Origin of the sequence: Vibrio sp. SSH13-20 (assembly GCF_040104475.1) — a bacterium.
GTDB lineage: Bacteria > Pseudomonadota > Gammaproteobacteria > Enterobacterales > Vibrionaceae > Vibrio > Vibrio harveyi.
In genome coordinates this window covers 748,892-806,562 of record NZ_JBECOU010000001.1, presented here as the reverse complement: position 1 = coordinate 806,562, position 57,671 = coordinate 748,892, and the positions used below count along the sequence as shown (strand labels likewise).

Genomic DNA, 57,671 nt, shown 5'->3' with positions numbered 1-57,671 from the left:
CCAACATTCGTCCAGATCTTTTCTTTGCCGATGCCAGCATAGATACCTACTTCCGACTTTGTATGGAGTTTCTATCTCGGGCAATTCATATCCGAAACTTTGCACGTCATTTCGCAGGTTCGCCGATAAAACTATTTCTAAACGTCATGCCGCAAACCTTATTAACACTGACCAAAGACATGGGTTTTAAAGATAACGGTTTGCTGTATAAGCGGTTGCATGAGCTAGGTATGGAACCTTCTGATGTGGTCTTTGAAGTGGTTGAAGAGTCGTGTGGTGATACTGAATTACTGATCCAAGCGGTACAACTAATGCGAGCTAATGGCTTTCTTTTCGCCATTGATGACTTTGGTTCCCACCATTCCGATATGTCACGCGTTAAGCAACTTTGTCCCGACATTATCAAGATAGACCGTTCTTACCTTCTTGATTACTGCTCTGGCGATACGCTTGCGATTGCCAATGCAGTTGAACTGGCTGAAGAGATGAATGCGAAAGTTGTTATTGAAGGGGTTGAGGAAAACATGCAGCTCTCCGCTATGCAAGCGCTTAATCTTGATTACTACCAAGGCTTTTACCTAGCTAAGCCAAACTCGATTCACCACTGGACCAAACACGCGCAAAACAGCGAAGTTTTACACTAACCAATCAGCCCCAAATTCTTATCTGTCAAATCAACAACCGCAAAATACAAAAGCGCCGCCTTGTTCAATAACCGAAGCGGCGCTTGCGAAATTATCCGTGTTATAGACAAATCACTTAGAAGAAGTCGATAGAGTTACGCCCACTCTTTGGATCGCGACTCACTTGAGGCTTGTCTTCTTTCTTACCTTTCTTGGCAGATTGAGACAATGCTTCTTTCTGTGCCTTACGCTCTTTGTGCGCCGCTTTACGACCCGTCGATTGAGGACCTTTAGCTTTTTTCTCATTCTTATTCGAACGAGATTTTTCTTTACGCGCGTTTTGTGCGTCCTTCTTCGCCTTCTTCTCTGCTTTTTGCTCCGCAGTTTCTGGCTCAGTTACTGGCGCATCGCACACAACGACATAGTATTCTTGGTTGAACTCGAAGAAATCGCCGTCGTACATCTTGCGACGTTTGCGCGTTTCTAGCTCACCATTTACCGCAACATAACCTTCTTCGATGATGTGTTTTGCTTCACCACCGCCACTCACCAAGTTTGCGATTTTGAAAAGCTTGTACAGTTCAATTGGGTGCGCGTCGACGTCGATACCGATCGCTTCGATCTCAATCTCTTCGCCTTCTAAATACTCTTCGTGTTCGTAATCTTGGGTCATGTTCGTTACTCATTTTTCTTGATGAACGGAGTTTAAACGGAATGCGTACAAATAGAAACGTGATCTTCACTCAACTTGTCCAATTGGGTATATACTCACCCAATAACTCCTTGAACGAGCAATATTTTGTCTAATAAGAACTGCATTACCTTTGCCACCGCCAATCTGTTCAACTTTGTTGCTCCACCTGGCGCGTATTATGACTTCGAGAACATTTACTCCCTCGACGACTGGCAGGACAAAATCACTTGGACAAAATCACAGCTCGAGCAACTCGCCCCGGATGTCATCGGCTTACAAGAAGTGTTCAGCATTGAAGAAACCAAAGCCTTCTTTACTACAATGGGATATCAGTACTTTGCCAGTGTCGATACGCCGCATATTGAGGGTGACTACATCTACTCTCGTCCTGTAGTGGCAATCGCGTCCCGCTTCCCAATTGAAAGTTATGAAGCCGTCACTTTCGATAAAGAAACGCTCAACGCCTTCGGTGATTTCTCTGCGCCCCCTTTCAGCCGAAAACCAATTCGAGCAATCATCGTTCACCCTATCATTGGGCATATTGCAATTTATGTTACGCATTTAAAATCACAAAGACCGGCTGATTCAGAGACACCTGCAGATGCAAGCAAGCCAATTGCGCGCTGGCTATCAACACAACAACGCGGTTGGGAAGCAGCCATGCTACGCGACGCAATGCAAAAGCAGTATGCACGCAACTCAATGCCCACCGTGTTAATGGGAGACATGAACCAAGCCATCACATCAACAAGCGTTAATAAGGTTTTGATTGAACATTACGGTGACAGCGTCACTGATTTGCAACTAAATGATGGGTGGGAATTGCAAGTAGCGCCAACTCTGGAGCCACGCCCAGCAACGCATTACCACTTCGCAAAAGGAAATGTGTTGGACTACATCTTGCTATCGCAGGAATTCGATGCTCATGCAGACATATCGATAGCGGAAGTGACGAGATATCAAGTGCTGGATGCTCACTTAATTAACCCGTCTTTTGAGCGAGATAAAAACGCCAGCGACCACGCGTTTGTGGCGCTGACGGTAGAAATTAAGCTTTAGCGTCGATGTGGCGTTTCACAATCTTACGTGGAATCAACTCAACCCCAGCCTTGTAGCGTTTTGCAGACGCATTAAGCGCCAACTCCATCGCACTGTCGGCAATGAGTTCAAACTGCTGCGGTAACGAATTGATTTTGATTGGCAAAAAGTCTAATAAGCGGTTATCACCAAAGGTAGCTAAACGCACTTTCGCCATCAGCTCCGGCTTTTCTAACATAACGTCTAACACCCCTTCGAGTAAGGTGTATGACATAGTCACTAACGCATCAGGTAATTCGTCATTCGCAATCCAACTTTCTAGCACTTTCTTGCCTTCTTCTCGCGAGAAATGCTGACCATATCCTACCAGCACATCTTTGCTTTCTTGTTGGCAAGCAGAACGAAAACCCAATTCACGCTCTTTAGAAACTTGAAGTTCTGCTAAAGCGCCAATAAGCCCAATCGATTTGATTTCAGAGGACAAAACCGACTCAGTCAACTCAAATGCCGCGTCAAAATCTTCACTGATCACACAGCAAAAATGCTCATCATCCATTGGACGGTCAAGTGCAATAACTGGCGTGCCCGAGTTTTGCAGCTTTAAGTAATACTCACTGGCAGCCGGCATGCTACTTGCGACAAACAATGCGTCAATACGACGGCTAACCAATGCCTCAGCCACTTTCTCTTCCGTTTGCGGATTATCATCCGAGCAACCAATCAGGATTTGGTAACCTGCTTTACGAGAGTTTTGCTCAATCAGTTTTGCTAAACGTGCGTAACTGGTGTTCTCTAAGTCTGGAATGATCAAACCGAACGAACGCGAGTTTCCCGCACGTAAAGAAGAAGCCGCGTGATCCGGTTTGTAATTATGCTGCTCTACCACCGCCATGACTTTCTTTTGAGTCTTTTCGCTGATGCGGTATTTCTGCGCTTTCCCGTTAATCACATAGCTTGCTGTCGTCTTTGAAACCCCAGCTAATTTCGCTATTTCATCCAGTGTCATATTCTAAGCCCTATTCTGTGCGCAGGATCATATTAATACATCAACGATCCTTCGATAAGTTGAATTATATGCTGAACCGATTCAGTATAAAAGCTGAAAGGATTCAGCAAAACTTAAAAATTGACGGGAATCACCAAAAACAACAAGTGAGGTTTGCTTTGCTAGGCTTTATAGGCAATCAATCACTGGATGATTAAGTTTTGATTTTAAAAACAGTTTCGCTGAGTGTTTTAAAAAATTTGACCAATTGCTGAATCGATTCAGTTCATTGTTAAGGCTAAGCAGTTTCGTAGCAAATAACGCTGGTTAACAGGAACAGCAGTTCAGCAAAGAATAGATAAACAAGGTTACGCATCGAAGAACGAGCCGCGTAGCCAAGATGAATTAGAAATAGATACCTTAAGGCTGGAGAAGCACCATGCTTAAGCTAAGTAAGAACGACATTACCCTATCTCAATCCGCTACAGATAAGTTTGAAGCGATTAAAAACATCGCTCAAAGCCTGACAGACGAAGGTCTGGTAGAACAAGGCTATATAGAGGGCATGCTAAACCGTGAAAACCAAAACTCAACATTCTTGGGTAACGGCATCGCGATTCCTCACGGCACCACAGACACACGCTCAATGGTTAAAACCACGGGTGTTGCGGTTCACCACTTCCCAGAAGGTGTTGAATGGGGTGACGGCAATAAGGTTTTCGTCGCTATTGGTATCGCGGCAAAATCAGACGAGCACTTGGGCATCCTAAAGCAGCTAACAAAAGTATTGGGCGCAGACGGTGTTGAAGAGCGCTTACGCAATGCGAAAAGCGAAGATGACATCATTGCCCTACTTCATGGTGACGTTCAGCTAGAAGCAGATTTCGATGCCTCTCTAATTCAACTTCTCTTTCCTGCAAGCGACATGGTTCAAATGAGCGCGGTTGCGGGTGGTCTACTTAAGAATACAGGTTGTGCTGGTGCAGAATTCGTTGCGGATCTTGTGACGAAAACACCGACGCACCTTGGTCAAGGTCTGTGGCTAGTCGGTAGCGATAAGCAAGTAACTCGCACTGGTGTTTCTTTTGTATCAACAGCGAATGACTGTGAGTTTGAAGGCGAGAAAGTTCGTGCTCTAGTTGCGTTTGCTGCTTGCAATAACGCGCACCAATCGATCCTAAGCACAATTTCAAAGCTTGTGTTTAACAACGAACACAACAAGTTACTTGATGCTTCTGCAGAACAAGTTCTAGCGTTATTCAAAGGCGAAGAAGTAGCAAGCGAAGCATCTGAAGATGGCAACACTGCAGTGTTCAAGATTAAGAACGCGCACGGTTTGCACGCTCGTCCGGGCGCAATGCTGGTCGCGGAAGCGAAGAAATTCGAATCAACCATCCGTGTTGCTAATTTAGATGGCGATGCTAAACCAGTAAACGCAAAGAGCCTAATGAAAGTTATTGCGCTTGGTGTAAAACACGGTCACCAGCTTCAATTCTCTGCTGAAGGTCCAGACGCAGCACAAGCTCTCGAATCCATCGGTAAAGCAATCGCTTCTGGTCTTGGTGAAGGTTAAGGGACGGATTCATGACAGCAACAATTTCATCGACAAAAGCAACAAACAAAGTCGTGACCATTACGCTTAACCCTGCCCTTGACCTAACGGGTTCACTGGATTCACTAAAAGTGGGATCGGTCAGCCTAGTAGAAAAGAGCAACCTGCATGCTGCTGGTAAAGGCGTAAATGTCGCCAAAGTTCTGAGTGACTTAGGTGCGGACGTGACAGTGACTGGCTTTCTAGGCAAAGACAATCCTGAACTGTTCCACCAGCTTTTCGACGACATCAAGGTTCACAACGAGTTTGTTGAAGTCGAAGGCGCAACGCGCATCAACGTAAAACTGGTTGAGGCAAATGGTCAAGTCAGCGATATCAACTTCCCTGGTGTGCAAGTCACGCCAGAAGAAATCGCTCGCTTTGAACAAACCCTATTCCGCCTTGCAGAAACACACGATTACTTTGTTCTTGCCGGCAGCCTACCTGGCGGCGTAAGCGCAGAGCAATGTGCAACGTGGATTGAAGCGCTGCACCAACAAGGTAAGAAAGTGCTTTTTGATAGCAGTAAAGCCGCATTACGTGCAGGCATCGAAGCGCATCCTTGGTTGATCAAGCCAAACGATGAAGAACTCAGTGATTTTGTTGGCGAACATCTAGCCACACCAGAGCAATGCCAAACCGCTGCGCAAACACTTAGTGATAAAGGCATTGAGAACATTGTTGTGTCAATGGGCGCTGACGGTGTGATGTGGCTTAACCAAGGTGAATGGCTACGCGCACAACCACCAAGAATGAATGTTGTAAGTACAGTTGGTGCAGGCGATACGCTTGTTGCGGGCTTGTGCTGGGGTCACATGCAAGTGATGCCGAAAAACGACTTACTCCGCTTCGCTACCGCGCTTTCTGCTCTTGCAGTTAGCCAAGTTGGCGTAGGCTTAACCAGTCAGGAAGAACTGGAGAACATCAAGCTCCAAACACAAGTAACCGAGCTTTACCCTAATACTAACTTAGACAAAAACTAAGGAACAGAAGGTTATCAGTATGAATATTGCCATCATTACAGCTTGTCCAAGTGGTGTTGCTAACAGCATCATTGCGGCAGGTCTACTAGAACAAGCAGCCGCTAAGTTAGGTTGGAATGCGAAGATTGAATGCCAATCAAGCGTGATTGAACCAACACGACTAACAGAAGCTGACATTGAACAAGCAGAAGCGATCGTAATTGCGGCTAACACTCCAGTTGATACTTCTCGTTTCGTAGGTAAAAAAGTCTACTTATCAGATATCAGCGACGTAGCTAAAGATGCATCTGCTTTCCTACAAACTGCAGTAGAAAGCGCAGCAGCCTTAGCGCAAGCAACAACTGTTGCGGCACCAGTTGAAAATGCATCAGCGACGAAAAAGATCGTTGCAATTACGGCATGCCCAACAGGCGTAGCGCATACCTTCATGGCAGCAGAAGCACTGGAAGAAGAAGGTAAACGCCGCGGTCACCAAATCAAAGTGGAGACTCGTGGTTCAGTAGGTGCGAAAAACCAACTCACTGACCAAGAAATCGCAGACGCAGATTTGGTAATCATCGCTGCCGACATCGAAGTGCCACTAGACCGCTTCAACGGCAAGAAGATGTACCGCACTAAAACAGGTCCAGCTCTGAAGAAAACCGCAGAAGAGATGGACAAAGCGTTTGAACAAGCAACCGTATACCAACATTCTGGCTCATCAAGCGCGTCATCAGCGACTGAAGAGAAGAAAGGCGCATACAAACACCTAATGACAGGTGTATCGCACATGCTCCCTGTGGTTGTTGCTGGTGGTTTGATCATCGCCCTATCCTTCGTATTTGGTATTGAAGCGTTTAAAGAAGAAGGCACATTAGCGGCTGCTCTGATGAACATTGGTGGCGGCTCCGCTTTTGCTCTGATGATTCCTGTACTTGCAGGTTACATCGCATTCTCAATTGCTGACCGCCCAGGTCTGGCTCCGGGTCTTGTCGGCGGTATGCTTGCAAGCTCTACCGGCGCTGGTTTCCTTGGTGGTATCGCTGCGGGTTTCATTGCTGGTTATGCCGCGAAGTTCCTTGCAGATAAAGTGAAACTTCCACAATCGATGGAAGCACTTAAACCGATTCTGATCATCCCATTTGTGGCAACCTTGTTCACTGGTCTAGTTATGATTTACATCGTAGGTGGTCCGGTATCAGGCATCATGAACGGTCTGACAGACTTCCTAAACAACATGGGTTCTGACAGTGCTGTACTACTAGGTATTATCCTTGGCGCAATGATGTGTTTCGACTTGGGTGGCCCAGTAAACAAAGCAGCTTACGCATTCGGTGTAGGTCTATTGGCTTCTCAAACTTACGCTCCTATGGCTGCAATCATGGCGGCAGGTATGGTTCCAGCACTTGGTATGGGTCTAGCGACATTTATTGCGAAAAACAAATTTGAACAAAGCGAGCGTGAAGCAGGTAAAGCATCATTCGTTCTTGGTTTGTGCTTTATCTCTGAAGGTGCAATCCCATTCGCTGCGAAAGATCCAATGCGTGTAATCCCATCATGTATGGCAGGTGGCGCACTAACGGGTGCACTATCTATGCTGTTCGGTGCAAAACTAATGGCACCACACGGTGGTCTGTTCGTACTGCTAATCCCTAACGCAATTTCTCCGGTATTGATGTACTTGGTAGCAATCGCAGCAGGTACAGCGGTAACAGGTTTCACTTACGCGTTCCTAAAGAACAAAGCAGAAGCGAAACAACAAGCTGCTGCTTAATCGTCAACGGTCAGCTTGTGCTCACCTAGGCAACGATTGATTAACGATTAACAATGCCTCCCTCGATTTGGCATTCGACACCTCCCTCTGCTTCGGCATTGGGAGGTGTTTTTTATTGTAGAGAGGCGAACAGAAGCGTGGTCAGATAACTAAATATGAAAAAACGAATGGATGACTAAATGCGGTAACAAACAAAGTTACTTTCCTCTGTTTCGCTTTGATTGAAAAAGAACAAACGGTCATTTTCAACTTTATAAATAAAGTCCGTTTTCGTTCCAACATACGAGTTCATGTCACGGATAAACACTTCACTTTCTGTCGGTTGGTGATTCCAGCTTACCTTTTGATAATCCACTGATAACTCATGTCCATCGACCTTATACTTACCATTGAAAATCATTTCGTATTCTTTACTTTCACCCGTCTTAGTCAGAAGTGAACCTTTTTGAAAGATATACATGTCCCTATCGGAGCTAAACACCACTACAGAGCGATCTTTGATGTGCTCGTATCGTCGATAGCCTTTCGTGATAAAGTCCTCTTCATAGGTCGCACAAGCCCAGCGGGACCCAGTAATCTCATCCGACTGAAAGTACTTTTGATGTACGACAACGCCAACTAAAGCGAGTGTCAATCCGATATTAAGCACGGCGAGTTTGTTTATTTGCATATTGCGTCCGTCCTCCTCATGCTCTCCAAGAGCGTCTCTTTTAACGACTCAATCTCAAGTGAGAAGTTAATGTAGTTGACGTTCTTATTGCTATTTTTAGCAAACGCAAAGGCACGCAAAATGTACGCACCTTCTTGATAAGCTGATTCGGAAACGCGTAAATAAACAATTGCCGGACAGACAGGAAATGAATCATCATTCAGACTGGTTGCCAAAGCCGTAAGATTAAGCTCATCATGTTTGAGGTCGTAAAAATAAAAGTCCGTTTCAGAGATGGAAAAGTCGTCATATTCAGAATTATTGAGGAAATCAGGATGTGGCGCGAAAGGACGAAAATACAATACTGAACCAAGTGCTAAAACAAGTAGCAAGCTCAGCATTGGTGCCAAGTTCAATGCCTTATCTCGCGATTCAGTTGGTCTTTGAACGGAAGTTCTAACCGTTTCGCCGGACTCTGGTTCCAATGTTTCTAAATCCGGGATCTGCACTTTTTGTTTAGTGGGTTTAGCGTCGTCATCAATTTCTAGTAAATAGCCAATTTTGCTAACGGTTTTTATCTTTACGCCTTTTGCATCCAACTGCCCTAGCTTCTTTCTCAAGCCCGAGATGACATTAGTTAGTGCTTGATCCGTGACTACCGAACCATCCCAACACGTTTCAAATAACTCCTCTCGAGTGACATGAACACCCTGTTTTTCAATCAACAGGTTCAACACTTGATAAGGGAGCGGCCTTAACGGTACATCACTGCCTCGTGAATTGGACAATTTCCTTGTCGTCGGATCGAGGATTAAATTGGCGAAATAGATTCTATGCATACAGTCTCACTATTTTCTCAACTCCTTGAATTATAGGTTAGGTTTGCAAAATCAAATCAGAAAACTCTCAGTGTTCACAATTCACACCATCGCACTGAATCGCCCAGCAGCTCTGCATTGCATCATCAATAAATTGCGATGAACAGCCTCTGATTACACAAAAAACACACAATTTCGTAAGTATCTAAATCGATTGAAATTATTTGGTTTTTGTTTACTTTTTGTTTAGTTTTTCATCGCCTCACTCGGATAATGAACACTGTTTTAAACACAACAAGACAGACAGTAATACAGAGGTAAATAACAATGAAAAAAGCAGTCATCCTTCTTCTAGCACTGGGCAGTATTCAAGCCCAAGCAAATGACTCAAAAGACGTGTCCGGTTTTTATTTGGGAGGTGGTATCGGTAATACTACCTATAGCGATGATGACCCATTCACACAGCTCGATGGTGACGGTACAACCTTTAAACTTATCGGAGGGTATCAGTTCAATCGTATCGTTGGTGTTGAAGCACAATACACAGATTATGGTGATATTAAGCTTAAGCACACCCCGTTAGATTTGGATGTAAACAGTGTCTCCGTCGCGGCAAATATTGGTTATACCTTCGACAACGGTTTGCGACCATTTGCGACATTAGGCTTGGGATATATCTCGGTTGATATCCCGGAAGGGTTAGGACCTGACGAAGACGAGTTATTACTTCGCGTCGGCGCTGGTCTTGAATATACACCACGTCAGCTTAGCAACATCACTTTCCGTGCGGCGTATGAGATGGACCACTTCAACGTCGATTCAACCCGTTCGAGCAAAGATACCGACATCCAGATCGGCTCTTTCTATGCGGGCGCAACGTACAAGTTCTAATAATCAAAGAAAAAGCAAACACATAGGAACCACAAAGGGCGACACTAATTTTAATAGCTGTCGCCCTTTTCTTGTTCGGGTCTGTTTAACCGATACTTATTTTTTCATCATGTACTTGCAAGACCTACTTCTGCATCGGTATCGCTTCAATATCGACATCCCCCGTGTTCATGTCTACCGTCGCTTGGTAGACACTGTGTGGGTCGCCGTAATGCTTAAACGTAAAATGATAAACATTGGCTGGCGTCCAAATTTCTTGGTCTTCTGCCGGCATAATGTCATAACCATCTTGCTGGTAAAGTTCAGTTGCCATCACATAAGCAAGCGCAGTCTGTACCTTAGTATCACGGTCAATTTTTGGCTCTAACGACGGGTTACTTGGGTAAGTGTTACCATTGAAGCTCATTTGACGATATGCGCCGTTGCTCCACACAATAAAGTCTTGCCAACCATTGCTGTAACTGTCAGCCAAAACAACTGGCGTTCTCGTAACTGACATGCGGTTAAGAACCTTGCCGTTGTTGTCAAACATATACGCGCTACAACCGCCACTGCCGCAGAAATAGCGATCTTGAAGCAATACAAAGTGCTCCGCTACTCCATCGCTATTTAAATCCGCGGAGCCTGTTAGGTAACGAATTTTATCGTTTTCTAGAGAAAGCCCTTCAGGATTCAAAATGCTTTGGTCGATCCAAGTTGCGATAGTTGCCGCATCGACACTTTTGATTTCCACAGGCGCTTCAGGAGCTGTGGTATTTGTAGAAACACTGTCTGTAGAAGAACAGCCAATAAGCGTTAGTGAACCTAGAAGGAAGAGTCCGTGTAATCCACGATTTATCATTTGCGTTCGCTCTTTTAATCATGATGTTTTGTTAGTATACGCATCATTTATCAATCGCTTGCAAGAAAATCATAAAAATCCGTTAAGTGTTCACCAAACCACCCACTTTGTCTTTTTCGCCTTTATCTACTCTTTTTCTTCTCAAATCTCGTTTCTCATCCCTATACGCCAAGATCAAAAAAGCCCTGAGGAAAATCCCCAGGGCTAGGCAGGAATCTGACAGAAGTCAGGTTGGTCCCTTATGCAGTGGTTGGTTTGATCTTAAACAGAATTGCAAACATGACTGGAACGACAATCAATGTTAGCACTGTAGCAAAACCAAGGCCTGCCATAATCGTAATCGCCATTGAACCGAAGAAAGCATCAAACACGAGTGGAATCATACCCAGAATCGTTGTCAGTGCCGCCATACTTACCGGACGAACACGGCTAATCGCACTATCAACAATGGCTAAGTAAGGATCCTTGCCCGATTCTAGCTCAAGGTTAATCTGGTCTAGAAGTACGATACCGTTTTTCAGAATCATACCGCTTAAGCTCAGCAGACCAAGGAAAGCAGTAAAGCTGAATGGCATGTTTGTCGTCAGAAGACCAAACGCCACACCGATGATAGACAACGGCACCGTGAACCAAATAACCAGTGGTTTCTTTAATGAGTTAAACAGAAGCATCGTAATGATGAACATCAATAGGTAACCCATTGGCAATGAGCCAAACAGCCCTTCTTGCGCATCTTTTGATGACTCGTATTCACCACCCCAAGTAATTTCGTACCCTTCTGGAATGTGTAGCGCCATCACTTTTGGTTGTACACGAGCAAACAAGCTTGCCGCGGTATCGTCACTCAATACGTCGTGGTCAGCCAGTACCGTTAGAGTACGTTTACGGTCACGACGTTGAATCAACGGCTCATCCCAATCCAATTTCACACCGTCAATCACTTGATCAACTGGGATGTACGTCTGTAACGATGGACTCCAAATGTTCACGTTTTGCAGCGATTCAAAGTCAACACGTTCCGCTTCTGGTAGACGCGTCATGATAGGCAGAATATGCGTACCATCGCGCAAGAAGCCTAGTGTGCTACCGCCAAACGCCATTTGTAGCGTACTTGAAAGATCTTGCTTCGAAATACCTAAGCGACGCGCTTTTGATTCGTTAAATACCGGTACAAGCTCTTTAGTACGCTCACGCCAATCGTGACGAATGTTGCGAGCGCCTGGGTCAGTGTGCAGAATGTCTTCTACTTGTACTGCTAGCTCACGCAGCACTTGTGGATCTGGACCAGTAATACGTGCCTCAATCTTAGAAGCTGGCGACGGACCAAACTCCATCAGCTTGAACTGAAACGTTGGCTTATCAAACGTCTTCGCTAGATTGTCGTCTAGCTTGTGCAGAAGCTTGAACATGTTGTCACGGTCCGTAGTACGAACTTGGAACTGTGCGTAAGCTTCGTAACTCTTTTCCGGCTGGTAAGTCAGAGCGAAACGCTGCAAACCTTGACCAATCGAGGCAGAAACAAAATCAATATCATCTTGCGTACGAATGTAGCTTTCTACTTCTTCTGCTTTCTTGATGGTTTCACGAATATCTGTGCCTTCAGGCATCCACATATCAACGTAGAACATCGGTGTATTTGAAGGTGGGAAGAACTGTTGCTTAACACTACCAAACGCAACCACTGCACCCACAAGTAACGCCACCATGCCGGCAACGGTCAACCAACGAAAACGAAGTGCAAGCTTCAAAGACGCACCAAATGCAACGAACAACCAGCCTTTGTATGGGTCTTCATCTTCAGCGTCCGCGCCTTTGTCTTCTTCTTTCAATAGAAGATCTGCTAGAAACGGCGTTAGCGTAATTGCAGTAATCCAGCTTAAAAATAGCGAGAAACACAATACCCAGAACAACGAGCCCATAAACTCACCCGTCGCGTCTTGAGATAAACCGATAGGTGCGAAAGCAGTGATCGCAATAACGGTAGCACCAAGTAATGGCCACTGGGTTTGTTTTACAATATCCGTAGCCGCTTGAACTTTAGTACGACCCTTCTTAAGACCAACCAATATCCCTTCGACAACAACAATGGCATTATCCACCAGCATACCGAGGGCAATGATAAGTGCCCCCAGCGAGATACGGTGCAGCTCGATATTGTTGTAGTTCATTAATATGAAGGTACCGAATACCGTCAACAGCAGAACCAAACCAATGATCAAACCACTACGCAGCCCCATGGTGAACAACAGTACAATAATTACGATCGCAACCGCTTCTGCCAAGCTAATAACAAACGCTTTTACCGAGTCATCCACTTCTTGTGACTGGTTGTAGAAATAGTTCATATCGATACCAGCAGGCTTGATCGTTTCAAGGCTTGCCAGTTCCGCTTCAATACGTTGCCCCACTTCTACCACGTTCACACCTGACGCAAACGAGATACCAATGTTGATCGCTTTCTTACCGTTGAACAATAGAACATTGCCCGGTTTTTCTTGAATGCCACGGCTGATGGTTGCAACATCTTTTAGGCGGATCAGATTACCTGTATCACGACCGTGAATAATCAGGTTTTCCAAGGCTTCTACGGTGTTTAATGTGCCGCTAGGACGAATAATTAGACTCTCGCCGTTCACCATCACTTCACCAGCAGAAACCACATTGTTCTGTTGGTTCAGCAAACCAGAAATCACGTTCATGTCTAGGTTAAGCGCAGCTAAACGATCAAGAGAGATTTCAACGAAAAGCATCTCTTGCTGATCACCAGCAATGTCCACTTTGCCCACACCGTCGATAAGTTCAAGCTCACGCGTAAGTTGGTCCGCGTAACGCTTTAGTTCGATGTAATCATAGTCATCACCTGTGAGCATTAACATCACGCCGTACACGTCGCCAAAGTCATCAATGATTTGCAGAGATTGAACACCTTGCGGCAAAGTTGGTTGCAAATCGTTGATCTTACGACGCATTTCATCCCAGATCTGCGGCAGTTCATCAGGACCGTAGTCCATCTTCATGCTCACCATAATCTGTGACATACCACTCGAAGACGTTGACGTGATCTTATCGATATAAGGCAACTTACGGATCTCTTTTTCAAGCGGATAAGTTAGTTCTTCTTCCACTTCTTTAGAGGTCGCGCCCGGATAAGTCGCAATCACCATCGCATCCTTAATGGTAAATGCCGGGTCTTCTAATCGACCAAGTTCTAAGAACGACGTTACACCGCCGATCGCAAGAATAACGATAAACAGCCAGCTGATGACTTTGTTCTTAATTGAGTATTCAGCAATGCTCATTATTGTACTTTCTCCACCACGTCCACATGCTTACCTTCACGAAGTTTGCGTAAGCTGGAATTCACTAATACATCGCCTTGAGCAACACCCGAGGACACAATCGCACCTTCACCATTAACTTGATTGATGGTCACGGCAACTTTTGTGACCGCGTCACCATTTAATTTCCAAACGAAAAACTCACCGTCATGGCTGCCCGCTTGCAGCGCTGTCATTGGGATGTTGTAGCCATCAATAGACGTAATGCCTGCCACTACCATATCAACCGACACGCTTACGCTTGTGCCCGGCAAAACCTCTTGCTCAGGCTGAGGCATCGTCAGGTACATTTGGTAAGTTTGTGTTTGCGCATTTGGCTCACTGGTGTGCTCCAAGTAGTTCAACTGATACCGCTTTTCATCACCAGAGAACGTAGCTTGAGGTTGGTAACTCATGCTTTGAGTGTTTGGGTTCACCATTGCTAATACGTTATCTGACAGCTCAATACGAACGTACACTTTGTCACTTTGATAAAGGTTTAGAACCGGCTCACCAATTGCAACACGCTCGAAACGCTCTTTAAATACGTCAGAAACTTTGCCTGCAAACGGGGCAAACAAACGGGTGTAATTCAACTGGTTTGTCGCGTTATAGAAGTTCGCTTCTGCCAGCTCCTTGTTTGCCGTCAGTTCGTCTAGCTCCGCTTTCGAAATCATTTGGCGGCTGTGCAACTCTTCTCCACGTTTAAGCTGACGAATAGCAAGCGTGTATTGCGCCTCGGCATCATTGACTGCTTGCTTCTCTTTACTGTCATCAAGCTTAGCGATCATCTGACCTTCTTTGACTGTGTCACCAGCTTTCACCAACACATGTTGCACCTCACCGGCTCGACGAAACGCAATCGGAGTTTGTTCAGCAGGCACCACTTGTCCCTTAAAGGTACGGAACTGGCTCTTTACTGGAACATCGACAGAGACCGTCGACACATACAAAGGCTGTTCAACAGCGACTTCTTCGTTGCTGTTACAACCAGTCAGCACTGCAAGCGCAATAGCAGAAACTGTAAATAGTGAACGTTTCATTAAATACCTTCCTCACGAACCCAAGCTTTCACCACTTGACCTTCAACTAGGCGCTCAACACCCGCGATGACAACATAATCGTTCTTGTCTAAACCCGACTCCACACCACCATTTTCATTTAGTGACAAGGTCACTTTATTCACCTGTTGTGTTTCACTGTCCATCACCCAAACTTCGCCTTGAGTTTCGCTTTTGCTTACCCACGCCGCGCTTGGCAGCATTACAGCATCCGAAACATTTTGCTTAGCGATATGAACTTGACCTGTCATCCCCGTCAGCAAGTTACGATCAGACGGACGAGTAATGGTCACAATCGCTTCATAACTGTTAGTGTCTGCGTTTGGTTGAGTCGAAATCTCTTTGAATGTGCCTTGAATGCGATTGTTTGGTTCGCTATCCATCGTTACCCACATTTCCGCGTCTTTTAATGTGTTCAGTGACACCGCTTCTGCATACGTGACGGGCAAAGTGAACGACACATCCAACGTGGTATTGTCGATAAGGTTTAGAATTTCTTGTTTCGCCGCGACAACTTGGTACGGCTTCACGTAGGTGTAAGAAACAACACCATCAAACGGTGCATGAATCTCTGTGTAGCTTAAGTCTGTTTTTGCTTGCTCAAGGTTTGCCAGTGCGGCTTTGTACTGGGTTTCTTGCTGGTCATAGCTATCAGTACTGATCAGCTTCTTGTTGTACAAGCTTTTCGAGCGTTCCCATTGGGTTTTCGCTAACGAATATTGCGCTTGCGACGCATCAAGCGCCAATTGCAGATCTTTTGGGTCTAGCGTTGCAAGGACATCCCCCTGCTTCACTTCCTCGCCCATTCTGACGATCAACTTCTCAATTTCGCCACCAACCTGAAATGAAAGTTGGGCTCTGTACGTTGCATCTATTCGCGCAAGGAATGCATCGGAATCGGCAACAGTCAGATCATTAACAGCAAGTAATTTTACAGGTTTGATTAATGGCTCGGACGGTTCTGATACGGCTTTGTTACACCCTGTCAGCATCGTAGCGAGGCTCAATGCCACCGCTGCTCCGACAAATGTGCGCTTTAGGTATTGTTTTCGCACTGGCTTTCTCCATCGACTTTTTATTTACTACACAGCCGTGCAGTATAAGAATAATGAAAAAATGATCAACATATTTTCCACGTGGATAATAAAATAATTAGTCAAATCGTCCGGTTTCTGGTAAAAATAGGCGCGTTGAATAATATTCGGGAAAATTCGAACTATGACAGAGAGAAAGCAAGGCCGTAGGAGTGCTGAAGCCGCTGAGCAAACTAAGTGCCTGATTCTTAGAGTCGCGGCAGATATGTTCTGTGAGTTAGGTTATGAACGAGTTTCGCTTCGAAACATCAGTGAAAAGGCTGGTGTCTCCCATAGTTTGATTCGCCACCACTTCGGAAGCAAAGAGAAGATCTGGCAAGCCGTAAGTGATGCCATGGACGAGTTCATGCAGGGTTACATGGCGCAACTGGTTAACGAAATGCCAGCAAACACCCCGTCTAATCAAAAGATTTACCTATTCATGGTAAGAATGCTTGCGTTCGCGCTGGTTAACCCTCACCCAGTGCAGATGATTGCTGACGCGATTCGCCAAGGCGATGATGCGCTACTGCAATACTTCTTAAGATCGAAAGACGAATTTGCAGCGATTTTTACCGACCTCTTTGCTGACTACAATGTTGAATACCCTGAATACCAAATCGATCAGTGGGAATCAAAATGGCAAATGCTGGTATTTGCTCATGGCGCGATTAGCCTAGCTCCAATGATGCAAGAGACATGGCCAGAAGACGCAAACAACCGCGACAAGATGCTGATCAGACACTGGGAATTGTTCAACACCATCATGGCAAGTCAATTTAGTGTGAATAAAGAAGACATGATTCACCCAGACAAATTGAGTGAAGTGGTTATCGATATGTGTTGCCCGATTGAAGAATTAAGCGCGTAATCAACACCTTCAGAATAACGTAAAAATGCCGAGCAATATGCTCGGCATTTTTGTTTATGCTTTTCGTTTCAAAGAGGAAACGAAATGGAACCTACTTAATAGTTGCTTATTCCTAAACGCGACACTGTAGCTATACAGCGCGTGGGAAGTAGATTCCTAGTCTCGCTTTGGCTCGCTGGAATGACGAGCTTTAATTAACCACGGTAGTAGCGTTGCGGTACGAAAGGCATTTTTTCTACCGTCATTGGTAGCATCTTGCCGCGTACTTCTGCAAATAGCTCTGTACCGATAGCCGCAAGATCGGCGCGCACGTAACCCATAGAAACTGGCTTACCGGCATTTGGACCTGCTGTACCACTGGTTACTACACCAATCTTGTTGCCATCTGCATCGTACAGTTCTGCACCTTCACGCACAGGCGCTTTTGTTTGACCAACCAAGCCAATACGCTTACGAGCAACGTCTTTTGTTTCGATCTGCTTAAGAATGATGTCTGCACCAGGGAAACCGCCCGCACGCTCACCATCTGCGCGACGTACTTTTTGGATGCCCCATAGTAGGCTTGCTTCAACAGGAGTCGTCGTTGTATCTAAGTCATGACCGTATAGACACAGACCACATTCAAGACGAAGTGAATCACGAGCACCAAGACCGATCCACTCTACTTCCTCTTCGCCAGTTAGCTTACGAGCAAGCTCTTCTGCTTTGTCAGCCGGTACCGAGATTTCGTAACCGTCTTCGCCAGTGTAACCACTACGAGAAACAATGCACTCAACGCCTAGTAGTTCAACTTTACGAACATCCATAAACAGCATCTCTGCTACTTCAGGAGCAAAACGCGCTAGTACTTCTGCTGCTTTAGGACCTTGAATCGCAAGCAGTGCACGATCATCGATGATTTCCAGCTCAACGCCAGAAGGAAGATGCGCTTGAAGGTGTGCAATGTCTTGCTCTTTACATGCTGCGTTCACAACCACAAACAGATGATCACCAAGGTTCGCGACCATCAAGTCATCCATGATACCGCCCTGCTCATTAGTGAAGAACGCATAACGTTGCTTGCCTGCGCCTAGATCTACGATATCAACAGGAACTAACGTCTCTAGGAAAGCTGCCGCACCATCGCCAATCAAACGAAGTTGACCCATGTGAGAAACATCGAACAGACCTGCTGCATCACGTGTGTGTAAGTGTTCTTTCTTAACGCCTAGTGGGTATTGAACTGGCATGTCGTAACCCGCGAACGGGACCATCTTTGCGCCTACTTCAACATGAAGTGCATGCAGTGGTGTTTTCAGAAGTTCTTGAGTCATTTTCGTCTCCATTTAGATAGACCCGAGAATGCTGTCGGCATTCAATGTGTTTCCAATAATAAACACGCTTGATTCAATTTTGCACGAACAAGACATCGCTCGACTTTCAAAAGTGTGACTTTTAACATTTTAATCACAACAAAACGCACAAAAAAGGCGCTCTGTTGAGTGAGATATCATCAACAGAGCGCCATCATAACGCATTCAAAACAGATAGCAATCGTTTGCTTTCACTATAGGAAATTTACAACTATTTATCACTATTTGGCAGTCACCCACAAAATGTGCGCGTCTTCCTCACTCACACTGGTCAACATATGACCCATGTTCGCATCGTAATACACACTGTCGCCTTCGCTTAATACAACGGGCTCATAGAACTCAGAATAAAACATAACCTCACCTGATAAGATGAGTAAAAACTCTTCCCCATCATGGCGAACCCAGTCTTTGTATTCGTCAAAACTGCGAGCACGGATTTGGCTCTTAAAAGGCATCATTTTCTTATTGGAAAGTTGAGTCGCCAGCAGCTCGTGCTCGTAAGTTTGGGTTGGGTGCGGTTTGCCCTCTTTCTTTTTGGTCACATCGCGACGCCCTGTTGCCACCTTTTTCCTTGGTGGTTCAAATAGTTGCGGCATATCGATCTGCAATCCGTGAGCTAGCTTTTGCATCGCTTGGAACGTAGGAGAAATCTGTTCATTCTCGATCTTACTTAGCGTAGAACGCGCAAGTCCAGTACGTTGGCTTGCCTCTTCCAAAGTGATACCAAGTTTAGAGCGGATATCTTTAATGCGCTGACCGAGCTTAAGCGGTTCAATATTTTGGTCTTGTTGCTCTTTCGCCAACGTCATTGACGGGTATTCATCGTAAATACTTTCTGCCATAAATCCCTCTGTAAATATCCTTTATTCCTTCCTATTAGCATTGTGCATGAACCCTATAGTGGATAAAAGTCCACCGAGTTAATTAAAGCGTGCTCTTGTTAACAAAACCAGAAATCTCGTTTCCTATAGGAAATTTTTGGTTGATTGTTCGTTCCGCAAGCGCTATGTTACCAACTTGTTAGATGTAGAGATGCACATTTCCGTAAGAGATTGGACAAGAGAAACCACAATCCGACGGAGTTTTAACCCACTTATTCGGGTCGAAAGTCACTCTGTTCTGCTATGCAGTTCAGCTGTTTTGAGGACAAATGAGCCACCATCGCAATCAAACAACTATTTCTACTGCGGGTTCATTTTCAGATTTGGAAGGTCAACTACCATGAACAAGAGTTACCCTAACCACAGCTTGGAAAACTTTTTCTCTACCAACCTCTCCGCGACAGATGACGCTGTCTTTGCTGGAATTCAGGCAGAATTCGCTCGCCAAAACGAACAAATCGAACTTATCGCTTCTGAGAACATCGTGTCTAAAGCGGTAATGCAAGCTCAAGGCACATGCCTAACAAACAAATACGCTGAAGGTTACCCAGGTCGCCGTTACTATGGTGGTTGTGAGCACGTAGATACAGTGGAAGCCATTGCTATCGAACGCGCGAAAAAACTTTTCAATTGTGAATACGCAAACGTTCAACCACACTCAGGCGCACAAGCAAACGGCGCGGTAAAACTGGCACTACTTCAACCTGGCGACACTATTCTTGGTATGTCTCTGGACGCAGGTGGTCACCTAACACACGGGGCACGCCCTGCACTTTCTGGTAAGTGGTTTAACGCAATTCAATATGGCGTTGACCGCGAAACACTAGAAATCAACTACGAAGACGTTCGCCAACTAGCACTTGAGCACCAACCTAAAATGATCATTGCAGGCGGTAGTGCTATTCCACGTACTATCGACTTCGCAAAATTCCGTGAAATCGCAGACGAAGTAAACGCGATTCTTATGGTCGACATGGCACACATTGCCGGTCTTATCGCAACAGGCGCGCACCCTAGCCCGCTTCCTCACGCACACGTTGTTACAACCACAACGCACAAAACATTGCGTGGCCCACGTGGCGGTATGATTCTGACCAACCACGAAGACATCATTAAGAAAATCAACTCAGCGGTATTCCCAGGCCTACAAGGCGGCCCACTGATGCACGTGATTGCGTCTAAAGCAGTCGCGTTCGGTGAGGCGCTTGGTCCTGAATTCAAAACTTATATTGATTCAGTGATCAACAACGCAAAAGTTCTGGCGGAAGTATTGCAAACTCGCGGTTGCGACATCGTAACCGGTGGTACAGACACGCACCTAATGCTGGTTGACCTTCGCCCTAAAGGCTTGAAAGGTAACAAAGCAGAAGAAGCACTAGAGCGTGCAGGCATCACGTGTAACAAAAATGGCATCCCATTCGACACAGAGAAGCCTATGATTACATCGGGCATCCGTTTAGGAACGCCTGCGGGTACAAGCCGCGGCTTTGGCGCTGAAGAATTCAAACTCATCGGTAATTGGATTGGTGACGTACTGGACGGTTTGGTGAACAACCCTGAAGGTGACGCAGAAGTAGAAAAACGCGTACGCAAGCAAGTGAAAGAGCTTTGCAGTCGTTACCCTCTTTACCAATAAAAGATTTATTAAATCAGAAACTATCCTGACAAGTTATTTGGAGATTAAGCAATGGACAAAACACTGAAGTTTACAGATAGCCACGAGTGGGTACGTGACAACGGTGACGGCACAGTAACTATCGGTATTTCAGAGCACGCTCAAGAGATGCTAGGTGACGTAGTTTTCGTTGACCTACCAGACGTGGAAGATGAAGTCGAAGCGGGCGAGAGCTTTTCTTTGGTTGAGTCAGTAAAAGCCGCTTCAGACATCTACTCACCAATCACTGGCGAAGTAGTTGAAATCAACGAAGAGCTAGAAGACAGCCCAGAGCTAATCAACGAAGAACCATACGAAGGTGGTTGGATTGTGAAAGTGAAGCTTTCAAACCCATCTGAGTTGGATGACTTAAAAGATGCGGAAGAATACCTAAGCTCTATCGAAGAAGAGTAATTAGGATGAGACGAAAGCTGTCCCCTAGCATAACGATTAGTGGACAGCTTTTTTTCTAGGTTCGGACGTATAATTTAGATTATCAGTAGCGTAAATCCGTTACCCGAACCAAGGAGTAGGTAAAGGACAATGACTGAATTACTTCAAAGCCTCAGCACACAGAATGAGTTCGTTGCTCGCCACAATGGACCAAACAAATCTGACCAACAAAAAATGTTGGAAGCGATCAACGCAGTAAGCCTTGATGCGCTTATCGACGAAACCGTACCAGCGCAAATTCGCCTAGAGCAGCCAATGAGCTTGGCAGAAGCGAAAAGCGAAGCAGACATGCTGGCAGCAATGCGTAAGTTCGCCGATCAGAACCAAGTTAAACGTACATTCATTGGTCAGGGTTACTACAACACCTTCACGCCAAACGTAATTCTACGTAACGTGATGGAAAACCCGGGCTGGTACACCGCTTACACCCCTTACCAACCAGAGATCTCACAAGGTCGTCTAGAAGCCCTTCTAAACTACCAACAAATGGTGATGGATCTTACTGGTATGGAAATCGCGAACGCGTCATTGCTTGATGAAGCAACGGCAGCAGCAGAAGCGATGACACTTTGTAAGCGTGCGGGTAAGAGCAAGAGTAACGTATTCTTCGTTGCTGACGACGTTCACCCACAAACCATCGAAGTGGTAAAAACTCGTGCGAAATTCATCGGCTTTGAAGTCCTAGTTGGTTCTCTAGAATCACTACCAGAGCAAGACGTATTCGGCGCGCTAGTTCAGTACCCAGGCACAACAGGTGAAGTTCGTGACCTAACGGACATCATCGCAAAAGCACAAGCGAACAAAACGCTTGTAACGGTAGCGACTGACCTATTGGCTTCTGCCCTACTAAAACCTGCGGGTGAAATGGGCGCAGACGTAGCAATCGGCTCGGCACAACGTTTCGGCGTTCCTATGGGTTACGGTGGTCCACACGCAGCCTTCATGGCAACACGTGACAAGCACAAGCGTACTATGCCAGGTCGTGTTATCGGTGTTTCTATCGATACTAACGGCAACCAAGCATTGCGCATGGCCATGCAAACGCGTGAGCAGCACATCCGTCGTGAAAAAGCGACATCAAACATCTGTACCGCTCAAGCACTGCTAGCGAACATGGCGTCTTTCTACGCGGTTTACCACGGCGCAGAAGGTCTACGCACGATTGCTCGTCGTACGCACCACATGACAGCCATCCTAGCTGCTGGTTTAACTAAAGGCGGCTTCGAGCTTGCTCACAACAGCTTCTTCGACACCATCACCATCAATACTGGTGCACAAACTGAAGAGCTATACGCAAAAGCACTAGCGGCAGACATCAACCTACGTAAGTTGGGTACTCAGCTAGGTGTAAGCTTCGACGAAACCACAACCGTGGCAGACGTAGAAGCCCTATTCGCAGTATTCGGCGTGAAAGAAGAAGTCGCAGCACTATCAACTGAAATTGCTGGCAACGAATTTGCAGCGATTCCAGAAGCACTGCGCCGCACAACAGAATACCTAACGCACCCTGTGTTTAACACACACCACAGCGAAACACAGATGATGCGTTACCTAAAACAGCTAGAGAACAAAGACTTCTCACTAACGCACGGCATGATCCCACTGGGCAGCTGTACGATGAAGCTGAACGCAGCAGCAGAGATGATTCCAGTAACATGGCCTGAGTTTGGTTCGATCCACCCGTTCGCACCAGCAGAACAAGCAGCCGGTTACGCCGCACTAGCAAAAGATCTTAAAGAGAAGCTATGTGAAATCACAGGCTACGACGCATTCTCACTACAACCAAACTCTGGTGCATCAGGTGAGTACGCAGGTCTTATCGCGATTCAACGCTACCACGAAAGCCGTGGCGAAGGTCACCGTAACGTATGTTTGATCCCAAGCTCTGCGCACGGTACTAACCCTGCGACAGCATCTATGGTGTCAATGAAAGTAGTTGTGGTTAAGTGTGATGAAGAAGGCAACATCGACGTCACTGACCTAGCAGCGAAAATCGAGAAGCACAAAGACAACCTATCAAGCATCATGATCACTTACCCTTCTACGCACGGCGTATACGAAGAGCAAGTGAAAGAAGTATGTGAAATGGTTCATGCAGCGGGCGGTCAGGTTTACCTTGACGGCGCAAACATGAACGCACAGGTTGGTCTAACAACGCCGGGCTTTATTGGCTCAGACGTTTCTCACCTAAACCTACACAAAACCTTCTGTATCCCACACGGTGGTGGCGGTCCAGGCATGGGGCCTATCGGCGTGAAATCGCACCTAGCGCCTTTCCTACCGGGTCACATTGAAAACGGTGCAGACGGCGAAAACTTTGCAGTATCCGCGGCGGATATGGGTAGCGCGTCTATCCTGCCTATCTCTTGGGCTTACATCGCTATGATGGGTGAAGCTGGTCTAACAGACGCAACGAAAGTAGCGATTCTGAACGCGAACTACGTGATGGAGCAATTGCGTCCTCACTACCCTGTTCTTTACCGTGGCTCCAACGGTCGTGTAGCGCACGAATGTATTATCGACATTCGTCCACTGAAAGAAGAAACAGGTATCAGCGAAGAAGACATCGCGAAGCGTCTAATGGACTACGGTTTCCATGCACCAACTATGTCGTTCCCTGTAGCAGGCACGCTAATGGTTGAGCCAACGGAATCGGAAGACTTAGAAGAGCTAGACCGCTTCTGTGATGCGATGATCGCAATCCGTGAAGAGATGGCGAAGGTTAAGAACGGTGAATGGCCGCTAGATAACAACCCGCTTGTAAATGCGCCACACACTCAAGTTGACCTAGCGAAAGAAGAATGGGATCGCCCTTACTCTCGTGAGCTTGGCTGCTTCCCTTCTAAAGCAACCAAATCTTGGAAGTACTGGCCAACAGTAAACCGCGTAGATAACGTATACGGCGACCGTAACCTAATCTGCTCGTGCCCAAGCATTGATAACTACGAAGATTAATTTTTGTAGAATCTAAATATAGAAAGGCGAACCGATTGGTTCGCCTTTTTTGTTTTTGGTTAGACTTTTAAAACTTGTTTATGGACAAAACTGAGCGAGTGACTTTGTTGAACTGGTAAAAAACAGATCAACTCAAGTAAGGAAACTACAACAGACAAAACCTGTCTCTACTGGGGGCGTATTAAGATTAGTCGAATAGTTTTACTTAGGAGAAACTTGAAATGTCCGTTTCCATTGACTTAACTTCTCTATTTATGATGAACCAAAATCGGTCCTTGATATCATTGTCTGACAGCTTCAGTTTATGGACTGGAATTCCCATGTCATGAGAAACCACCTCTTTCATACTTTTGAGTTTGTATGAATCGAAGTTTGGGAAGTAGTTACTCTTCCATTTGTGATGCTTAACTTCATGAATTGCTCTGGTCAGCTTTTTAACGTTTTTATAATCCACACGATTTCTAACGCATAGATGCTTTATCATGTTGTCTAGTTCAAAAAGCATTTTCATATCGTCGATCTCAGAAAAAAAGAACAACCACCCCTTACATTTATTGCTTGCTATACATCCGGTTATTCTCAAATTAAGTTTCCAGAATAAAAGTGCTTTTGAGCGGTGTTTACCCGCATTTGCATAAGATGTAAAAAGAGCTGCTATAGAGTCTTGAAATCGCTTTCTACTAGCTTCTCGTACTGAAACTGACACTTCGCCTTTATGCATTGTTGGGTTATATACATAGCCCAGATAAGAGAATTCTTGATCTATCGGAGTTATAGTTGTTTTGTCCGAGTTTTGTTCTAGATCGTGAACATTCAAGCCTATCTTTGTAGCCTCTTGAACAAAATCTTTATAGATTTTTTGAGCATCCTTTTCTTTGCAAAAAATAAGTACATCATCCACATATCTTTTGTAGAAGATGTCATGTTTTTTCAGCTTCTTGTCTACCTCCATCATATAAATTTCAGCAAGTACGTTTGAGATAGATAAGCCTTGTGGTACACCGATTATATTACTTTGATTCTTCTGGAACCCTGTAGATATGGCAGCATGAACTAATTTTATTGCGTCACTTTCAGCACCTAGTTTTGCTAGTTGATCCAAAAGACTTTGATGATTAACAGTTGGGTAAAAGTCTTTTATGTCTATCTTTATTGCAGTTTCATAAAGTCCTGAATCAAGAGCCAGTTTTACTTCTCTAGTTACTTGCTGAGGTACCTGAACACCTAATTTTTGTCCAAAGTTTTTCTGTAGATAATTATTGAGGGCTTTTAGAGTAATTCGATCTCTTAAGGTGGGGATCGCAATTTGTCTTGGATGTTTGTTCGCCCCTTTAGATATCAATTTTTCTTTGTATCTAGTGAAATTGTAATTACCAAAATAAACTTTAGTGACAATGGTATGGAGTTCTTGGCTTTGTACCTTGGAGAAATGCTTTGGCTGAATACAGTCCACCCCGGTTACTTTTGATAGCGCAAAATGTGATAAGTAAATGTCTCTTAGGTTTTCAGAGGTAAAGATGTCGGATATCGAGGGTGCCATCAATTAGTCACGTCTTAAAAAATTGAAAAATAGATTAACAACACAGGTGCTAACATTGTTGCTGCGATGCTGATGACTTTGACAATACGTAGTCCAAAATAAAAGACAAAGTCTAGTCTGGTCGCAACTATTGTCAGCTCACTTTTATCTTTGGTATTCAGATAAGCTTCTACTTTTGAGTTAATGAAATCAGACCAAAAATGGTTTTCGCAGGAATCAAGGATCTGCGTATACCTTGTTTCATCTTCTTCAGATAAAGATTCTTTGTGTTTAACTTTTGAATATAATGCTTGTAACTGGATATAGCCACTTTTTAGCTTTGTTGCTCTATCACTATAGCGTCCTAATGCGGATAAGAGAGAAGCACAAAAAACAAATACAGAAAAGCAGATAAATAGCTTCGAAGTGAGATCCGGTTGATCCGCCCCTAACACTAGCACTGAAGCAAAAACGCCACACAGTGAATACCAAAAAAGAGCTAGGTTTGACCATCTAGCCATGCTCATAAGTCTTTTTTCGGCATTAATCCAGTTTTTTCGTGTCCACCAAATGTTATCTTTATTCATAGATACTCCGAATGAATGCCCTGCGGGAATACTTTAAGACCGTTAACGCTCTTAAAAAGAGCTACTTCACAAAGGAAGTAAGCGATAAATCGCTTCATGATTAGAATCACCTCTTTTGAAGGCTTGTAGACATACACACCGACAGGGCGGTCGTGATGGTAGCACTTTGCTGTATTGCATACAATTGGTTGGAATGGAATCCAATAAAATTTTAATCGTTTTATTAATATGTTAGCGCCTTTTCTTTACTATATCGATGAGGTTGATTGATTATAAACCTACCAATACACATTCAAATTTTTTACCCAATTGCTGAAGCTACGTATTCAATTGAGAAGCCCTCTTCAATTAGTCGCCAATGTTCTTTCGGATAAGTTTCAGTAGTGGAAATATATGTTTCTAGATTCTAAAAATCATTTGTTCTAACGCAAAAAGGGGCATAAATGCTAGCTGTGATCACGCTGGCAGACCATTGGACAGAAGCGTTACAGGAAAAGTCCTGATTTGGCATGGTTGGATTAGAAAATTTCATGGTCAGGTTTTGATTGCAAAATTCAAAAACTGACCCGTAATTTTTTTGTTAGATCTAATTGTGTGCTCGTTACTCACATAGACATTAATTTTAATATACTATTTTGGGGTCGGCTTCTCTCTCAATATGTTTGCGTAAGCCTTCCAATCTATAGCGGCTACAGTACCTAAAGCTTGGAGCTTGGCCAGTAGGGTAAATAAGAAATACATCAAGTTATTATCGGATTGGTGTATTTCAAGCTCGCCACCTTCACTAACAAATGCCCCGCCCTCAAGTGAGCATCCAACATCTAATAGGCACTCCACTACTGTTGGCAAGTTGCTAGCAAATGAATCGCTTTTTATACCATCAGCCCAACCGCATTTCGCGGCTAAGATACCACAAATGATATTGTGCACTTTTTTGGGCGGTAAGGTGCCTGAAGCAGTTGCTATTGGAACGCTAGTTCTGGTGAGCTTTCTAACTGAACTTGCTTTGTTTCCGGCGTATTCCAAATAGTCCTTACTAATAGTCGGCTTACACTCAAACACAGCATAAACTGCCTCAGCAGGAATGTACTTGTGGTTCTGCTGTGTTAGAAGCATGGGAGTGTACTGAGGGTCAAAAATGACAATATCTATTTGATCGCTCTTATTACCCTCACTGTCGATAATAATGCCCTTATCCACGCCGTATCGATTAGGAAGATAATCTCGTAAAATTTCAATCCAACTATCCTCATGGATGTCTCCCTTCGTACCAGGGTGCTCTACGCCTCTTGAAGCGCGGTACAGGTCGTGTTCAAGACCCTTCTGAACATCTTCAAAAACGTCCTTTAGCCATTTGTCATTACTCATTAGTAGTTCCGAAAGGTGGGGTTGGTTGAATTGACAGAGCTACTTCTAGTGCTCTTTCTTTTGTTACGGCTTTGTTCGGGTATGCGTCCAAAATTATTGCCGGAACGAGCCTTTGAGTAATATCGGAAAACGAAAAGCCATAATCTCTTGTATCGGACTCACCCGTTGCTTCAGCGATCTTTGCAATAGTCATATCGCCCAGTTCAAAAGGGGCCAGGGTTTGCTCCAAAGCAGCCTTTCGCTGTTCAACCGTAGGTCTCTTGAAAGGTAAGATCTCCGCGGCTCTTCTTTTGACAGCAGGATCTAAAGCATCCAGTCTATTTGTGCACATAATGACTGCCGCTGGTAGACCTTCACTTGCCAGAGTATCGATCCCGCGAATGAACGCATTGACTCCGGCTCGGTCTTCATGGTGCATTTGTGATGATTCTCTGGATTGAGCTATAGCATCAGCTTCATCAATTAGCAGAACTACCGCCCCTCTAGACTTTCCAGTATCGCTTTTATATTTTTTAGCTAGCTCTTTAGTTTGTTGAAATGCGCTAGATACGAGTTGAGTCATTTCACCCACACGACCTTGCCCGCGGGAAGACAAGCTAAGTGGAAGGAGGGTAATATCTATCTCATTCAAGCGTGCGACCTTGTCGCCAATACTCTCCGCTAAAGCTGTTTTTCCTGAGCCAACATCACCAGCCAGAACAATAAGCGGGGGTCTATTCAATATAGGCTCCAAGACTTCGTAATGATCGCCATGAAACTGGTTTACCCATTTCTCCATTGAGCGCGGATTAATCAAAACTGATAGCATTTTGGTTAATCTGATTTTGTAGTTATCAAGCCCAATAAGACGATCAAGCTTCATTTGAGCTTCAAAGTCTGGAAATTCCCTGCTATTTTCAAACAGGTTACTTGCTTTAGTTGTTGTCACGTTCTAATAACTCCTTAATGATTTTCTCGACAAACTACGCTCGCCTGAAGAATAAGTTTTATCGTTTTCATAAAATCCAGAAACTCCAGGCTCATCCGCCCCAACTCTCTGTACGGGTAGAGTATTTTTGAATGCGACTCTTTCGCTCTGAGTTAACTCAAAATACTTGTCAGTGTAAGTCACATAGCTGTGGAAACGCGCATTGCTAACATCAGCATTGGCTTTCAACGTCCCCGGTGTATCATCAATGCCATTGCTAATTTGGCTAGCGGTATAGCTGAAAGTTGGCTCAATCCATTTATTGTCTCGCTGAAAGCCAAATGTCGCAGTGTCTAGATAGCCATTTTTAAGCAGCTGGGCAATTTCTTCCTCGAAGTCCGAAATCTGACTACTTGAAGGTTTACTATAGAATCGCTGCATTCGCCTTAAATCCGCAGACACTTTGGCTGACATGTGGCGAGCATGGGTAATAGTAAACGTATTGGTTGTAGTTGAAGTGTAGCTACTGCTCATAATTACCCCGTAAATGAAGGCCCAAAAACCGATTGCCAATATTGCAGAGTCAGAGCTTTTGTTGGTGCAAACTCGGCAGCATCAATAGCGTCACCAGCAGCCATTGCGGCATTTACAATTAAATCAGCTTGAGTTCGTGTATATAGGTTGCTGACGTTGTTATTAGCATTTACTGGGTCAATAATCTGAACTGGATGGCTGAAAGCACCTACTTCACTTGACTTATAGTAATCCTCAAAAATTATCTTTTGCTCAAGGTTAGACTTAACTATGTAAGTAAAGAAGGCTTGTAAAGCCTCGACATAATCTGAAAAATCAATACCTTCATCACATAGCTTCGCCAAGATCATCTCAATCATAAATGACTTGAACCTAAAGTCTTCAACTTCTCTCTTTTGTTTCCTGGCCCAATACTTTATTAACCTAACAACTTGCGTATAGTGCTCTGGTTGTTGAGCTTTTCTCTTTTTAGCAAACTCCAGATGTAAAGGGATGCTAGTCTCAAGATATGACCCATCAATTTGACTAACCAGATAGCCTCGCCAATCTGGCTCTCCTTCATAAATAATTGGTACAAGGTCCACATCCAACCCAGAACCTTTAAATGACACGCAGATACTGTATGTTTGCCTTGTAATTTGGTCGTCGCTAAACTGTGGATACGCCTTCCGAATCTTTTCTTCCAAATAATCCAACAAATCACTCAAAGCAATGCTTGAATCAATGCCTCCGATGTATACCGCCACATCAATATCGTTTAGCGTTCTAAGTCCAGTTCCCTTAGCCAAACTTCCAGACAGTTGCATCCTTTTCAAGGCAAAGTCCGGGTGCTCTTTTAAGTAGGTTTCTAGCTTGTCTCTAAGGTTACGGGCCTGTTTCCTGAATTTATCAGCTCGCTCTTTTGGTAAATTTACTTTTTCCTTTGCAAATTCACATAAGGTCTTATGATTAACGTGTTCTAATGACATCCCCGCCTCAAAATCCATCACTGTTAGTAAGTATTTATTTGGGGCTGGTTAAATAGTTTTCAACTCTTCGGCCAAAAAATTTCTAATATCCAATTCGTTAGAACGAGCAGGTTTAGGTCTTGCATTGTGCATCGACCTGATGCTGAGATCTTTATCATTACAAAATTTGAGTTAACGAACGACTAGCACTAACAAACTTTGGGGCAGAACTGAGCTAGAGAGGCAGTAAGACAGCGTCAACATCGAATAGATGTATTCGTCATACTTCCGTGTTACTTTTTGGTTCATTTTAAACACTAACTCCACAACGTGCTTCCTGAGATTCCTAGTCTCGCCTAGGCTCGCTGGAATGACCCGGCAGAAAGAGCCGAGTGTAGTGGTTCAGCTTGTGTGTCTAAATTTGAGTAATCCACTATCACCAAGCTTCAAGATCGAAAAAGGCGAATCGTGTGGTTCGTCTTTTAGTATTGGATTGGATGACTGACTTGAGGCTGAGATGTTTAGGGTGCTAAACCGAAATCAATCAAGGGCAACTTGTTCCGACCTCCCCTAATCACCAGTCAGGTTATTGCTCTTTACCACCGCGACGTAGTTCTCAATCACTGGGTGAGCAAACTGTTCCGGCTCGTACATCACCCTGCGTTGCGTTGCGGTGAGGTCAGTAAACGAACCATCCTTAAAATCACCACACCAACGTACATCAAATTGAGCAGCATACTTACCTTCGCTTAGGTAAGAGACTTCAATACTCTCGATATCGTGGTCGTCAGACAGCAATAAGTCATGCATCCAATGATGTGATTCCATAAATTCATTTTAAACGAGGCTTTAGTTTGAAGACGAACTTCGCTGCCCACACTACAGTTGTATCAGCCGTCAAGCCAAAGACTTCGATGTGAGTTTTAAAGCGAAAATGTGCTTGGTATGCCTAAAACTTGCCGTGTTGGCTTACTATCAATCTAAATAAGACTGCTCGGCTTCGACAACGAATTACGCCGCAAAGCCAACCATGAAAGTAATGGACATATTATTTACATTATTTTTTAAAGTGCGCCTAGATATGCGATTTAGCATGACTTAATTTGAAAACTGGGGCAGCCTTAGGCTAGCACTTGAGATCATTAGGACATAGTATCGCCTCACGCGTGGGGATGAGTTGACCTATGTACGAGATTGGCAAGCGAATGGTCAAAATACTGGTTTTCCTTATGAGTGCCACAATATTATTGCTCTCAACAGGTTGTAACGCAGATATGTTTAATTTCTTCAAATCAAAAAAGTTTCAATACACACTTAGCTCAGAGATCACTGGCAGCTTATACTTAGGCGGGAAAGCGTTTACTAGCGAGGTAGTTTATCTACGCACGGCTTTTTCTAACAACCGTTATATCACCGAGACAATGACGTCAGAAAAGGGTTATTTTCATTTCGAACCCACATACCACTATCAGACGTTTAAAGAACCTACCCTTCATGAGTCCTCTAGCTACATTGGCATTTACATTTTCATAGATGGCATAAAACACTACTTACTAGAAGCTCGATTTTCTGATGTGAAACCCTATGAATTTATTTCAGATAACCTTCTTGATTTAAGTTGTGAGATTAATTCGGACGAATATCATTACTTTTTTAAAAATAGATTTGTTGAGAATGGTCTCGATCTTGAAATTATTAGTAGGTGCGATTTGAAAGGATTTTCTGAAAAAATATTACTAAACAAGGACACGTAATAGTTGATATTAAATAGATTTAATGACCAATTTATCTTACAAAACCCGTACTACGCCTCCTTCCAAGCTGACGATGCGGGTTTGATTCCCACAGCACGCTTAGGTAGATTCCTAGTCTCGCTGGAATGTCCCACCTGTAACGCCGAGTGTAGTGGTTCAGTTTTTGAGTCAGAATCAGAGCTACCCCATGAACACCAAATCCTAAGAGCAAAAAAGGCGAACCCACTGGCTCGCCTTTTTTGAAAGTAAGGATTTGTTAGCTCGCTTTCGATGCCGCGTGCTGCTCTACCATAAACGCGATGACTTCTTCATTTAAGCAAGATTTGCTAATGTATTGGCGTTGTTTACCAATATGAAGGATAAAGCCCAAATCGGTTTGTTCGAGTTGGTCGATTTCTTTCCAAGCGAGGCTGCGATCGATTTTACCGCTTTTGTAGCGCACGCCATCCGCGTTAACTTCAAACACCACTTTGTTGCCACGGCTTGAACTAATGGTTTGACGCCACAGCCACCACGTTCGCTTGCAGTACACGCTGAACGCTTCAATCACACTCAATACGATAAAGAACCAACCCACATAACCGTTAGGTAGCAGTTCAAACTCCAATAAAACCACACCAAAAATAAGAAACAAGATCCCTTTCAGGTATGCGTGTGGGAACTTAACTGGCTGGCTAGTTTGATCATAACACTCTGCAAAGAATGGTTTGTCGAGTGTGTATTCTGTGGTGAATTCGAAATCTTTAGACATGTATGGTTACTTTAAGGTTTTTGTGAATGAGTCTACTTGGTTGCTCTCTCGCAACGCGTGCATTGTAGCGCTTCTCTTGGTTTATCTTTAGTCCTTTTGATTCTGTTTTGTAAATCAATAATAACGAAACATTCGGAGACCCTAGTGCGCTTGCCAAGATCAAACAAAGCGAACCATTTGGCTCGCCTTGTTAATTAACGTTCTATGTTAATTAATGACCTATGCGACTTCTTGAGTTTACTACTTTAGAGGGTCGTTATCTGGCAAAGCACTGTGTATCCACACTGCCAGTCTGTGTTTGATGTTTGCGCCGTCGAGCTTGCTTTCTGGCAATGGCGTGATTTGCTTAGCATCGACCAAGAATAGGTAAATCGCTTTTACTCTTACAGGTTGTGGTGACTGCGGAAGGTCAAAGCCTTGTAGCTTCGCCATCTTCCCGCCAATCTCTAGTGCCTTCTTAACCAGTTTGTCTTCATTCTGAAGCTTGGAGCTTTTTGACATTGATAGATTCCTCTTCTTCGCTTCCAGTAAGAATACATTAAGTGTCACGTATGGCGTGTTAGTAAGCTCGCATATTAGTAAGATTCCGTGACATTGCCACGCAACTGATTAAACAACGACCAGGCATGCTGATATTGGCGATACAGCAATGTAGGCAGGTCACTTCACCACATTGTTTCTGGTTTCAAAATACCCCCTCTTTTTATGGTCTTTGAGCGTTTTCATTGGCTTTTTCTTTGAATCAATCTCAAACAAATAAGTTTAAATGATAATTATTATCATATTTATACTTACTTTATAAAGTCCTACTGATAAGCTCAGCTTTGCTTCTCGATACTGAAATTGAGGGCGCTTACATCGGTCGAGTTAAACCTCTCTTCCGATTGAAAAATTAATAAAAACCATAAATAACAGGCTATTAACTATGAACATTAAAAGAAGCTTCGCCGGTCTGGCAATTTTCGCTGCATTTAACGCTACGGCTTACGAACACTATTCAGTGTTTAAAGATTACATTGACCAAGGTCTGGTCACTGCAAACCAATCTCGCTTAACACAAATAGCAAAGTCTAACCAAGGGCAACTGACTGTAGCTGGCGCGTACTCATACGATCAGCTAGGACGAGTAACACAGCGCGACTACGCAGACAGTACATTTGACTACGCCTATAACGATGCAGGCTTTTTGGAATCTGCACGTGCGCTAATGAAGCACGGCTCAATCAACAGTTACGTTAGACACACCAAAGAAAACTTCATCTCTCAATACAGCTATAACGAACTCGGTCAAGTTGATGTTGAGAATAAGCAAGTCTTTCAGGATGAGGCTGCCGATCTTAACGGTACACCTATCGCGACATATCGAATTCAATATACGTATGGTGCTGATGGCAAACTTCTTCAACGCCGCCAAGTACCGCAGTCTGGCGACGATATGTCTGTTCGCGAATTTCATTACTCCTACCATGAAGATGGTAAGTTAAGAAAAATCCGTGAGGTTAAGCTCTCGACACCAAAGGAAAAGAGTACCCTCTTGCTGCAATACTACCCGAATGGCGAAATCAAAAAAGCAACTCAGAAGTTGTTCGGCAAAGGCACCAAAACCTTTGAAATGGAGTATGTGGATGATGGTTCATTGGTTTATGGTGTTTACTATGTAGATCCAGTGAAAGAGTGGAAAGTAGACTTAGATTTCTTTGGTCTTGCCTTCCATCCAATCAAATCAATGAAACAAACCGCTGGCGAAGCAGTCAGCACATACCGCTATCAATACCAGAACAGCGACGGTGATACTCTGCCAGATGTGGCACTGCTAGAGGTCACACTGCCAAGCTTTAGCCAAACTATTCAGTACAATATGACAAATAGATAACGCTAAACCCTTCTCGAAGATATTCTCGTATCAGACTATCAAGGAAGACCGCGCTTCTGGTCTTCCTTGTTTCCCAGTAAAAAAACCGCGACAAAGCAGCAAGCTTATATGTCAACAAGACAAAGTTACCCTGCATCTATCTGGATACTTGTATTGGTCAACTTTGCTATTAGCCCACCTACTCGTTCTCGCATATCCCGCCTTTGTACGATCATATCAAGAGCGCCATGCTCAAGTAGAAACTCACTTTGTTGAAAGCCATCCGGTAGCTTTTCTCGCACGGTTTGTTCAATCACACGACGTCCTGCGAACCCGATTCTGGCTGTAGGTTCACCAATGTTGATGTCCCCCAGCATAGCTAAACTTGCAGAGACGCCGCCGAACGTTTGATCGGTCAATACCGAGATATAGGGCAAGCGTGCATCAGACAAACGCGCTAATGCTGCACTGGTTTTTGCCATCTGCATTAACGACATTAAGGACTCTTGCATACGAGCGCCACCACAAGCTGAAAAACAAACTAATGCACAATTATCTTCTATTGCTGTATCGACGGCATCAACAAAACGAGCCCCTACGACCGACCCCATTGAACCTGCCATAAATGAAAACTCGAATGCACAGGCGACAATGGGTAAACCTAGTAGCTCGCCTTTCATTGCAACTAATGCATCTTTCTCTCCTGTATTCTTTTGAGCAAGTGCGATACGTTCTTTGTAGCGCTTTTTATCCTTAAAATTGAGCATATCTGTTGGCTCATACTCACTGCCAATTTCTATCCGCTCCCCTTTATCCAAAAAGCTATCCAAACGATGCCGCGCTGACATCCGCATATGATGTTGGCATTTTGGGCAAACTTCTAGGTTCTCCTTAAGGGCGAGCCGATACAAAACTTGTTCGCAAGAATGACACTTGGTCCATACCCCCTCTGGGATGGATGCTTTGCGCGTACTGATGATGCTCTTTTTATCTAATAGCTTTTCTAGCCAACTCATTAGGATCCTTCAACTTAGAAACAACGTTATCGAGCATTGTATTAACCTGTTTCAAGTAATAAAGTGCACTTTACGGGCTTTATAATCCAATAATATGGGATAAACCAAAATGCTTGAGAGAATTGATCAGCAATGGCTAAAGAGCTTCCATTGTGTCTATGAAAACAATAGCTTTAAGAGAGCCGCCGAGTTTTTATCCCTGCCGACTTCAAATGTCAGCCGCCATATTGCTTTACTAGAAGAACAACTTGATGTGCGATTGTTTGATAGAACAACCCGAAGAATATGCGCTACAGATGCCGGAGAGCACCTCTACATACGTACGCAACCTCTTTTGGACAAACTGAATGATGCGCTCGAAGAAGTCACGCAACACTCACATCAAGTCACGGGACAACTTAACGTTTTAATGCCAGATTCACCGGAGTTGGCGCGAGCGGTTGTCTCTTTCTGTTCTCAACACCCTGCGATTTCATTGAGTTGCGAGACCAACCTAAGCCCTAAAGAGGATTTGCTTGATGGGTTTGATGTTATCTTGAGTTTTCATCGTGGAAAACTTGAAGACAGCAATTGGATTGCCAAAGAGATTAAGCGCTGGTCTAGCGTTGTTGTCGCCTCACCTATCCTACTGCAAACATGCCAAAAACCTTACAAAATTAACGATTTAAAACACCTTCCTTGTATTAGCAGTTTTACGGCATTGAAAGGAACGCCTTGGGTTTTCAAAAACTCAGAAGGAGAGCAGATAACTCAACGAGTACAATCTGCATTTAAGGTTAATAGTGGGCAACTTGCTAAAGTCGGCGCGTTAGCAGGATTTGGCTTTGCTATTCTTCCCGAAGCGTTCTGCTATGAAGACGTACAATCCGGAGTACTGGAAGTCGTTGAACTTGAATACAAGCCAGAAGATTTGGTGTTATACGCCTTTTACGCTTCCAGAAAGCACGTAGCGAAGAAGATCCCGATGTTTATTGAGCATTTGAAACGTTTGTCGAGCATTTGAAACACTCAATACATAACAAGAACACTAAATAAACCCGTCCCCTCTCCTGCACTTGTTCAATTTACCGCTTATTGCTCAACTGGCGTCACTTTTGATTCGTCGTCAGGTTGAGACCACTTGATGATGGCTCGTAGGTTCATAGAGAAGAAGATGATATTGGCGATTATCATTGCCACGCTGCCTGTGAGATACCCGACTGCAACCCAACTGGTGTTTCCGCACATCATTAAGATGAAACCAATTTTGTTCTTGTTTCCGATTTGCCAAATGGCAAGAAACGTAAGTACCATCGCAACCCAGTCGATCCCATAGTACTGAAAGTATTCCATTGTCCTCTCCATGGGTGTAACACTTTAAAACGGTGAGCAAGCGCCTTAATGAAGCTTTAACACACCACTTTAATGATAAAAACAACAAGGCGAAAATGCCGCGCGTAGTGAATCTTTTTTGAATATTTGATGATTACTAAAACCAAAAGCTACCAAGTTTTATCGAGATCTCGAGCGTACAAAGAAATAGCTCGCTGATACTCTTTAATTGCATCGCTGTTGGTGGTGGACACTAAGAGTTCGAGTAACAATGATGTGGCTTCTTTATGTCGACCCACATTGTAAAGACACATTGCATAAAAAGGCTGAACTTCGATCGCATTAGGGTATTCATCCAACGTTTGTTCAAAATAGCTTAATGCTTCTGAATACTCGCCAAGGCTTCGGTAGGTACTCGCTAAGCCGAACAACGCATCAAATCTTTCTACCGAAGAGAGTGTTCCTGAAAGCGCAGACAAGTAATGACCGATTGCTTCTTGCTCTTTGCCTTCATTGTCGTACGACCAAGCGATTTGTAAGTGCGCTTTTGCGGCAAAATGTTCATCGTCTAGTAGTGTTGTAAGTAACGCTCTCGACGCTTGATACTTAGCTTCTTTTCGCAGCTCAATTGCTTGTTTGATGATCGTTTCCATAATTTCCCTCGAAGCTAAAAGCGCTCGTTTAAAGAGCGCGCAATCGCAATGTCTTTGTTCGAATGAATCAAGAATAGTAAATAACCTAACTCACACAGTCTACCCATCATAACCTTTCTTTTTGTATCCGTTTCGTTGATACTCTTGCCCCTTATCGTTCAGTTGGAAAACTTTCATGCCCCAAGCTAACTCTGTTGTCGTGCTCGACTTTGAAACCACTGGTCTCTCTCCGAATATGGGTGACCGCGCCATTGAAATCGGTGCAGTAAAATTAGTCGACGGTGAGGTTGTCGATAGTTTTCAGCAACTGATGAACCCAGGCTTTAGAGTCAGTTCTTTCATCGAGGGCTACACTGGCATTACCAATAACATGTTACGCACCGCACCAAGCTGCGATGAAGTGATGGCATCATTCAGCGAGTTCATTGCCGGTGAAAACCTTATCGCCCACAACGCATCTTTTGATAAGCGCTTCCTCGATGCGGAGCTTGAACGAATCAACTGTGGTTACTCAGGCGAGTTTGCATGCTCATTGCTAGTGGCAAGACGTTTAATTCAAGATGCTCCTTCTCATAAACTCGGAGAACTAGTTCGCTTCAAAAACATCGATAATGACGGCGTTTTTCACCGAGCGTTAGCCGATGCACAGATGACAGCAAAACTCTGGATTGAAATGGTCGAGGGCTTGGAGCAATCCGGCATTCACAATCCAAGCTTTAAGTTTATGCAAACCGTGAGTAAAACAGCGAAAGGGAAAGTCGATCTGCTACTCGCGAAAAACCGCGCTTAGATCTCGCGACTATGATGTTTGTTCTCAAGCATCATAGTAAAGGTAAATAATCTATGGTTGTTTATGATTAGAAATACCTAATCGTTATGAGTCACGCTCGTTCTTCATCATAAAACCTTGATACAGAGCTCCGAGCTTAGCATTCAGCTCCTCATTATTTTTTGCAGATACAGTACCTACCAAAGTCGCGCCGCTTGCCGTACCTATTGTTACATCAAAGTTTTCATTATCAGTACTTTCGACAAAGACATAGTTGTCGTTCTCTCTGTCGTAGAAAGAAGCAAAATTATCGTCAATAGATGTATTAAATTTCATAAATCAACCCGTCAAAACCGTAATGATTGTGACTCTTTTTTAAGGTCGGTAATACAGGTATATGTTAATTCTCAGTCTCATTCCACAATCAGATGCAATCAACATATCTATTAGTTTCTACATAAGGGTTCTAAGGGGTTAGATATGTAACCTACTCGGCATCCCAGTCATCAACTTTTTGGACTATGATGTCGACAACACTAGCAAACTCTCTGCCTTTTGGGGTTAAACCGTAATTCACAGTCACAGGGATAGTGTCTTCTTGTTTTCGCCAAACAAACCCATATTCGCACAGTAACTTCAAGCGTTCGGTGAGCACCTTGCTTGAAACCAGCGCCAATTGCTTGCGAATTTGACCGAATCGCATCTCTTCTTGTTGCCCGAGCAACCAAACGATGTGAGCGGTCCACTTAGTCGATATCAATGTTAAGTATTTATCCACGCTGCAATAGCCAACAGGCTGTACTTGATGATTTACTTTTGACGACATCGCCCTTCCCTAATCCGTTTTTTACCGCCAGTGTAATCAAACACTACACCTCAGACCATTAGTTACCTGAGAGTAACTAGTTACTTTTAGGAAGCTAATTTTAATTCGTAACTGACCGTTCTATCTTGAATTGGCAATTAGGCAAAGGGACGAAAGCTGCCTGAGCCAATAATTAGAGGATTACGTTATGCGATATATTTTTCTGTTTATTTCTTTTGTCTCACTTGGTTTACATGCGGAGACGCTCTATCCGAAGCCACAAACACCATCAGAGTTACATGCATTATTTGGTCAATACTTTGCGGATAAAGATTTGGAGGGATTAGGAACACTTTTCCATCAAGATGCGGTATTTATTTTGGATAAAGAAGGCAATCAAGCCAAAGGGCAAGAAGCGATCAAACGCGTATTGGAAGGTTTTATGAAAGGCGATGTCACCATGCATACAAAGCGCGTTTCCATCCACATTAATGATGACATTGCCATGGTGCGTTCAGATTGGGAAATAATGAACACTTCGCAAGGTGCAACTCAGACAAAAAACGCGATACAAGGAACGGCATTGGAAGTCATGCATTATGTAGATGGAGGTTGGGTTTATGTTATCGATAATCCCAATGGCTTTTGAGGTCAATATTCGGCGTCGACAACATGCTGCATGAACTTCGCTTCTGCTTTTGAGTAACATTGTTCCCCCACATAGATTTCGCTTTGTAGTAGAAACATTCCTCGTTTGCTCTTTACGCAATGCGCCTCAACGCGAATGATGGCATTAAGGGGAACCGGTTTGATAAAGCGAACCTCGAGCTTTGCTGTCATCGCACATATCTCTTGAGCAAAAAGGCAGTGGGTCATAGCCGTGTCATGCAAAGCGCAGATTGCTCCGCCTTGCATGACACCTTGATATCCCTGAACTTTCTCTGTTGGTACGATTTCGCACTGCACGCCGCCATTCGGCATCTGGGAAAACTGAACAGTATCGTTGGCGTTGAAAAATGGCTGGCAACACACTGCACACTGCTGGTGGTTTTTGGGGTAGTGGTGTGACATAAAATCCTTCTGTATCTGAGACGTCTCTGAACTTAAGCTGCTTTAATAAGAGCGTTCACGAATCATGCATCTAACTCAACATTCAAAGGTGAGAGGCGCTTATTCATTGGTAATGGGATATGAACTGTAGCTCTCATTATTAGCATATGCCAATAACAAATAGTGAGAAATTAGGTTCCATGAGACTGTGTTCTTTCTAACGAATGAACCATGACTCGAATCAGACGCGCCACTGGTCACGTCTCAAAAAGTCGCTTACTATGCCAAGTACCTATAAAGCTTTGTGAGCTACTCATGAGCAGTAAAAATAATAAAAACCTTGGCATTCTTCTTAAACTCAACACCTTTATTTCGCCTTATAAATGGCGTGTCGCTGCTGCCCTAGTCGCACTTGTTGCGACAGCAAGCCTAACGTTGTCCGTCGGTTATGGCGTACGTATCTTGATTGACCAAGGCTTTGCTCAGCAATCATTACAAGAGCTAACCAACGCGATTCAGTTTATTGTTGCCGTCACTTTATGTATTGCCGTTGGAACGTTCTTCCGCTTCTACCTGGTTTCTTCGGTTGGAGAACGCGTCAGCGCAGATATTCGCCTTGCGGTGTTTAATCATGTGATTACCCTGCATCCGAGCTATTTTGAGACCAACAGCAGCGGCGATATTATGTCTCGCCTCACGACTGATACGACTCTACTTCAGAGCATTATTGGTTCGTCGTTTTCCATGGCGATGCGCAGTGCATTGATGTGCTTTGGTGCGATCATTATGTTGTTCGCTACTAACGTTAAGCTCACTTTGATAGTTTTGGCGTCTGTGCCTTTTGTCTTGGTGCCGATATTAGTTTATGGTCGGCGCGTTCGTGCTTTATCGCGTCAAAGCCAAGACACAATGGCGGATGTGGGCAGCTACGCTGGCGAAGCGATAGAACACATAAAAACGGTGCAAAGCTTTAGCTCAGAGCAGCATGAACGCGCAGCGTTTGCTGTCGAAGTAGAAAAAGCCTACGAGGTTGGCAGACAACGCGTCAAACAGCGCGCAATCTTGATCTCCGGCGTTATTGTGATTGTTTTCAGCGCTATTGCAGGCATGCTTTGGGTAGGTGGCAGTGACGTTATTCATGGCAAGATGTCGGCTGGTGATTTAGCTGCGTTTGTGTTCTATGCCATCATGGTTGCATCCTCTACTGCCACTATTTCTGAAGTGATGGGAGAATTGCAACGAGCCGCTGGTGCAACCGAACGATTGATTGAGATCCTGCAAGTTGAGAGTGATATCAGTGCACCAAGCTATCACCTTACTATTACCGACCGCATGCCTGCAGAAGTCACGTTTGACTCAGTGAACTTCAACTACCCTTCTCGCCCCGATCAGCCAGCTATTAAAGGATTAAATCTCAAAGCAGAACAAGGGAAAGTGTTAGCCTTGGTTGGTCCTTCTGGTGCCGGTAAAACAACGCTGTTTGAGCTGCTACAACGATTTTACGACCCGCAGCAAGGACATGTATTGTTTGGAGGTGAAGATATTCGACAGTTCGATCCTAACGATCTTCGCCGCCAAATGGCATTAGTCCCACAGCAACCCGCATTGTTTAGCCATGATGTATTCCACAATATTCGCTACGGTAATCCGGAAGCCACAGACGAACAAGTGATTGAAGCAGCAAAGAAAGCCCATGCTCATGAATTTATCGAAAAGCTACCTGACGGCTATCATAGTTTTTTAGGTGAGCGTGGCGTAAGGCTATCTGGCGGTCAAAAACAGCGAATTGCCATTGCTCGTGCAATTCTAAAAGATCCGAAAATTCTGCTGCTTGATGAAGCCACCAGCGCACTTGACAGTGAAAGTGAACATCATGTTCAACAAGCGCTTGAAGCCTTGATGAAAGACCGCACTACGTTGATCATCGCACACCGCTTATCGACAATTCAGCACGCAGATAAAATTGCAGTACTCGACGGTGGCGAACTGATTGATATCGGTAATCATCAATCACTGATGCAAAGCTGTGAACTGTATCAACGATTGGTCGCGTTGCAGTTTAAACATCTAGAATAGCGACGACGTTTAGCGCTAGCGATGTTAACGAAACAAAGAAACTATACCCAAGTGACTTCAAGATGCAGGATTCAGAGCGTTGTCATTGATTCGAGAGCAAGGAAAACAACGCAGTGTAATAGCCAGCTCTTTCCAAGTTGTTTGACGCAGCAATCGGGTCAATGACACGCTCCCAAAGGGCGAGCTGCCTTGGCTTGTATACTTTGTTGCCGATTCTTGATTTAGACCCACTAAACCTTTAAATCGCCGCCGCGTCTACAAACCAAGTCAGTCTCGCTGAACCTAGCATCTCGAGGTTACTTGGGTATAAATATGAAAAAGCGCACCACGACGATATGTTAAGGTGCGCTTATTTGTTTGCCCAGCAGCTAATACGAGTCAGTCATAGACCTCCGGCTCTGCCGCAGAATGTTTTTCTTGAAGTTCCAATATCAATAGCGTTAACGCATAAAGAACTTTTGCAATGCTTTGATCGCCATGCCACGACGTTCCAGCAACATGCCTACACGAGGTAGCCACGTTGGTGTACTCAGGATGGTTTTGGCGTGACTAAAGGTTCTAAACCCTTCCTCGCCATGGTAGTGACCGATACCAGATTCACCAATACCACCAAATGGTGCGTCTTCCGCGCCAACGTGCAAAATCGTGTCGTTCACTCCGACCCCACCACTGTGAGTGTTACGGGTAATTCGCTCAATAATGCTCTTATCTTCTGACATGATGTAGAGCGCAAGTGGGCGTTGATTCTGGTTGATGTAGCTGATGACCTCTTGGATATCACGGTAAGGCTTGATTGGCATAAGAGGACCAAAGATCTCTTCCTGCATAATGGTCATCTCTTTCGAAACATTGGTGACTAAGTGCGGATATAATCGTCGACCTTCTGCTCTCGTTTCAGGCACGGTATGTAACTCCGCGCCCTTGGCTTTGGCATCTTCCAATACCGCCTTTAATCGGTCGTACTGACGCTGATTGATGATATGAGTAAAACCTTGTTCTTCTTGACCTTTGAGGTACAGCGCTTCAAAACGTTGTAAGAAGAGCGCGACGAACTCATTAACCCTTCCCTCTGGTACAAAGGCATAATCTGGCGCAACACAAATTTGTCCGGCATTGATGCATTTACCGAACAAAATCGCATCAACTGCTTTGTTCAAGTTAGCATCGTCTGCCACGATAACTGGAGACTTACCACCAAGCTCCAAGGTGATTGGGGTTAAATTCTCCGCTGCAGCACGAGCAACCGCGCGACCAACATTAGTAGAGCCAGTAAACAGCAAGTGGTCGAACGGTAATTTGCTGAACGCTTGAGCCACTTCGGCTGCGCCCTCAACCACCTCGACATCTTCAGGCAACGCTCGACAAATCTCAGAAATCACCTTGTTGGTCATAGGAGTGAATTCACTCAGTTTCATCATCACTCGGTTGCCTGCCGCAAGCGCAGTCACTAATGGCGAGAGACTCAGAATTACAGGGAAGTTCCAAGGCGAGATGATACCTACTACACCAACAGGTTGATATTCAACGGTGACTTTAGACGGGGCAAGTAACAAACCAGAATGACGGCGACTTGGCTTACACCATTTATTAAGGCGTTTTAAGGTGTAATTGATTTGAGCAACCGTCGGCAATACATCCGTCATTGCCGTATCAAATTCAGAGCGGTAACCAAAGTCGGTACTTAAGGCTTCCACTAGCGCTTGCTGGTTATTCAAAATAGTCTGCTTAAGAAGGTTAAGCTTTTGCTTTCTTGCCTCTAAGCCCGGATAAGGTTCGGCATTGTATGCAGCTTTGAGCTTATCCAATTTTTGTTGCAGCAGTTGACCAACTTCGATGTCGACGATCGCATTCATGATTTTCTCCTTGTGCACCCAATCTAGGGCAATGTCGCACTTATGTATGATTTAAAGTTAACATAAGGGCAACATCCTGACTATTAACGCAATAAGGAAGTTAGAGTTCAAACTCAGATTTGTTTCGGTTAAAGCGCAAGTTTCATCTTGTAGTAAGAGACGTCAGATTTGTAGAAGCGTTCGCCTTCAACGTTCATCCCAAATTTTTCGTAAAAAGCCAGTGCGGATTCTCTCGCATCGCACCAGAAATATTCAACAGGTGAGAACTTAAGACTTTCTAACACATATCGAATCATGGATGAACCAATACCCAACCCTTGATACTCAGGCAAGATAGCAAACTTGCGCAATCGAGCTTGATTGTCATCTCGGTATATCGACGCCACCCCCACCAATACGCTGTCGACGAATGCGCCAAAATGCTCCGCTTCCTCGTCGCCCTCTACTTTGCAATGTTCGATGGGTTTATTTGCCCAAAGTACTTGATGGCGAATTGGCATCGCATCTTGCCAAGTGATTTTATCTATACTGATGTTCATGCGTTACGACTCTCTCAAATGCAATTCATAAATGCCCAAACGCTGACTGGCGTCGAGCATCTCAAAATCATGATCAATGTATTCCTTTAGCGTCGCACCAGCGCGCTCTGCAATTTTGATGCTTGGTATGTTGTCTTCCATGCAATGAAATTGGATCACTTTGGCATTGCCTCTTTCTCGAATCAGTGGCACCAAACTCATCAAGACCAAATCAATTATTTGATGACCCCGACCTTTCTCCGCCAACCAATATCCAATCTCGGTCGCTTTGCTTTGTGTTTCGATGCCTTTGATACCAAGCACACCGACAAACTCTTGATTTAGTTTTATCGCAAACCAATAAGCATCGAGAGCATTGGAATTAATCCGTTGAGAAATATACGCCACCGCTTCTCTACGGTTAGTGACCCAGTCTGTCCAAGGTAGATATTGAGATAAACTCTCCCGACTCTCATTAACCACAGAGAGCAAGGTAGAAGCATGTTTAGTCAGCAAAGGCTCAATGGAAATACGCTCAGTAATTTGTAGTGCCTGATGTTGTTCATAGCCTTGGTACATAGTGATTCCGTAGTTAACTTTGCTTGATCAAAGTGAATGGCGTCAGTTCGCTTTCAACATAGTGTTTCCATACATGCTCGTACAGGTGATGTTGATTGGCAAATGGTACGAGTTGTTTTGCCTCTTCTAACGTGCACCAACGGTAGTCGGTGTGTTCATGATTAAGCGTTACTGTTTGATTTGGTTTGCAGAATAATACAAAACAAGGAATAACCATGATTCGATTCTTGTGCGCTTCATAAAATTGTTCGAGAAAATCTGCAGTATGAAGCTCTACATCTTCAATCTGTGTTTCTTCCTTAAGCTCTCGTACGATCGTTTGCCAGCCAGTTTCCCCCTCTTCGACACCACCAGCGACATGACACCAGTAACCGCCTTTCACTCGTTCTAGTAATAGCATTTTCTTTATGCCGTCGAATTCAGAAATCACCACACCGGACACATGCGTTGCTTGAATAGGAATCATCCACTTTTCCTTTAGAAATTGTTGTTTTTTACTCTGAGCAAGACAGTCTACCTCGGTTCAAAAAGAAACGCGGGCTTTATCACAGCGCGCTGATCTTTTTGTGAGTTTAGTGTGCTAAAGTGCGATCTCCCGCAATAAACGAGCAGTAAGATGCCTAACTCACTCAACTCAATGATTCCCATTGGCGTGCGCTTTATGGTGCTGTCCGCGTTTGGTTTTGCACTGATGTCTGCCACGGTCAAGCACGTTAGCTTACACGACATTCCCGTATTTGAAATCGTAGCCGCTAGGGCGCTGGTTTCGTTAGTGATCAGCTATCTCGATGTAAAACGTAAAGGTATATCCGTTTGGGGTAATAATAAGCCCTTGCTCTTTGCTCGCGGTGCCGTTGGAACCATGGCTCTGATGTGCGTGTACTATTCCGTTACGACTTTGCCCCTGGCTGAAGCGACCATTTTCCAGTATATCCACCCTGTATTTACTGCCTTACTCGCCGTTTTCTTCCTTAAAGAACGTATCCAGTTCTCGACGTTTATTTGTATCGCCCTTTGTTTACTTGGGGTCTACGTCATGGTGCGACCAGAAACTGGTCCAGACGCCGAACATGCCTTACCAATGTTCAGTGTGATGATTGCTATCTTAGGCGCATTTGGCAGCTCTATTGCGTATGTAATCGTACGTAAGCTAAGCCAGACAGAAGACAGCTCTGTCATCATCTTTTACTTCCCATTAGTGGCGCTGCCTGCATCGATTCTTTTGATTGGCGATCAATTCGTCATGCCGGATTTGTATCTAACAATGATGCTTGTTTTGGTTGGTGTGTTTACTCAGATAGGACAACTGGGGTTAACGAAGGCAATGCAAACACAAGAAGCTGGTAAAGCATCGGCTTACTCATATGTACAGATCATTTTTTCTGTTGTGTTAGGTATCGTCTTCTTTGGAGAACTGCCTGCGGCATGGACATATCTGGGGGGAGCTCTCATCGTGACTGGCGCTTTGATTAATGTCTTTGGACAGCACCTAAAACTGCCATTTATGAAGCGATAATAAGCTCTTTATAAAGGAATCCCTTGGTTTCAAACAACAAAAGCCAGATCAAGACTCTGGCTTTTCTTTTGACAGCTCAACTAGATTAAGCGGCGAACTTTAAGCCAGCAATACCGGCAACAATGAGCAGCAAGCTGATGAGCTTGATTAACGTGGCTGGTTCATTAAATAAATAGATGCTGGCAATCGCAGTTCCTATAGCCCCTATTCCAACCCATACACCGTAGGCAATGCCTAGAGGCAATGTTCTAAGTGCAATACCAAGTAACCAAAAGCTTAACACCATAAACCCAACCGTAAAGGCAGACGGCGCAAGCTTACTAAAGCCTTCCGAGTATTTAAGACCGACCGCCCATGCCACTTCGCATAGCCCCGCGAGAAATAGAATTGCCCAAGCCATTGAGAGATTCCAAATGATTGGGGTCGTCCCCGATAGTTATAAGAGCGGTGAGGTCGTCCTCACTTCTTGTGAATCCATATTATAAATAAAAAGCGCTTACCAACAAAATTGAAGTGACTTCACGCAAACGTTGAACCGATTAATAGGAAAAATAAGTTCATTTAATATACCCAAGTAACCTCGAGATGTTGGGTTCAGCGAGAATGACTTGGTTTGTAGACGCGGCGGCGATTTAAAGATCTAGTCATTCTAAATCAAGAATCGGCAACAAAGTATACAAGCCAAGACAGCTCGCCCTTTGGGAGCGTGTCATTGACCCGATTGCTGCGTCAAACAACTTGGAAAGAGCTAACTATTACACTGCGTTGTTTTCCTTGCTCTCGAATCAATGACAACGCTCTGAATCCTGCATCTTGAAGTCACTTGGGTATAGACACCTTTATTTAACAGTTTGTATATAAACTTCTGCTGTTGAAAGTGATGCATTTATTGCACAAATCACACAAAACCGGAACAATCATGCAAATTCGCAATCGTTTGTGTGATTCATGTCGCTTACAAAAGCTACTGATAACTTTAGTATTTGCGCGAATCCAATTATAAGGTATGACATACCCATGAAATATATAAAAACACCTCTTGCTCTCCTCATTGGTGCGACCCTACTTACCGGATGCAATGACGATACTGAATATGTGAATGTTCAACCTAAAGAAGTAAAGATCGCCACTTATAACCTCTCTTTTGATCGCTATACTTTCGAAGCTCTTGTTGCAGAAATGCAAGTTGAACCAGCAAAACAAACTCAGCTCGTTACTGCGTACCTTGATAAATCAATTGCTGCGGAAGACAAAGCAATGGCTGAGAAAGTCATTCAGATCCGTAACGTAGCAGCAATCATCCAGAAGAACCGCCCTGATGTTCTGATGATGGCGGAATACAACAACGATGGCACTGGCGAAAACAAAGCCGCGCTAGAGGGCTTCCAGAAAAACTACCTTTCTATCGCACAAAGCCTTGAAGGTGCAGGCGGTAAAGCTGATCTAGAGCCTATCGAGTACCCGTACGCGGAGTCTTACTCGACAAATACTGGCTTAAATAGTGGCTTAGACTTAGATAACGATGGCGTAAAAGGCAAACTACCTGGTGACGCTTGGGGCTTTGGTAACTACCACGGTCAATACGCGTTCGCTTTAATGTCTAAATACAAAATCGACACAGACAACACACGTACTTTCCAAGAGTTTAAATGGAAAGATATGGAAGGCGCTAAGATCCCTACCATCACGCTATGTGATGACCCAAGCAAATTCCCTGAAGGCATGGACTGTGGTGACGATTGGTACACTGCTGAAGAGTGGGAGCAAATTCGTCTGTCTTCTAAAAACCACGTAGACGCACCAATTATCATCCCAACAGAAAAAGGCGATGAAGTTGTTCACCTGCTTATGTCACACCCGACCCCACCAGTGTTTGATACAGGTAAAAACAAAGTACAAAACGGTGCAGAGGTTGAGTTCTGGCATCATTACGTACAGGGTAAAGACTACTTCTACGATGATGCTGGTAAGAAAGGCGGTCTGGCAGAAGGTGCGAAGTTCGTCATGATGGGCGACCAAAACCTTGATCCATTGGATGGTGATGGCTTTAGTGAGATCATGCAAGCATTCCACAATGATCCATTAGTTAACCAAGACGTGATGAATGGCGAGCTTTACCCAACAAGCTTTGGCGCAGCAGAACACGCAGCGGACGGCAGTTCTACTCACCCAATTCCAAATCGCATTACTTCAACATTTGGTCTAGGTGTTGACTACGCTATGCCATCAGCAAACCTAAACGTTGTGGATTCTGGCGTTTACTGGGCTGCATCTTATGAAGAAGGTCGTGAGCTATTTAACGATCCTCGCATTGGTGAGAAAGGGAGCGGTAAGGATGTTTCTTCTGACCACCGCATGATCTGGATTAAAGCTCAGTTCTAATCACGAACGTTTTAGAATTTAGTAACACAAAGCCTCGGTTTATGCCGAGGCTTTTTTATCGGGTCTCAAATTACCAGCGGTAAGTAACTGAAACACCGACATCTTCACTTGTCACCCAAGGCACGAGTTGAACATTCTCATCATAAGCATCTGTAAACACGTAAGCACTCAATGTGCCCAATGCAGCACCAGCTAACACATCTCGCCAATAGTGTTTCTTCGCCTCTACTCTGCCATAGCCGACTAATGTGGCAACACCGTATGCAGGTAAACCTGCTTCCCAACCATAACGCAAATAAAGAGTAGTAGCCGAAGCAAAAGCATTGGCCGTATGGTTAGAAGGAAAACTGTCGTTGCCACTTTTATCTGGACGCTCAGCATCAATGGTGGTTTTACCAATTAAGCCAACACCAGACGCAGCACCAATACTAAAGCCAGCTTGCCAAAAGCCGTCCCAGTCCCCTTTGTATACCGGAACAGCCGCCGCCGTTGCGACCAAGCCATACGCGCCAATATCGGTCAACACGTCCCAATCTTTCTCACTCATGGCATAAGTAGATTGGGCACAAAGAGTGGAGACTACGCCAACCAAACGTACAATTTTCTTCATTAATACAACCAATTAGATTTAAAAGTGCGAGCGAAAACTATCACAGCTCTCGCGATTGTTCGACTGCAAAGTGTAACAATTGAAGCGTGAATTGTTTGTGAAAAGAGAATCAATGACTGGACTAAAGGGAGTGACCGGAGACATAAAACGGGCAGTTACACACAAACTGCCCGTTTCGGATGTTTTACTTTCTGCGCTTGTAAACCACGCAGAAGTTGCCACGCTTGGTGCGACACTTAGAACAACGTTCGCAATCTACTTCGGCGCGGTTACCGTCTTTCCAGCGCTTGATCAGTTGTGGCTCTGCCAATAACGGACGAGAAAGTGCGAAGAATTGAATCTTGGTATTTTCAGCCAAGTCTTCAATCGCACAAAAGTCGTTTAAACCACCTACGGTAATTACTGGTACGTTTACATCTTGGCTGATCACTTGACCGTATTCATGGAAGTAGCCTTCTTCTTGTAGCGTGTAACCGTCGAACGATTCACCTACCATGGTGCTTGCGTTGCCATGAATGTTACCCGATACGATAATTGCATCCACGCCCACTTCTTCTAGCTTTTTACAAACAATGCGCGTTTCATCGAACGTCAAACCGCCATCGAAGAATTCCGTTGCTGTCAGTTTCACCAGAATCGGGAAATCGTCACCAACTAGCTTGCGTGTTTCGGCATAGATCTCCATAAGGAAACGCATGCGGTTCTCAAGGCTACCGCCGTATTGGTCTTCGCGATGGTTGTAGTATGGGCTTAAGAACTGGTTGATCAAGTACGTGTGCGCCGCGTGGATTTCTACACCATCAAAGCCAGAATCTTGCGCACGCTTGCTCGCTAGCGCAAATGCTTTAACGATGTAGTCGATCTCATCTTGAGTCATCGCTTTGCCTTCCGTTTTGGTGCCGCGCTCAGGCACTTCACTAGGAGCAAAAATCACACGCTCACCAACGTTAAATGTCGTTTTTGTACCGCCATAAGCGATCTGCATAACGATCTTAGAGTCATGCTCATGAACAAGGTCAGTCAGCTTTTTGTATTCATCGATGAAAGAGTCGTTGTAGATCCCCATCATGCCTGCGTTCGGCTTCTCTTCTTCTACGATGTTTGCGTAGCCAGTAACGATCAGACCCACTTCACCTTTGGCAAGTTCTTCATAAATATCGTACAGCTTCTCGGTCATATGACCATCTTCTGTCGCCATATTTTCCCACGTTGCACTACGTACAAAGCGGTTCTTTAGTGTCATGTTGCCAATGCGGGCTTCTGAAAACAAAATGCTCAAGTCCAGTCCTCTTAAAATCTGTCTTTTTAGATGCATCACTACCGAGCAGGAACGAAAAAGGAACAGCGATACACAAAGCATGGCTGTTCCTTCTCTGAATTTCTGTTCAGTGCGATGAGCGACGCGAACCTTACCGCCGAAACTGCGGCAAAACTTTAATCTGGATTAAGGTTTGGTGAGATAGATCACCGATTCCGCATTCATTGTTTTTGTTCTCATCACTACTACTGATGCCATCAATCGTTAACTCAGATTTACTTTCCTTTAATGAATAAACGGCAGTGGAATCAACTCTAAGCCAAGCACACCACTGATGCTCATTACAACCAATAACGACACCTTAAACACCGTTTTGGACCATTGGATGTAGTTGTTGTAATTCACTTTTTGGAACGTCACCCGCGTCCACATAAAGCACACCGCCGCCGAGACCGCTAAATATTCGTAGCCGGCTTCACCCAGCATAAACAACCCAATAGCAACCACACCAAAAGCCACCACGTACGCCTTCATATGTTGATGGGCTTTGGTAATGCCCTCTTTAACGGGAAGAACAGGAATGCCTGCATCGCGGTAATCTTGCATGCGGAACATCGCAATCGCGTAAGAGTGCGGCATCTGCCAAAGACAAAACATAATGAAGAGTAAAATCGCTTCTAAGCTGATGTAGTTCGTCACCGCAAGGTAGCCCACTAGCGGAGGAACCGCGCCAGAAATGCTGCCGACTAAGGTGCCATAGACCGAATTTCGCTTGTACCACATGGTGTAGAAGAAGACGTAAAACACGTAACCCAAGAGTACAACCACAGCGGAGAGCGGATTCACCAGTTGGAATAGTAACGCTGTGCCATTCAACAGCAATACCAAAGCGTAAACAAACGCCGCATCGATGTTGATGTTTCCCATCACCAATTCACGGTTTTGCGTGCGCTTCATTTTTTGGTCGATATCGCGGTCGAAGATATTGTTCACCACGCATCCTGATGCAATCACAAGCCCGACGCCAACTAACGTTGTTAGCAACAACAGAAAGTTAGCGGGTTCTGATTTTGCGGCGAGGAAGAACCCCGCCGCAACAGAAATCAGGTTGCCGAAAATGATGCCCGGTTTAGTAATAGACAAATAACTTTTCAGCATACCCTAGCCTACAACTTCATGTTGACGTTCATGTTGTAGATGATCCAGATCGAACCAGCGATCAGAATCAACACAACAATGGCGGTAAACATCAGTGACACCACGTTCCACTGCCCTTCTGACGTCTTCACTTCCATGTGCAAGAAGTACTTAAAGTGCACGAAGATCTGCACAATCGCACAACCAAATAACACAGCATAAGTTGCGGTATCTGGCAGTACTTGCGCCCACACACAGTAGAAAGGAATCACGGTCAGGATCAGAGACGCAATAAAGCCCTTCACGTAATCAGAGGCACCTGTATCTAGATGTTGTTCCATTACATAACCCCCAATAAGTAAACGATTGTGAATACACAAATCCAAACGATGTCTAGGAAGTGCCAGAACAAGCTCAAGCACTGGAATCGCATCGACATGTTATCGTTCAAGCCTTTGGTTGAAAGTTGGTGGTAGCACACGGCTAGCCAGATCAAACCAAAGGTTACGTGCAAACCGTGCGTTCCGACCAAAGTGAAGAACGCAGATAGAAATGCACTTTCTTGTGGACCATAGCCTTCAACAATCAGGTGATGGAACTCATACACTTCCATCCCAATAAAGCCGGCACCAAGTAAGAAGGTCACTTTTAGCCAACGCTTTAACCCTGCAACGTCTTTGCGCTTCATCGCAATCATGCCGAAGCCAAACGTAATACTACTGAACAGCAGCAACATGGTTTCTACAAACACGAACGGCAGTTCGAAAATGTCTTTACCGGTTGGACCCGCAATAGAGCCGCTTTCTAGTACTGCGTAAGTCGCGAACAAAGTCGCAAACAATACACAGTCACTCATTAGGTAAATCCAAAAACCAAACAGCTTAATGCCGGCAGAATCATGGTGATGATCGTGGTCGTGAACCGCAACATTAGCTTGCATAAGTCACCTCCAGATCGTCTTTCTTATCGTTGTCTTTCACTTCGTTTTTCTTCGCTTCTTCAAGTTGAGCTCGACGCTCCGCTTCAATCGCTTTGATTTCTTCTACTTCAACGTAGTAATCCACGTCGTCGTTGTAGCTGTGTTGGATACACGTCACGATGATGCCAACAAAACTTGCTGCTGCTAGCCACCAGATGTACCAGATCATCGCGAAGCCAAATACCAATGCCCATGCAGACACATAAATACCTGTTGGTGTGTTCTTCGGCATGTGGATGCGTTCGTATTCCACTTCTTTGGTTGGATCGAATTCGCCACTCTGCTTTTGGTACCAGAACGCGTCTAGCACATCACCTTTTGGTAGGTGGGCAAAGTTGTAAAACGGCGGTGGTGAAGACGTCGCCCACTCGAAAGTACGACCGCCCCACGGGTCACCCGTTAGGTCACGGTTTTGCTCGCGGTCACGAACACTCACGTAGATTTGAATGAATTGACAAGCCACGCCAAGCGCAATCACTGCCGTACCTGCTGCTGCAACTGCCAACAATGGGAAGTATTCTGGGTTAAGGTCTTGGCTTAAACGACGCGTCATGCCCATAAAGCCCAGTGCATAAAGCGGTAGGAACGCCATTAGGAAGCCAACAATCCAGCAAATGAATGCACGTTTGCCCCATGTTTCGTTCATGGTGAAACCTGTCGCTTTCGGGAACCAGTAAGTGATTGCCGCGAAACAACCGAATACCACGCCACCAATGATTACGTTATGGAAGTGCGCAATCAGGAACACAGAGTTATGCAGAACAAAGTCCGCCCCCGGAACCGCCATCAGTACGCCCGTCATACCACCAACTGAGAAGGTAATCAGGAAACCAACTGTCCACATCATCGGCGTGGTAAAGCGGATTCGCCCTTTGTACATGGTGAATAGCCAGTTGAAGATCTTCACCCCGGTCGGGATAGAGATAATCATGGTGGCGATGCCGAAGAATGCATTCACATTTGCACCTGAGCCCATGGTGAAGAAGTGATGCAGCCAAACGACGAACGCCAAAATCGTAATTACGATGGTCGCCCATACTAGTGAGGTGTAACCAAACAGCTTCTTGCGTGAGAAGGTTGCCGTTACCTCAGAGAACACACCAAAAATAGGCAAGATCAGGATGTACACTTCTGGGTGACCCCATGCCCAAATCAGGTTGACGTACATCATTACGTTTCCGCCAAGATCATTGGTGAAGAAGTGCGTGCCGATGTAACGATCCAGCGTCAGTAACGCGATGGTTACGGTTAGGATTGGGAATGAAATGATGATTAGGATGTTGGCACACAGGGAAGCCCACGTGAACACTGGCATCTTCATCATTGGCATAGACGGCGTACGCATGCGCAAAATAGTCGCAAAGAAGTTCACGCCCGTCAGTGTGGTACCGACACCGGATATTTGCAGCGCCCATATCCAATAATCCACCCCAACTCCGGGGCTTGCCTCGATACCAGACAACGGCGGATACGCCAACCAACCAGTACGACCAAACTCACCCAAGCCAAGTGACATATTGGTGAGGATCACGCCCACAATAAACAACCAGAAGCTTAGGTTGTTTAGGTAAGGGAATGCCACATCACGCGCACCAATTTGCAGCGGCACGATGATGTTCATCAAACCAATCACTAACGGCATCGCCACGAAGAAAATCATGATTACGCCATGGGCAGTAAAGATTTGGTCGTAGTGATGTGGGGGTAAATAACCACTCTCACCTGCCGCAGAAAGCAGTTGTTGGCTACGCATCATGACCGCATCAGCAAAGCCACGAATCAACATCACCATTGCCACAGCGATGTACATAAAGCCTAGTTTTTTGTGGTCTACCGAAGTAAACCATTCATTCCATAAGTATTGCCACTTACCCGCTTTGGTTATCGCCGCAACGACAGCCAAACCAACGATCGCGATCACCGCTAGAGTGACGACAATAATCGGCTCGTGATAAGGGATTGATTCAAGTGTTAATCTTCCAAACATTGCGATTATCCTAGATTTTCCGGCAAACAGTTCATTGAACCCGGATGCTGGGTCACGACGTCGGTGAACAAAAATGGTGGAATACTAGAGAACATCTTCACAGGCTCCGCCACCGTCGGTGATGCAAGCGCACGGAATTGCTCCCAGTCTTCGATTCGATCAGGGCTGGCTTTCACTTGCTGCACCCAATTCAGGAATGCAGTGCGATCTTCCATCGCCGCTGCGGTAAATTTCATTTGCGAGAACCCCTTACCGCTGTAGTTAGAAGCAAAGCCTTTGTAATCCCCTGTGTGGTTCGCAATCAGATTCAACTTGGTCACCATGCCTGGCATCGCGTAGATCTGAGTACCGAGACGCGGGATAAAGAACGCGTTCATGATGTTGTCTGAGGTCAGTTTGAACTGAACCGGAACATCTTTCGGAAACGCCACGTAGTTCACTGTCGCAATGTTCTCTTCTGGATAGATGAACAGCCATTTCCAGTCGAGTGACACCACCTCAATGGTGATGGGTTTGACGTCACTTGCGATGGGCTTGGATGGCTCTAACTCGTGAGTAGAACGCCAAGTGATGGTTGCCAGAATCGCGATGATGATGATTGGAATCGTCCACACCACCACTTCGATCTTGGTCGAGTGCGCCCACTCTGGAGCGTATTCCTCGCCAGTGTTCGACTCTCGGTAGCGGTAAGCAAAATAGATTGTCATTAAAATCACGGGGATCACGACAATCAGCATCAGTAAAAGCGCTGTAATGATCAGTTCTTTTTCCTGAACGCCAATACTACCTTTCGGGTCAAGTAGAGCAGAGTTACACCCCGAAAGCATAAGAATGGTTCCTGCCAAACTTATCCTCGCTAAGATGCGTTTGTATCTTGAAGCTTCCATTAACTTTCTCGATGGTTAGCCAACAACAGAGCAAGCCCTGCGATTGGTTGTCTTGGTCATTAGAATATTTTTGTGTTGAGCTTGTGCAGCAATGGACTTCTTGGTGGGAGGTATCAAGTTGCTTGATGGTTAAAACCACACTCACAACGTGAGTTTATTGTTACACTTTGAAATACATTGTTACATTCGAGCGCATTATGCGGAGGGAAAAAGGAAAGCTCATTAGCCACAGATGGAAACTAACGTTCCATTTATGAAAGCTTATATTGATATAGGAATAGCAAAACAGGTGCACAACATTAACGTACTACATCGCATATTCTTTTCTTTACAGTAACTTAAGCAATGTAAACGAGAAGAGTAATCAGTTGCGTATTCGGCACGAGAGTGTGAGCTACATTAGAAAGTGCGAATTAAGGAAAGCGTGACCAGTGTCATAGTTATGAATTCACATACTATTTACATGGCATTTCAAATTTCAATCACCGCGAACGATATATCATTCACAAACTCTATGTTTTAACGAGTAACGGGGAAAACGCCCACTGAACTGTTAACTCAATTTAACACTAAGTAGCGACGTCTTTAGCTTGAGAACATTTCATTCTGTACATTTAAATTTGTGAGTTCATTCGAGGCTAAGAAGCTAACAGTCTTTGTTGGGCTTACGATGAGTTTATTGTTTGATTACGGTGAAAAATCAGGCATTACGGTCATGTCCAAACTTCTTATTATAACGTTTAATTACGTCATCATTTTTTCTTTTACAGTGTGGTTCTGGTCTGATGCAGACGACTCGACTAAAACTGGTTTGTTTTATTTCGTGTTCGGAATGGCATTCTTCCAAAATGCTTATTACACACACAAAATTGAGACACTCAAAAACAAGAAAGAGCCGTAATCGGCTCTTTCTTCACATTCTCATCCCGCCATCCACTTCGAGCACTCGCCCTGTGAAGTAGTCGTTTTCAAGAATGTATTTCACAGCATGAGCAATCTCACTCGTCTCCCCCATCCTACCGACGGGTATCATCTTTTGCAGCCGGTCTATGGCTTCTGGTTTCATTTGATCTGCCATTGCCGTTTTGACGACACCGGGCGCAATAGCCGCAGAGCGAATGCTATATCTGGCGAGTTCTCTTGCCCATGTTGTTGCCATGGTTGCGACGGCAGCTTTCGATGCCGAGTAATTGGTTTGTCCAATATTGCCTGCTCTCGCCACGCTGGAGATGTTGATAATAGCTCCCTTCGAGCCACTCTCGATCATTTTGACTGCCGCTTCTCGACCACACAAGAAGGTGCCTGTGACGTTGACGTTCATCACTAGGTTGAACTGCTCAAGCGACATCTTGGTGATCTCGCCGTCTTTGGCTTTGACTAACAATCCATCTCGCAACACGCCAGCGTTATTAACTAAGCCATTTAGCTGCCCAAAGTCTTGAAGAATCTCATTAAAGGTATCCTCCACTTCAGATTCATTGGTGACATCAAGTCGATAGATCAAAGCTTTGGCACTGAGCATCCGGCATTGTTCTTGGGTATTCAGCAGTCCCGTTTCGTTAACATCTAGCAATGCTAAA

56 protein-coding genes (2 of these 56 running past the window's edge) are annotated in these 57,671 nt (G+C 44.7%); 18 read left to right on the top strand and 38 right to left on the bottom strand.

The window, feature by feature from the left end:
- Positions 1-644: the 3' portion of an EAL domain-containing protein gene (locus ABMY42_RS03540; RefSeq protein ID WP_274881899.1), read on the top strand. The gene continues 175 nt to the left of window position 1, outside the view; the window shows 644 of its 819 coding nt (coding positions 176-819); its start codon lies off the left edge, out of view; the stop codon is at positions 642-644.
- 115 nt (positions 645-759) lie between these two features.
- Here the strand turns inward: ABMY42_RS03540 and ABMY42_RS03535 are convergent, their stop codons facing one another.
- On the bottom strand, positions 760-1,296 hold the full coding sequence (locus ABMY42_RS03535; protein ID WP_009696717.1) for an RNA-binding S4 domain-containing protein: 537 nt from the start codon (positions 1,294-1,296) through the stop codon (positions 760-762).
- 126 nt (positions 1,297-1,422) lie between these two features.
- Between ABMY42_RS03535 and ABMY42_RS03530 the strand changes: the two genes are divergently transcribed.
- Complete coding sequence (locus ABMY42_RS03530) at positions 1,423-2,376, top strand: endonuclease/exonuclease/phosphatase family protein (RefSeq protein WP_050903382.1); 954 nt, start codon at positions 1,423-1,425, stop codon at positions 2,374-2,376.
- Here ABMY42_RS03530 and cra read toward each other — a convergent pair.
- Complete coding sequence (cra, locus tag ABMY42_RS03525) at positions 2,366-3,361, bottom strand: catabolite repressor/activator (protein ID WP_005451680.1); 996 nt, start codon at positions 3,359-3,361, stop codon at positions 2,366-2,368. The two genes, ABMY42_RS03530 and cra, sit on opposite strands and share 11 nt — an antisense overlap.
- A 418-nt stretch (positions 3,362-3,779) precedes the next feature.
- Here cra and fruB point away from each other — a divergent pair, with 418 nt between their 5' ends.
- Genes fruB through fruA form a run of 3 tightly spaced genes read left to right on the top strand, consistent with a single transcriptional unit; the run spans position 3,780 to position 7,667 of the window.
- Entirely contained in the window at positions 3,780-4,913 is a 1,134-nt protein-coding gene (gene fruB, locus ABMY42_RS03520; protein ID WP_349265988.1) for a fused PTS fructose transporter subunit IIA/HPr protein, read from the top strand.
- 11 nt (positions 4,914-4,924) lie between these two features.
- Positions 4,925-5,914, top strand: coding sequence for a 1-phosphofructokinase (gene pfkB, locus ABMY42_RS03515; RefSeq protein ID WP_005451671.1), 990 nt, complete (start codon positions 4,925-4,927; stop codon positions 5,912-5,914).
- Between the two features lie 19 nt (positions 5,915-5,933).
- Positions 5,934-7,667 (top strand): PTS fructose transporter subunit IIBC, encoded by a 1,734-nt coding sequence (fruA, locus tag ABMY42_RS03510; protein WP_349265987.1) that lies wholly within the window; start codon positions 5,934-5,936, stop codon positions 7,665-7,667.
- A gap of 175 nt (positions 7,668-7,842) precedes the next feature.
- Here the strand turns inward: fruA and ABMY42_RS03505 are convergent, their stop codons facing one another.
- Both ABMY42_RS03505 and ABMY42_RS03500 read right to left on the bottom strand, forming a co-directional pair.
- Positions 7,843-8,337, bottom strand: coding sequence for a hypothetical protein (locus tag ABMY42_RS03505; RefSeq protein ID WP_061066395.1), 495 nt, complete (start codon positions 8,335-8,337; stop codon positions 7,843-7,845).
- Positions 8,328-9,155, bottom strand: coding sequence for a winged helix-turn-helix domain-containing protein (locus ABMY42_RS03500; RefSeq protein WP_349265986.1), 828 nt, complete (start codon positions 9,153-9,155; stop codon positions 8,328-8,330). Before ABMY42_RS03500 ends, ABMY42_RS03505 begins: the two co-directional genes overlap by 10 nt.
- A gap of 306 nt (positions 9,156-9,461) precedes the next feature.
- On the opposite strand from ABMY42_RS03500, the gene ABMY42_RS03495 reads away from it, so the two are divergent.
- Entirely contained in the window at positions 9,462-10,025 is a 564-nt protein-coding gene (locus ABMY42_RS03495) for a porin family protein (protein ID WP_222324954.1), read from the top strand.
- A 124-nt stretch (positions 10,026-10,149) separates the two neighbouring features.
- On the opposite strand, the gene ABMY42_RS03490 is transcribed toward ABMY42_RS03495, so the two are convergent.
- From ABMY42_RS03490 to ABMY42_RS03475, 4 genes are all read right to left on the bottom strand, one after another.
- On the bottom strand, positions 10,150-10,866 hold the full coding sequence (locus tag ABMY42_RS03490; protein WP_281188739.1) for a hypothetical protein: 717 nt from the start codon (positions 10,864-10,866) through the stop codon (positions 10,150-10,152).
- 239 nt (positions 10,867-11,105) lie between these two features.
- Complete coding sequence (gene vmeV, locus ABMY42_RS03485; protein WP_005451657.1) at positions 11,106-14,165, bottom strand: multidrug efflux RND transporter permease subunit VmeV; 3,060 nt, start codon at positions 14,163-14,165, stop codon at positions 11,106-11,108.
- A complete protein-coding gene (locus ABMY42_RS03480) occupies positions 14,165-15,226 on the bottom strand; it encodes an efflux RND transporter periplasmic adaptor subunit (RefSeq protein ID WP_349265985.1) in 1,062 nt (353 codons plus the stop codon). Before ABMY42_RS03480 ends, vmeV begins: the two co-directional genes overlap by 1 nt.
- Positions 15,226-16,299, bottom strand: a complete 1,074-nt coding sequence (locus ABMY42_RS03475; protein WP_017189012.1) for an efflux RND transporter periplasmic adaptor subunit — start codon at positions 16,297-16,299, stop codon at positions 15,226-15,228. Before ABMY42_RS03475 ends, ABMY42_RS03480 begins: the two co-directional genes overlap by 1 nt.
- Positions 16,300-16,462: 163 nt before the next feature.
- Here ABMY42_RS03475 and ABMY42_RS03470 point away from each other — a divergent pair, with 163 nt between their 5' ends.
- Positions 16,463-17,188, top strand: coding sequence for a TetR/AcrR family transcriptional regulator (locus ABMY42_RS03470; RefSeq protein ID WP_005451652.1), 726 nt, complete (start codon positions 16,463-16,465; stop codon positions 17,186-17,188).
- Positions 17,189-17,382: 194 nt separating this feature from the next.
- Here ABMY42_RS03470 and gcvT read toward each other — a convergent pair whose 3' ends face one another.
- Entirely contained in the window at positions 17,383-18,501 is a 1,119-nt protein-coding gene (gcvT, locus tag ABMY42_RS03465) for a glycine cleavage system aminomethyltransferase GcvT (protein ID WP_009696728.1), read from the bottom strand.
- Positions 18,502-18,761: 260 nt separating this feature from the next.
- A complete protein-coding gene (locus tag ABMY42_RS03460) occupies positions 18,762-19,385 on the bottom strand; it encodes an XRE family transcriptional regulator (protein ID WP_005431308.1) in 624 nt (207 codons plus the stop codon).
- 379 nt (positions 19,386-19,764) lie between these two features.
- Here ABMY42_RS03460 and ABMY42_RS03455 point away from each other — a divergent pair, with 379 nt between their 5' ends.
- From ABMY42_RS03455 to gcvP, 3 genes are all read left to right on the top strand, one after another.
- Positions 19,765-21,060, top strand: a complete 1,296-nt coding sequence (locus ABMY42_RS03455) for a serine hydroxymethyltransferase (protein WP_274793067.1) — start codon at positions 19,765-19,767, stop codon at positions 21,058-21,060.
- A 51-nt stretch (positions 21,061-21,111) separates the two neighbouring features.
- Positions 21,112-21,492: a glycine cleavage system protein GcvH gene (gene gcvH, locus ABMY42_RS03450; protein WP_005451648.1), complete on the top strand. Its 381-nt coding sequence runs from the start codon at positions 21,112-21,114 to the stop codon at positions 21,490-21,492.
- 129 nt (positions 21,493-21,621) lie between these two features.
- Entirely contained in the window at positions 21,622-24,486 is a 2,865-nt protein-coding gene (gcvP, locus tag ABMY42_RS03445) for an aminomethyl-transferring glycine dehydrogenase (RefSeq protein ID WP_269986986.1), read from the top strand.
- A gap of 205 nt (positions 24,487-24,691) precedes the next feature.
- On the opposite strand, the gene ABMY42_RS03440 is transcribed toward gcvP, so the two are convergent.
- The 7 genes from ABMY42_RS03440 to ABMY42_RS03410 all read right to left on the bottom strand — a co-directional run bounded on the left by ABMY42_RS03440 (position 24,692) and on the right by ABMY42_RS03410 (position 31,176).
- Positions 24,692-25,939 (bottom strand): reverse transcriptase/maturase family protein, encoded by a 1,248-nt coding sequence (locus ABMY42_RS03440; protein ID WP_349265984.1) that lies wholly within the window; start codon positions 25,937-25,939, stop codon positions 24,692-24,694.
- 101 nt (positions 25,940-26,040) lie between these two features.
- Positions 26,041-26,592 (bottom strand): SLATT domain-containing protein, encoded by a 552-nt coding sequence (locus ABMY42_RS03435; RefSeq protein ID WP_349265983.1) that lies wholly within the window; start codon positions 26,590-26,592, stop codon positions 26,041-26,043.
- Positions 26,593-27,222: 630 nt separating this feature from the next.
- A complete protein-coding gene (locus ABMY42_RS03430) occupies positions 27,223-27,960 on the bottom strand; it encodes a DUF6602 domain-containing protein (protein WP_349265982.1) in 738 nt (245 codons plus the stop codon).
- Positions 27,953-28,888, bottom strand: a complete 936-nt coding sequence (locus tag ABMY42_RS03425) for an ATP-binding protein (RefSeq protein ID WP_349265981.1) — start codon at positions 28,886-28,888, stop codon at positions 27,953-27,955. Before ABMY42_RS03425 ends, ABMY42_RS03430 begins: the two co-directional genes overlap by 8 nt.
- A gap of 3 nt (positions 28,889-28,891) precedes the next feature.
- Positions 28,892-29,401 carry a hypothetical protein gene (locus ABMY42_RS03420; RefSeq protein WP_349265980.1) on the bottom strand — a complete coding sequence of 170 codons (510 nt, stop codon included), beginning with the start codon at positions 29,399-29,401 and terminating at the stop codon, positions 28,892-28,894.
- A gap of 2 nt (positions 29,402-29,403) precedes the next feature.
- The gene (locus ABMY42_RS03415) at positions 29,404-30,369 is read right to left on the bottom strand and encodes a CBASS oligonucleotide cyclase (RefSeq protein ID WP_102503004.1); all 966 of its coding nucleotides are present in this window, start codon (positions 30,367-30,369) and stop codon (positions 29,404-29,406) included.
- A 549-nt stretch (positions 30,370-30,918) separates the two neighbouring features.
- Positions 30,919-31,176 (bottom strand): hypothetical protein, encoded by a 258-nt coding sequence (locus ABMY42_RS03410; RefSeq protein WP_349265979.1) that lies wholly within the window; start codon positions 31,174-31,176, stop codon positions 30,919-30,921.
- Between the two features lie 356 nt (positions 31,177-31,532).
- Between ABMY42_RS03410 and ABMY42_RS03405 the strand changes: the two genes are divergently transcribed.
- Complete coding sequence (locus tag ABMY42_RS03405) at positions 31,533-32,102, top strand: DUF6795 domain-containing protein (RefSeq protein ID WP_349265978.1); 570 nt, start codon at positions 31,533-31,535, stop codon at positions 32,100-32,102.
- A 256-nt stretch (positions 32,103-32,358) separates the two neighbouring features.
- On the opposite strand, the gene ABMY42_RS03400 is transcribed toward ABMY42_RS03405, so the two are convergent.
- A complete protein-coding gene (locus ABMY42_RS03400; protein ID WP_188052690.1) occupies positions 32,359-32,853 on the bottom strand; it encodes a YcxB family protein in 495 nt (164 codons plus the stop codon).
- Positions 32,854-33,093: 240 nt separating this feature from the next.
- A complete protein-coding gene (locus ABMY42_RS03395; protein WP_005451643.1) occupies positions 33,094-33,354 on the bottom strand; it encodes a DUF5062 family protein in 261 nt (86 codons plus the stop codon).
- 424 nt (positions 33,355-33,778) lie between these two features.
- Here ABMY42_RS03395 and ABMY42_RS03390 point away from each other — a divergent pair, with 424 nt between their 5' ends.
- Entirely contained in the window at positions 33,779-34,726 is a 948-nt protein-coding gene (locus tag ABMY42_RS03390; protein ID WP_349265977.1) for a hypothetical protein, read from the top strand.
- 125 nt (positions 34,727-34,851) lie between these two features.
- Here ABMY42_RS03390 and accD read toward each other — a convergent pair whose 3' ends face one another.
- On the bottom strand, positions 34,852-35,721 hold the full coding sequence (gene accD / locus ABMY42_RS03385; protein WP_053053162.1) for an acetyl-CoA carboxylase, carboxyltransferase subunit beta: 870 nt from the start codon (positions 35,719-35,721) through the stop codon (positions 34,852-34,854).
- A gap of 109 nt (positions 35,722-35,830) precedes the next feature.
- Between accD and ABMY42_RS03380 the strand changes: the two genes are divergently transcribed.
- Positions 35,831-36,724: a LysR family transcriptional regulator gene (locus ABMY42_RS03380; RefSeq protein WP_050908220.1), complete on the top strand. Its 894-nt coding sequence runs from the start codon at positions 35,831-35,833 to the stop codon at positions 36,722-36,724.
- A 68-nt stretch (positions 36,725-36,792) separates the two neighbouring features.
- Here the strand turns inward: ABMY42_RS03380 and ABMY42_RS03375 are convergent, their stop codons facing one another.
- Together ABMY42_RS03375 and ABMY42_RS03370 are read right to left on the bottom strand one after the other, a co-directional pair.
- Positions 36,793-37,053, bottom strand: a complete 261-nt coding sequence (locus tag ABMY42_RS03375; RefSeq protein ID WP_009696752.1) for a nicotinamide mononucleotide transporter — start codon at positions 37,051-37,053, stop codon at positions 36,793-36,795.
- 149 nt (positions 37,054-37,202) lie between these two features.
- Positions 37,203-37,685, bottom strand: coding sequence for a tetratricopeptide repeat protein (locus ABMY42_RS03370; RefSeq protein ID WP_005451637.1), 483 nt, complete (start codon positions 37,683-37,685; stop codon positions 37,203-37,205).
- Positions 37,686-37,860: 175 nt separating this feature from the next.
- Between ABMY42_RS03370 and ABMY42_RS03365 the strand changes: the two genes are divergently transcribed.
- On the top strand, positions 37,861-38,475 hold the full coding sequence (locus ABMY42_RS03365) for a 3'-5' exonuclease (RefSeq protein ID WP_009696754.1): 615 nt from the start codon (positions 37,861-37,863) through the stop codon (positions 38,473-38,475).
- An 84-nt stretch (positions 38,476-38,559) separates the two neighbouring features.
- On the opposite strand, the gene ABMY42_RS03360 is transcribed toward ABMY42_RS03365, so the two are convergent.
- Together ABMY42_RS03360 and ABMY42_RS03355 are read right to left on the bottom strand one after the other, a co-directional pair.
- Positions 38,560-38,790, bottom strand: coding sequence for a hypothetical protein (locus tag ABMY42_RS03360; RefSeq protein WP_009696755.1), 231 nt, complete (start codon positions 38,788-38,790; stop codon positions 38,560-38,562).
- A gap of 151 nt (positions 38,791-38,941) precedes the next feature.
- Positions 38,942-39,280 carry a helix-turn-helix domain-containing protein gene (locus tag ABMY42_RS03355; RefSeq protein WP_005451632.1) on the bottom strand — a complete coding sequence of 113 codons (339 nt, stop codon included), beginning with the start codon at positions 39,278-39,280 and terminating at the stop codon, positions 38,942-38,944.
- A gap of 187 nt (positions 39,281-39,467) precedes the next feature.
- Here ABMY42_RS03355 and ABMY42_RS03350 point away from each other — a divergent pair, with 187 nt between their 5' ends.
- Positions 39,468-39,908, top strand: a complete 441-nt coding sequence (locus tag ABMY42_RS03350) for a nuclear transport factor 2 family protein (RefSeq protein WP_009696756.1) — start codon at positions 39,468-39,470, stop codon at positions 39,906-39,908.
- 2 nt (positions 39,909-39,910) lie between these two features.
- On the opposite strand, the gene ABMY42_RS03345 is transcribed toward ABMY42_RS03350, so the two are convergent.
- Entirely contained in the window at positions 39,911-40,330 is a 420-nt protein-coding gene (locus ABMY42_RS03345) for a PaaI family thioesterase (protein WP_349265976.1), read from the bottom strand.
- A gap of 294 nt (positions 40,331-40,624) precedes the next feature.
- Here ABMY42_RS03345 and ABMY42_RS03340 point away from each other — a divergent pair, with 294 nt between their 5' ends.
- Entirely contained in the window at positions 40,625-42,385 is a 1,761-nt protein-coding gene (locus ABMY42_RS03340; RefSeq protein ID WP_349265975.1) for an ABC transporter ATP-binding protein/permease, read from the top strand.
- Positions 42,386-42,825: 440 nt separating this feature from the next.
- Here ABMY42_RS03340 and ABMY42_RS03335 read toward each other — a convergent pair whose 3' ends face one another.
- From ABMY42_RS03335 to ABMY42_RS03320, 4 genes are all read right to left on the bottom strand, one after another.
- Positions 42,826-44,238: a coniferyl aldehyde dehydrogenase gene (locus tag ABMY42_RS03335; protein WP_349265974.1), complete on the bottom strand. Its 1,413-nt coding sequence runs from the start codon at positions 44,236-44,238 to the stop codon at positions 42,826-42,828.
- Between the two features lie 128 nt (positions 44,239-44,366).
- A complete protein-coding gene (locus ABMY42_RS03330) occupies positions 44,367-44,777 on the bottom strand; it encodes a GNAT family N-acetyltransferase (protein ID WP_005451623.1) in 411 nt (136 codons plus the stop codon).
- Between the two features lie 3 nt (positions 44,778-44,780).
- Positions 44,781-45,335, bottom strand: coding sequence for a GNAT family protein (locus tag ABMY42_RS03325; protein WP_349265973.1), 555 nt, complete (start codon positions 45,333-45,335; stop codon positions 44,781-44,783).
- A 13-nt stretch (positions 45,336-45,348) separates the two neighbouring features.
- Positions 45,349-45,801, bottom strand: coding sequence for an NUDIX domain-containing protein (locus ABMY42_RS03320; RefSeq protein ID WP_005451621.1), 453 nt, complete (start codon positions 45,799-45,801; stop codon positions 45,349-45,351).
- 150 nt (positions 45,802-45,951) lie between these two features.
- Between ABMY42_RS03320 and ABMY42_RS03315 the strand changes: the two genes are divergently transcribed.
- A complete protein-coding gene (locus tag ABMY42_RS03315) occupies positions 45,952-46,851 on the top strand; it encodes a DMT family transporter (protein WP_349265972.1) in 900 nt (299 codons plus the stop codon).
- Between the two features lie 85 nt (positions 46,852-46,936).
- On the opposite strand, the gene ABMY42_RS03310 is transcribed toward ABMY42_RS03315, so the two are convergent.
- Complete coding sequence (locus tag ABMY42_RS03310; protein ID WP_005451619.1) at positions 46,937-47,251, bottom strand: multidrug efflux SMR transporter; 315 nt, start codon at positions 47,249-47,251, stop codon at positions 46,937-46,939.
- Positions 47,252-47,868: 617 nt separating this feature from the next.
- Here ABMY42_RS03310 and ABMY42_RS03305 point away from each other — a divergent pair.
- Complete coding sequence (locus tag ABMY42_RS03305; protein WP_274877752.1) at positions 47,869-49,233, top strand: endonuclease/exonuclease/phosphatase family protein; 1,365 nt, start codon at positions 47,869-47,871, stop codon at positions 49,231-49,233.
- Positions 49,234-49,303: 70 nt separating this feature from the next.
- On the opposite strand, the gene ABMY42_RS03300 is transcribed toward ABMY42_RS03305, so the two are convergent.
- The 8 genes from ABMY42_RS03300 to ABMY42_RS03265 form a co-directional block, all read right to left on the bottom strand.
- On the bottom strand, positions 49,304-49,843 hold the full coding sequence (locus ABMY42_RS03300) for a phosphatase PAP2 family protein (RefSeq protein WP_009701640.1): 540 nt from the start codon (positions 49,841-49,843) through the stop codon (positions 49,304-49,306).
- A 184-nt stretch (positions 49,844-50,027) separates the two neighbouring features.
- Positions 50,028-51,122 carry an NADH:flavin oxidoreductase gene (locus ABMY42_RS03295; RefSeq protein WP_349265971.1) on the bottom strand — a complete coding sequence of 365 codons (1,095 nt, stop codon included), beginning with the start codon at positions 51,120-51,122 and terminating at the stop codon, positions 50,028-50,030.
- A 264-nt stretch (positions 51,123-51,386) separates the two neighbouring features.
- Positions 51,387-52,259, bottom strand: a complete 873-nt coding sequence (gene cyoE, locus ABMY42_RS03290; RefSeq protein WP_274877743.1) for a heme o synthase — start codon at positions 52,257-52,259, stop codon at positions 51,387-51,389.
- An 8-nt stretch (positions 52,260-52,267) separates the two neighbouring features.
- Entirely contained in the window at positions 52,268-52,579 is a 312-nt protein-coding gene (cyoD, locus tag ABMY42_RS03285; RefSeq protein ID WP_005443825.1) for a cytochrome o ubiquinol oxidase subunit IV, read from the bottom strand.
- A complete protein-coding gene (gene cyoC, locus ABMY42_RS03280) occupies positions 52,579-53,178 on the bottom strand; it encodes a cytochrome o ubiquinol oxidase subunit III (protein ID WP_005451611.1) in 600 nt (199 codons plus the stop codon). Before cyoC ends, cyoD begins: the two co-directional genes overlap by 1 nt.
- On the bottom strand, positions 53,168-55,204 hold the full coding sequence (cyoB, locus tag ABMY42_RS03275) for a cytochrome o ubiquinol oxidase subunit I (protein WP_053050993.1): 2,037 nt from the start codon (positions 55,202-55,204) through the stop codon (positions 53,168-53,170). The genes cyoC and cyoB overlap by 11 nt, the downstream gene beginning before the upstream one ends.
- Positions 55,205-55,209: 5 nt before the next feature.
- On the bottom strand, positions 55,210-56,091 hold the full coding sequence (cyoA, locus tag ABMY42_RS03270; RefSeq protein ID WP_078609229.1) for a ubiquinol oxidase subunit II: 882 nt from the start codon (positions 56,089-56,091) through the stop codon (positions 55,210-55,212).
- 913 nt (positions 56,092-57,004) lie between these two features.
- Positions 57,005-57,671: the 3' portion of an SDR family oxidoreductase gene (locus ABMY42_RS03265; protein WP_349265970.1), read on the bottom strand. It continues 92 nt past the right edge of the window; only the last 667 of its 759 coding nucleotides appear in the window; the start codon falls outside the window, past its right edge; the stop codon is at positions 57,005-57,007.

Coding starts and splice junctions, on each gene's coding strand:
- ABMY42_RS03535 (WP_009696717.1), bottom strand. CDS start 1,296: ATGACCCAAGATTACGAACACGAAGAGTATTTAGAAGGCGAAGAGATT.
- cra (WP_005451680.1), bottom strand. CDS start 3,361: ATGACACTGGATGAAATAGCGAAATTAGCTGGGGTTTCAAAGACGACA.
- fruB (WP_349265988.1), top strand. CDS start 3,780: ATGCTTAAGCTAAGTAAGAACGACATTACCCTATCTCAATCCGCTACA.
- pfkB (WP_005451671.1), top strand. CDS start 4,925: ATGACAGCAACAATTTCATCGACAAAAGCAACAAACAAAGTCGTGACC.
- fruA (WP_349265987.1), top strand. CDS start 5,934: ATGAATATTGCCATCATTACAGCTTGTCCAAGTGGTGTTGCTAACAGC.
- ABMY42_RS03505 (WP_061066395.1), bottom strand. CDS start 8,337: ATGCAAATAAACAAACTCGCCGTGCTTAATATCGGATTGACACTCGCT.
- ABMY42_RS03500 (WP_349265986.1), bottom strand. CDS start 9,155: ATGCATAGAATCTATTTCGCCAATTTAATCCTCGATCCGACGACAAGG.
- ABMY42_RS03495 (WP_222324954.1), top strand. CDS start 9,462: ATGAAAAAAGCAGTCATCCTTCTTCTAGCACTGGGCAGTATTCAAGCC.
- ABMY42_RS03490 (WP_281188739.1), bottom strand. CDS start 10,866: ATGATAAATCGTGGATTACACGGACTCTTCCTTCTAGGTTCACTAACG.
- vmeV (WP_005451657.1), bottom strand. CDS start 14,165: ATGAGCATTGCTGAATACTCAATTAAGAACAAAGTCATCAGCTGGCTG.
- ABMY42_RS03480 (WP_349265985.1), bottom strand. CDS start 15,226: ATGAAACGTTCACTATTTACAGTTTCTGCTATTGCGCTTGCAGTGCTG.
- ABMY42_RS03470 (WP_005451652.1), top strand. CDS start 16,463: ATGACAGAGAGAAAGCAAGGCCGTAGGAGTGCTGAAGCCGCTGAGCAA.
- gcvT (WP_009696728.1), bottom strand. CDS start 18,501: ATGACTCAAGAACTTCTGAAAACACCACTGCATGCACTTCATGTTGAA.
- ABMY42_RS03460 (WP_005431308.1), bottom strand. CDS start 19,385: ATGGCAGAAAGTATTTACGATGAATACCCGTCAATGACGTTGGCGAAA.
- ABMY42_RS03455 (WP_274793067.1), top strand. CDS start 19,765: ATGAACAAGAGTTACCCTAACCACAGCTTGGAAAACTTTTTCTCTACC.
- gcvH (WP_005451648.1), top strand. CDS start 21,112: ATGGACAAAACACTGAAGTTTACAGATAGCCACGAGTGGGTACGTGAC.
- gcvP (WP_269986986.1), top strand. CDS start 21,622: ATGACTGAATTACTTCAAAGCCTCAGCACACAGAATGAGTTCGTTGCT.
- ABMY42_RS03435 (WP_349265983.1), bottom strand. CDS start 26,592: ATGAATAAAGATAACATTTGGTGGACACGAAAAAACTGGATTAATGCC.
- ABMY42_RS03430 (WP_349265982.1), bottom strand. CDS start 27,960: ATGAGTAATGACAAATGGCTAAAGGACGTTTTTGAAGATGTTCAGAAG.
- ABMY42_RS03420 (WP_349265980.1), bottom strand. CDS start 29,401: ATGAGCAGTAGCTACACTTCAACTACAACCAATACGTTTACTATTACC.
- ABMY42_RS03415 (WP_102503004.1), bottom strand. CDS start 30,369: ATGTCATTAGAACACGTTAATCATAAGACCTTATGTGAATTTGCAAAG.
- ABMY42_RS03410 (WP_349265979.1), bottom strand. CDS start 31,176: ATGGAATCACATCATTGGATGCATGACTTATTGCTGTCTGACGACCAC.
- ABMY42_RS03405 (WP_349265978.1), top strand. CDS start 31,533: ATGTACGAGATTGGCAAGCGAATGGTCAAAATACTGGTTTTCCTTATG.
- ABMY42_RS03400 (WP_188052690.1), bottom strand. CDS start 32,853: ATGTCTAAAGATTTCGAATTCACCACAGAATACACACTCGACAAACCA.
- ABMY42_RS03395 (WP_005451643.1), bottom strand. CDS start 33,354: ATGTCAAAAAGCTCCAAGCTTCAGAATGAAGACAAACTGGTTAAGAAG.
- ABMY42_RS03390 (WP_349265977.1), top strand. CDS start 33,779: ATGAACATTAAAAGAAGCTTCGCCGGTCTGGCAATTTTCGCTGCATTT.
- accD (WP_053053162.1), bottom strand. CDS start 35,721: ATGAGTTGGCTAGAAAAGCTATTAGATAAAAAGAGCATCATCAGTACG.
- ABMY42_RS03380 (WP_050908220.1), top strand. CDS start 35,831: ATGCTTGAGAGAATTGATCAGCAATGGCTAAAGAGCTTCCATTGTGTC.
- ABMY42_RS03375 (WP_009696752.1), bottom strand. CDS start 37,053: ATGGAATACTTTCAGTACTATGGGATCGACTGGGTTGCGATGGTACTT.
- ABMY42_RS03370 (WP_005451637.1), bottom strand. CDS start 37,685: ATGGAAACGATCATCAAACAAGCAATTGAGCTGCGAAAAGAAGCTAAG.
- ABMY42_RS03365 (WP_009696754.1), top strand. CDS start 37,861: ATGCCCCAAGCTAACTCTGTTGTCGTGCTCGACTTTGAAACCACTGGT.
- ABMY42_RS03360 (WP_009696755.1), bottom strand. CDS start 38,790: ATGAAATTTAATACATCTATTGACGATAATTTTGCTTCTTTCTACGAC.
- ABMY42_RS03355 (WP_005451632.1), bottom strand. CDS start 39,280: ATGTCGTCAAAAGTAAATCATCAAGTACAGCCTGTTGGCTATTGCAGC.
- ABMY42_RS03350 (WP_009696756.1), top strand. CDS start 39,468: ATGCGATATATTTTTCTGTTTATTTCTTTTGTCTCACTTGGTTTACAT.
- ABMY42_RS03345 (WP_349265976.1), bottom strand. CDS start 40,330: ATGTCACACCACTACCCCAAAAACCACCAGCAGTGTGCAGTGTGTTGC.
- ABMY42_RS03340 (WP_349265975.1), top strand. CDS start 40,625: ATGAGCAGTAAAAATAATAAAAACCTTGGCATTCTTCTTAAACTCAAC.
- ABMY42_RS03335 (WP_349265974.1), bottom strand. CDS start 44,238: ATGAATGCGATCGTCGACATCGAAGTTGGTCAACTGCTGCAACAAAAA.
- ABMY42_RS03330 (WP_005451623.1), bottom strand. CDS start 44,777: ATGAACATCAGTATAGATAAAATCACTTGGCAAGATGCGATGCCAATT.
- ABMY42_RS03325 (WP_349265973.1), bottom strand. CDS start 45,335: ATGTACCAAGGCTATGAACAACATCAGGCACTACAAATTACTGAGCGT.
- ABMY42_RS03320 (WP_005451621.1), bottom strand. CDS start 45,801: ATGATTCCTATTCAAGCAACGCATGTGTCCGGTGTGGTGATTTCTGAA.
- ABMY42_RS03315 (WP_349265972.1), top strand. CDS start 45,952: ATGCCTAACTCACTCAACTCAATGATTCCCATTGGCGTGCGCTTTATG.
- ABMY42_RS03310 (WP_005451619.1), bottom strand. CDS start 47,251: ATGGCTTGGGCAATTCTATTTCTCGCGGGGCTATGCGAAGTGGCATGG.
- ABMY42_RS03305 (WP_274877752.1), top strand. CDS start 47,869: ATGAAATATATAAAAACACCTCTTGCTCTCCTCATTGGTGCGACCCTA.
- ABMY42_RS03300 (WP_009701640.1), bottom strand. CDS start 49,843: ATGAAGAAAATTGTACGTTTGGTTGGCGTAGTCTCCACTCTTTGTGCC.
- cyoE (WP_274877743.1), bottom strand. CDS start 52,259: ATGCTGAAAAGTTATTTGTCTATTACTAAACCGGGCATCATTTTCGGC.
- cyoD (WP_005443825.1), bottom strand. CDS start 52,579: ATGGAACAACATCTAGATACAGGTGCCTCTGATTACGTGAAGGGCTTT.
- cyoC (WP_005451611.1), bottom strand. CDS start 53,178: ATGCAAGCTAATGTTGCGGTTCACGACCACGATCATCACCATGATTCT.
- cyoB (WP_053050993.1), bottom strand. CDS start 55,204: ATGTTTGGAAGATTAACACTTGAATCAATCCCTTATCACGAGCCGATT.
- cyoA (WP_078609229.1), bottom strand. CDS start 56,091: ATGGAAGCTTCAAGATACAAACGCATCTTAGCGAGGATAAGTTTGGCA.